General features: G+C 68.2%; 54 protein-coding genes and 1 tRNA gene (2 of these 55 cut by a window edge). 24 read left to right on the forward strand and 31 right to left on the reverse strand.

The features are described 5' to 3' along the window. Nucleotides 1–1,087: the 3' portion of a ComEC/Rec2 family competence protein gene (locus tag F9288_RS14535; protein ID WP_254620894.1), read on the forward strand. It extends 1,043 nt beyond the left edge of the window; 1,087 of the gene's 2,130 nt are visible here — the last part of the coding sequence; its start codon lies off the left edge, out of view; its stop codon occupies nt 1,085–1,087. A gap of 9 nt (nt 1,088–1,096) precedes the next feature. Here the strand turns inward: F9288_RS14535 and lexA are convergent, their stop codons facing one another. Both lexA and F9288_RS14545 read right to left on the reverse strand, forming a co-directional pair. Next, on the reverse strand, nt 1,097–1,765 hold the full coding sequence (gene lexA / locus F9288_RS14540) for a transcriptional repressor LexA (protein WP_174837445.1): 669 nt from the start codon (nt 1,763–1,765) through the stop codon (nt 1,097–1,099). A gap of 56 nt (nt 1,766–1,821) precedes the next feature. Then, nucleotides 1,822–3,006 (reverse strand): molybdopterin molybdotransferase MoeA, encoded by a 1,185-nt coding sequence (locus F9288_RS14545; RefSeq protein ID WP_174837446.1) that lies wholly within the window; start codon nt 3,004–3,006, stop codon nt 1,822–1,824. A 72-nt stretch (nt 3,007–3,078) separates the two neighbouring features. On the opposite strand from F9288_RS14545, the gene F9288_RS14550 reads away from it, so the two are divergent. Next, on the forward strand, nt 3,079–4,464 hold the full coding sequence (locus F9288_RS14550; protein ID WP_174837447.1) for an RNB domain-containing ribonuclease: 1,386 nt from the start codon (nt 3,079–3,081) through the stop codon (nt 4,462–4,464). A 3-nt stretch (nt 4,465–4,467) separates the two neighbouring features. Here F9288_RS14550 and thpR read toward each other — a convergent pair whose 3' ends face one another. Continuing rightward, nucleotides 4,468–5,013, reverse strand: coding sequence for an RNA 2',3'-cyclic phosphodiesterase (gene thpR / locus F9288_RS14555; RefSeq protein ID WP_174837448.1), 546 nt, complete (start codon nt 5,011–5,013; stop codon nt 4,468–4,470). A gap of 122 nt (nt 5,014–5,135) precedes the next feature. Here thpR and F9288_RS14560 point away from each other — a divergent pair, with 122 nt between their 5' ends. From F9288_RS14560 to F9288_RS14580, 5 genes are all read left to right on the forward strand, one after another. Further along, a complete protein-coding gene (locus F9288_RS14560; protein ID WP_174837449.1) occupies nt 5,136–5,885 on the forward strand; it encodes a Bax inhibitor-1/YccA family protein in 750 nt (249 codons plus the stop codon). A gap of 133 nt (nt 5,886–6,018) precedes the next feature. After that, the gene (locus F9288_RS14565) at nt 6,019–6,327 is read left to right on the forward strand and encodes a PilZ domain-containing protein (protein ID WP_174837450.1); all 309 of its coding nucleotides are present in this window, start codon (nt 6,019–6,021) and stop codon (nt 6,325–6,327) included. Nucleotides 6,328–6,493: 166 nt separating this feature from the next. Further along, nucleotides 6,494–7,783, forward strand: a complete 1,290-nt coding sequence (locus F9288_RS14570; protein ID WP_174837451.1) for a thiamine pyrophosphate-dependent enzyme — start codon at nt 6,494–6,496, stop codon at nt 7,781–7,783. A 59-nt stretch (nt 7,784–7,842) separates the two neighbouring features. Continuing rightward, entirely contained in the window at nt 7,843–8,847 is a 1,005-nt protein-coding gene (locus tag F9288_RS14575; protein WP_174839106.1) for an alpha-ketoacid dehydrogenase subunit beta, read from the forward strand. Between the two features lie 5 nt (nt 8,848–8,852). Next, a complete protein-coding gene (locus F9288_RS14580; RefSeq protein WP_174837452.1) occupies nt 8,853–10,139 on the forward strand; it encodes a dihydrolipoamide acetyltransferase family protein in 1,287 nt (428 codons plus the stop codon). Nucleotides 10,140–10,185: 46 nt separating this feature from the next. Here the strand turns inward: F9288_RS14580 and F9288_RS14585 are convergent, their stop codons facing one another. From F9288_RS14585 to F9288_RS14595, 3 genes are all read right to left on the reverse strand, one after another. Then, entirely contained in the window at nt 10,186–10,329 is a 144-nt protein-coding gene (locus F9288_RS14585) for a lmo0937 family membrane protein (protein WP_174837453.1), read from the reverse strand. A gap of 142 nt (nt 10,330–10,471) precedes the next feature. Next, on the reverse strand, nt 10,472–11,167 hold the full coding sequence (locus F9288_RS14590; RefSeq protein ID WP_174837454.1) for an NTP transferase domain-containing protein: 696 nt from the start codon (nt 11,165–11,167) through the stop codon (nt 10,472–10,474). Further along, nucleotides 11,164–12,270 (reverse strand): inositol-3-phosphate synthase, encoded by a 1,107-nt coding sequence (locus F9288_RS14595; RefSeq protein ID WP_174837455.1) that lies wholly within the window; start codon nt 12,268–12,270, stop codon nt 11,164–11,166. Before F9288_RS14595 ends, F9288_RS14590 begins: the two co-directional genes overlap by 4 nt. Before the next feature lie 122 nt (nt 12,271–12,392). On the opposite strand from F9288_RS14595, the gene F9288_RS14600 reads away from it, so the two are divergent. Beyond that, nucleotides 12,393–13,271 carry a CDP-alcohol phosphatidyltransferase family protein gene (locus tag F9288_RS14600; protein ID WP_174837456.1) on the forward strand — a complete coding sequence of 293 codons (879 nt, stop codon included), beginning with the start codon at nt 12,393–12,395 and terminating at the stop codon, nt 13,269–13,271. A 65-nt stretch (nt 13,272–13,336) separates the two neighbouring features. Next, nucleotides 13,337–13,864, forward strand: a complete 528-nt coding sequence (locus F9288_RS14605) for a superoxide dismutase family protein (RefSeq protein ID WP_174839107.1) — start codon at nt 13,337–13,339, stop codon at nt 13,862–13,864. On the opposite strand, the gene F9288_RS14610 is transcribed toward F9288_RS14605, so the two are convergent. Continuing rightward, complete coding sequence (locus tag F9288_RS14610) at nt 13,852–14,373, reverse strand: GNAT family N-acetyltransferase (protein ID WP_174837457.1); 522 nt, start codon at nt 14,371–14,373, stop codon at nt 13,852–13,854. The genes F9288_RS14605 and F9288_RS14610 overlap by 13 nt on opposite strands. A 141-nt stretch (nt 14,374–14,514) precedes the next feature. On the opposite strand from F9288_RS14610, the gene F9288_RS14615 reads away from it, so the two are divergent. After that, entirely contained in the window at nt 14,515–14,988 is a 474-nt protein-coding gene (locus F9288_RS14615) for a hemerythrin domain-containing protein (RefSeq protein WP_174837458.1), read from the forward strand. Here F9288_RS14615 and F9288_RS14620 read toward each other — a convergent pair. From F9288_RS14620 to moaA, 4 genes are all read right to left on the reverse strand, one after another. Next, nucleotides 14,975–15,643, reverse strand: coding sequence for a Crp/Fnr family transcriptional regulator (locus tag F9288_RS14620; RefSeq protein ID WP_254620895.1), 669 nt, complete (start codon nt 15,641–15,643; stop codon nt 14,975–14,977). The genes F9288_RS14615 and F9288_RS14620 overlap by 14 nt on opposite strands. A gap of 119 nt (nt 15,644–15,762) precedes the next feature. After that, a tRNA-Asn gene (locus F9288_RS14625) sits at nt 15,763–15,837 on the reverse strand. 67 nt (nt 15,838–15,904) lie between these two features. Further along, entirely contained in the window at nt 15,905–16,684 is a 780-nt protein-coding gene (locus tag F9288_RS14630) for an NAD kinase (RefSeq protein WP_174837460.1), read from the reverse strand. Further along, nucleotides 16,681–17,694, reverse strand: a complete 1,014-nt coding sequence (gene moaA, locus F9288_RS14635) for a GTP 3',8-cyclase MoaA (protein ID WP_174837461.1) — start codon at nt 17,692–17,694, stop codon at nt 16,681–16,683. The genes F9288_RS14630 and moaA overlap by 4 nt, the downstream gene beginning before the upstream one ends. A gap of 112 nt (nt 17,695–17,806) precedes the next feature. Here moaA and F9288_RS14640 point away from each other — a divergent pair, with 112 nt between their 5' ends. After that, nucleotides 17,807–19,453 (forward strand): GGDEF domain-containing phosphodiesterase, encoded by a 1,647-nt coding sequence (locus F9288_RS14640; RefSeq protein WP_174837462.1) that lies wholly within the window; start codon nt 17,807–17,809, stop codon nt 19,451–19,453. Here F9288_RS14640 and mfd read toward each other — a convergent pair. Further along, nucleotides 19,404–22,859, reverse strand: coding sequence for a transcription-repair coupling factor (mfd, locus tag F9288_RS14645; protein ID WP_174837463.1), 3,456 nt, complete (start codon nt 22,857–22,859; stop codon nt 19,404–19,406). The two genes, F9288_RS14640 and mfd, sit on opposite strands and share 50 nt — an antisense overlap. Nucleotides 22,860–22,966: 107 nt before the next feature. Beyond that, complete coding sequence (locus tag F9288_RS14650; protein WP_174837464.1) at nt 22,967–23,233, reverse strand: succinate dehydrogenase assembly factor 2; 267 nt, start codon at nt 23,231–23,233, stop codon at nt 22,967–22,969. Nucleotides 23,234–23,304: 71 nt separating this feature from the next. Between F9288_RS14650 and recG the strand changes: the two genes are divergently transcribed. Continuing rightward, nucleotides 23,305–25,356, forward strand: a complete 2,052-nt coding sequence (gene recG / locus F9288_RS14655) for an ATP-dependent DNA helicase RecG (protein WP_174837465.1) — start codon at nt 23,305–23,307, stop codon at nt 25,354–25,356. A gap of 42 nt (nt 25,357–25,398) precedes the next feature. Here recG and F9288_RS14660 read toward each other — a convergent pair whose 3' ends face one another. Next, entirely contained in the window at nt 25,399–26,721 is a 1,323-nt protein-coding gene (locus tag F9288_RS14660; protein WP_174837466.1) for a dicarboxylate/amino acid:cation symporter, read from the reverse strand. Nucleotides 26,722–26,816: 95 nt separating this feature from the next. Between F9288_RS14660 and F9288_RS14665 the strand changes: the two genes are divergently transcribed. Then, on the forward strand, nt 26,817–28,064 hold the full coding sequence (locus tag F9288_RS14665) for a Xaa-Pro peptidase family protein (RefSeq protein ID WP_174837467.1): 1,248 nt from the start codon (nt 26,817–26,819) through the stop codon (nt 28,062–28,064). Nucleotides 28,065–28,097: 33 nt separating this feature from the next. After that, on the forward strand, nt 28,098–29,477 hold the full coding sequence (locus F9288_RS14670; protein ID WP_174837468.1) for a DNA recombination protein RmuC: 1,380 nt from the start codon (nt 28,098–28,100) through the stop codon (nt 29,475–29,477). Nucleotides 29,478–29,513: 36 nt separating this feature from the next. Here the strand turns inward: F9288_RS14670 and F9288_RS14675 are convergent, their stop codons facing one another. The 5 genes from F9288_RS14675 to F9288_RS14695 form a co-directional block, all read right to left on the reverse strand. Further along, a complete protein-coding gene (locus F9288_RS14675) occupies nt 29,514–30,176 on the reverse strand; it encodes a hypothetical protein (RefSeq protein ID WP_254620896.1) in 663 nt (220 codons plus the stop codon). Between the two features lie 91 nt (nt 30,177–30,267). Continuing rightward, nucleotides 30,268–31,152, reverse strand: a complete 885-nt coding sequence (locus F9288_RS14680; protein ID WP_174837469.1) for a hypothetical protein — start codon at nt 31,150–31,152, stop codon at nt 30,268–30,270. 404 nt (nt 31,153–31,556) lie between these two features. Then, entirely contained in the window at nt 31,557–33,581 is a 2,025-nt protein-coding gene (rpoD, locus tag F9288_RS14685) for an RNA polymerase sigma factor RpoD (RefSeq protein WP_174837470.1), read from the reverse strand. Nucleotides 33,582–33,583: 2 nt separating this feature from the next. Beyond that, nucleotides 33,584–35,395, reverse strand: a complete 1,812-nt coding sequence (gene dnaG, locus F9288_RS14690; RefSeq protein ID WP_174837471.1) for a DNA primase — start codon at nt 35,393–35,395, stop codon at nt 33,584–33,586. Nucleotides 35,396–35,485: 90 nt separating this feature from the next. Next, a complete protein-coding gene (locus tag F9288_RS14695; protein ID WP_174837472.1) occupies nt 35,486–35,938 on the reverse strand; it encodes a GatB/YqeY domain-containing protein in 453 nt (150 codons plus the stop codon). A gap of 106 nt (nt 35,939–36,044) precedes the next feature. Here F9288_RS14695 and carA point away from each other — a divergent pair, with 106 nt between their 5' ends. The 3 genes from carA (at nt 36,045) to greA (ending at nt 41,163) form a co-directional block, all read left to right on the forward strand. Beyond that, entirely contained in the window at nt 36,045–37,217 is a 1,173-nt protein-coding gene (gene carA / locus F9288_RS14700) for a glutamine-hydrolyzing carbamoyl-phosphate synthase small subunit (protein ID WP_174837473.1), read from the forward strand. A gap of 57 nt (nt 37,218–37,274) precedes the next feature. Then, complete coding sequence (gene carB / locus F9288_RS14705; protein ID WP_174837474.1) at nt 37,275–40,607, forward strand: carbamoyl-phosphate synthase large subunit; 3,333 nt, start codon at nt 37,275–37,277, stop codon at nt 40,605–40,607. 79 nt (nt 40,608–40,686) lie between these two features. After that, entirely contained in the window at nt 40,687–41,163 is a 477-nt protein-coding gene (greA, locus tag F9288_RS14710; RefSeq protein ID WP_174837475.1) for a transcription elongation factor GreA, read from the forward strand. A 93-nt stretch (nt 41,164–41,256) separates the two neighbouring features. Here the strand turns inward: greA and F9288_RS14715 are convergent, their stop codons facing one another. The 5 genes from F9288_RS14715 to F9288_RS14735 are packed head-to-tail and all read right to left on the reverse strand — an operon-like array spanning nt 41,257 to nt 43,199. Next, nucleotides 41,257–41,490 carry a DUF4170 domain-containing protein gene (locus F9288_RS14715; RefSeq protein WP_174837476.1) on the reverse strand — a complete coding sequence of 78 codons (234 nt, stop codon included), beginning with the start codon at nt 41,488–41,490 and terminating at the stop codon, nt 41,257–41,259. Nucleotides 41,491–41,530: 40 nt separating this feature from the next. Then, the gene (locus F9288_RS14720) at nt 41,531–42,010 is read right to left on the reverse strand and encodes a hypothetical protein (protein ID WP_174837477.1); all 480 of its coding nucleotides are present in this window, start codon (nt 42,008–42,010) and stop codon (nt 41,531–41,533) included. After that, nucleotides 42,007–42,381 (reverse strand): DUF3618 domain-containing protein, encoded by a 375-nt coding sequence (locus F9288_RS14725; protein ID WP_174837478.1) that lies wholly within the window; start codon nt 42,379–42,381, stop codon nt 42,007–42,009. The genes F9288_RS14720 and F9288_RS14725 overlap by 4 nt, the downstream gene beginning before the upstream one ends. Next, nucleotides 42,378–42,710, reverse strand: coding sequence for a phage holin family protein (locus tag F9288_RS14730; RefSeq protein ID WP_174837479.1), 333 nt, complete (start codon nt 42,708–42,710; stop codon nt 42,378–42,380). The genes F9288_RS14725 and F9288_RS14730 overlap by 4 nt, the downstream gene beginning before the upstream one ends. A gap of 3 nt (nt 42,711–42,713) precedes the next feature. Beyond that, on the reverse strand, nt 42,714–43,199 hold the full coding sequence (locus F9288_RS14735; protein ID WP_174837480.1) for a hypothetical protein: 486 nt from the start codon (nt 43,197–43,199) through the stop codon (nt 42,714–42,716). Nucleotides 43,200–43,334: 135 nt separating this feature from the next. Here F9288_RS14735 and eno point away from each other — a divergent pair, with 135 nt between their 5' ends. Continuing rightward, nucleotides 43,335–44,615 carry a phosphopyruvate hydratase gene (eno, locus tag F9288_RS14740; protein ID WP_174837481.1) on the forward strand — a complete coding sequence of 427 codons (1,281 nt, stop codon included), beginning with the start codon at nt 43,335–43,337 and terminating at the stop codon, nt 44,613–44,615. 42 nt (nt 44,616–44,657) lie between these two features. Continuing rightward, on the forward strand, nt 44,658–44,972 hold the full coding sequence (locus F9288_RS14745) for a septum formation initiator family protein (RefSeq protein WP_254620897.1): 315 nt from the start codon (nt 44,658–44,660) through the stop codon (nt 44,970–44,972). A gap of 16 nt (nt 44,973–44,988) precedes the next feature. Here the strand turns inward: F9288_RS14745 and F9288_RS14750 are convergent, their stop codons facing one another. After that, nucleotides 44,989–46,386 carry an MFS transporter gene (locus F9288_RS14750; RefSeq protein WP_174837482.1) on the reverse strand — a complete coding sequence of 466 codons (1,398 nt, stop codon included), beginning with the start codon at nt 46,384–46,386 and terminating at the stop codon, nt 44,989–44,991. Between the two features lie 76 nt (nt 46,387–46,462). Between F9288_RS14750 and F9288_RS14755 the strand changes: the two genes are divergently transcribed. Both F9288_RS14755 and F9288_RS14760 read left to right on the forward strand, forming a co-directional pair. Continuing rightward, nucleotides 46,463–48,565, forward strand: a complete 2,103-nt coding sequence (locus tag F9288_RS14755; protein ID WP_174837483.1) for a prolyl oligopeptidase family protein — start codon at nt 46,463–46,465, stop codon at nt 48,563–48,565. 50 nt (nt 48,566–48,615) lie between these two features. Next, entirely contained in the window at nt 48,616–48,960 is a 345-nt protein-coding gene (locus F9288_RS14760; RefSeq protein WP_174839110.1) for a hypothetical protein, read from the forward strand. Between the two features lie 20 nt (nt 48,961–48,980). Here the strand turns inward: F9288_RS14760 and F9288_RS14765 are convergent, their stop codons facing one another. The 3 genes from F9288_RS14765 to F9288_RS14775 form a co-directional block, all read right to left on the reverse strand. Next, a complete protein-coding gene (locus tag F9288_RS14765) occupies nt 48,981–49,520 on the reverse strand; it encodes a glycine zipper 2TM domain-containing protein (RefSeq protein ID WP_174837484.1) in 540 nt (179 codons plus the stop codon). Between the two features lie 100 nt (nt 49,521–49,620). Beyond that, the gene (locus F9288_RS14770; protein WP_174837485.1) at nt 49,621–50,574 is read right to left on the reverse strand and encodes an SDR family NAD(P)-dependent oxidoreductase; all 954 of its coding nucleotides are present in this window, start codon (nt 50,572–50,574) and stop codon (nt 49,621–49,623) included. 61 nt (nt 50,575–50,635) lie between these two features. Continuing rightward, a complete protein-coding gene (locus F9288_RS14775) occupies nt 50,636–52,948 on the reverse strand; it encodes an ATP-dependent helicase (protein ID WP_254620898.1) in 2,313 nt (770 codons plus the stop codon). 106 nt (nt 52,949–53,054) lie between these two features. Here F9288_RS14775 and F9288_RS14780 point away from each other — a divergent pair, with 106 nt between their 5' ends. From F9288_RS14780 to F9288_RS14790, 3 genes are read left to right on the forward strand one after another with little or no spacing between them, the layout of a single operon-like run. Then, on the forward strand, nt 53,055–53,456 hold the full coding sequence (locus F9288_RS14780; RefSeq protein ID WP_174837487.1) for a GFA family protein: 402 nt from the start codon (nt 53,055–53,057) through the stop codon (nt 53,454–53,456). Next, nucleotides 53,456–53,842, forward strand: coding sequence for a nuclear transport factor 2 family protein (locus tag F9288_RS14785; protein WP_174837488.1), 387 nt, complete (start codon nt 53,456–53,458; stop codon nt 53,840–53,842). The genes F9288_RS14780 and F9288_RS14785 overlap by 1 nt, the downstream gene beginning before the upstream one ends. Before the next feature lie 8 nt (nt 53,843–53,850). After that, nucleotides 53,851–54,582 (forward strand): bifunctional 2-polyprenyl-6-hydroxyphenol methylase/3-demethylubiquinol 3-O-methyltransferase UbiG, encoded by a 732-nt coding sequence (locus tag F9288_RS14790; protein ID WP_174837489.1) that lies wholly within the window; start codon nt 53,851–53,853, stop codon nt 54,580–54,582. A gap of 19 nt (nt 54,583–54,601) precedes the next feature. Here F9288_RS14790 and F9288_RS14795 read toward each other — a convergent pair whose 3' ends face one another. The 3 genes in view from F9288_RS14795 to purN are tightly spaced (each overlapping or abutting the next) and all read right to left on the reverse strand, a layout consistent with a single transcriptional unit that may run on beyond the window. Beyond that, nucleotides 54,602–55,186 carry a hypothetical protein gene (locus tag F9288_RS14795; protein ID WP_174837490.1) on the reverse strand — a complete coding sequence of 195 codons (585 nt, stop codon included), beginning with the start codon at nt 55,184–55,186 and terminating at the stop codon, nt 54,602–54,604. Next, nucleotides 55,183–55,560, reverse strand: a complete 378-nt coding sequence (locus tag F9288_RS14800; protein ID WP_174837491.1) for an MmcQ/YjbR family DNA-binding protein — start codon at nt 55,558–55,560, stop codon at nt 55,183–55,185. The genes F9288_RS14795 and F9288_RS14800 overlap by 4 nt, the downstream gene beginning before the upstream one ends. Next, nucleotides 55,557–55,822 carry the end of a phosphoribosylglycinamide formyltransferase gene (gene purN, locus F9288_RS14805; protein WP_174837492.1) on the reverse strand. The gene runs 298 nt beyond the window's last position, so 266 of the gene's 564 nt are visible here — the last part of the coding sequence; its start codon lies off the right edge, out of view; it ends in the stop codon at nt 55,557–55,559. Before purN ends, F9288_RS14800 begins: the two co-directional genes overlap by 4 nt.

Consider the following 55,822-nt stretch of genomic DNA (forward strand, 5'->3'; position numbering starts at 1 on the left):
CGCGGCGGGGGCGTTCGTGGTGGCGCTGCTGTGGCCCGAATCGCTGATCGGGCCGAGCTTCCAGCTTTCCTTCGCGGCGGTGACGACGATCGTCGCGCTCCACGAGCATCCCGCCGTCCGGCGCTGGTTCATGAAGCGCGACGAGGGCTGGGGCGCGAAGCTGCTGCGCGAGGGCGGGTCGCTGCTGCTCACCGGGCTGGTGATCGAGATCGCGCTGATGCCGATCGCGGTCTATCACTTCCATCGCGCGGGGATTTACGGGGCGGTGGCGAATATCGTCGCGATCCCGCTCACCACCTTCGTCGTGATGCCGCTGGAGGCGCTGGCGCTGCTGTTCGACGCGGCGGGGCTGGGGATGCCGTTCTGGTGGCTCGCCGGCAAGGCGCTGGCGCTGCTGCTGTGGATCGCGCGGACCACCGCCGGCGCGCCCGGTTCGGTGACGGCGCTGCCCGCGATGCCCGGCGGGGCCTATGCGCTGATGGCGGCGGGCGGGCTGTGGCTGGCGCTGTGGCGGACGCGCTGGCGGCGGCTCGGCACGGTGCCGCTCGCGATCGGCGCGAGCTGGGCGCTGGCGACGCCCGCGCCGGACCTGCTCGTCACCGGCGACGGGCGGCATGTCGCGGTCCGCACCGCGCGCGGCGACCTCGCCGTGCTGCGTGACCGCGCCGGGGATTATGTACGCGGGATGCTGGCCGAGAATGCCGGCACGGAGGACGATCCGCTGCCGCTCTCCGACCAGCCCGATGCGACATGCAGCCGCGACGCCTGCGTGATCGCGCGCGAGGCGGGCGGGCGGCGCTGGCGCATCCTCGCGACGCGTAGCGGCTACCTGCCGCCGTGGCGCGACATGGTGGAGGCGTGCCGCGCGGCGGATATCGCGATCAGCGACCGCCGCCTGCCCGCCGCCTGCGCGCCGCGCTGGCTGCGGCTAGACCGCCCGGCGCTGGCGAGAAGCGGCGGCGTGGCCTTGACCCTCGCCACCGGCAGGATCGCCACGGTGCGCTCGCAGGGGGACCGGCACCCGTGGATGGCGACGGCCGTCCCACCGACGCCGCCCCGGTTCAGGACCAGACCGGCGCGGCGGTAGATATCACGGTCAGTCGTAGCGGCGCAGCAGGCCGGCCAGCTTGCCCTGCACCCGCACCTGCGCGGGGGCGTAGCGCTGCGGGTCGTAGCTGCGGTTCGCCGGATCGAGCCGGATCATCGCGCCCTCGCGCCGGAAATATTTGAGCGTCGCCTCGCTGTCGTCGATCAGCGCGACGACGATCTCGCCGTCGCGCGCCGTTTCGGTGCGGCGGATCAGCGCATAATCGCCGTCGAGGATGCCGGCTTCGACCATCGAATCGCCCGCCACCTCCAGCGCGAAATGCTCCCCGCTGCCGAGCAACGCGGCCGGCACCGGGAGCGAGGTCGATCCCTCGAACGCCTCGATCGGCACGCCGGCGGCGATGCGGCCGTGGAGCGGGATCTCCACCACGTCGTTCGCCGGCTCCGGCACCGCGCGCCGCGGTGGCTGGGAGACGCTGGCGGGCGCGCGGCGCTGCTCGGAGCGTTCCGGCATCTTCACCACTTCCAGCGCGCGGGCTCGATTGGGCAGGCGACGCAGGAAGCCGCGTTCCTCCAGCGCGCTGATCAGGCGATGCACGCCCGATTTGGACTTCAGCTCCAGCGCGTCCTTCATCTCCTCGAACGACGGCGAGACGCCGGTTTCGGCGAGACGATCGTGAATGAAACAGATCAGCTCATGCTGTTTCTTCGTAAGCATCGCGATCCTCCGCAGGCGAACAGACGCGGAACTTTTATGGAACAATCGTGGCCGGGTCAAGCGATGACGAGGATATCCGCCGATTCGCCCGCCGCCATCGCCGGGGCATGAGGCTCACGCACGACGAGGCAGGTCGCGCGCGCCAATGTCGCGAGCATCGAGCTGTCCTGGATCGTGGCGGCAAACAGCAACCCGTCGCGCAGCTCCGCGCGGACATAATCGGTGCGCGGGCCGTTCGCGGGCAGCGGCTCGCCCAGCGTCGCGCGGGTCGGACGCGGGAAGGGATCGCGCGCGCCGGCCAGCGCGGCGACCAGCGGCCGCACGAACAGCAGGCCGGTGACGAAGGCGGACACCGGATTGCCCGGCAGCCCGACGACCACGCAGTCGCCGCGCCGCCCGGCCATCATCGGCTTGCCGGGGCGCAGCGCGATGCGCCAGAAGTCGATTGTCGCGCCGGCCGCCTCCAGCGCCGGGCGGACGAGATCATGGTCGCCGACCGACGCCCCCCCGGTGGTGACCAGCACGTCCGCCGCGACATCGGCGAAGGCGCGGGCCAGCGCGTCGAGCCGGTCGGGCAGGATGCCGAGATCGACGAACTCCACCGACAGGTCGCGGAGCATCGCGCGCAGCATCAGCCGGTTCGATTCCGGAAGGCCGGGCGCATCGCCGCCCGGCTCGACCAGCTCGTCGCCGGTCGCGGCGAGCGCCACGCGGACCGGACGGCCGACCTCCACCTCGCGCACCGCCCCGGTGGCGGCCAGCGCGAGGCGGGCGGGGGTCAGCAGATCGCCCGCCGTGCCCAGCATGTCGCCCTCGTGGAAATCCAGCCCGCGCGCGCGGACGTTGCGGGTGCGGCAGGCCGGTCCCTCGCCCGCGAGGCGCAGCATGTCGCCGTCGCGCGCCGCTTCCTCCTGCACCAGCACCGTGTCGGCGCCCGGCGGCAGCGGCGCGCCGGTGAAGATCCGCACCGCCTCGCCAGCGCCCACCACGCCGCCGAAGCCGTGGCCGGCGGCGCTCTCGCCGATCACCCGCCACGGGCCGGGCATGTCGGCGAAGCGGATCGCATAGCCGTCCATCGCCGACAGGTCGGCGGCCGGCTGGGTGCGGCGGGCGATCGCCGGCGCGCGCAGATAGCGCCCGGCGGCCTCGACCAGCGGCAGGCGTTCCGCGGCGAGCGTCGGCGCGAGCGACAGCAGCCGCGCCTGTGCCCCGGCGACGGGCAGGAGGGGAAGGTTGGCCATCCCCGCCTCATGGCACGGCCGCGCCGCCGGAGCCAATCGACAGCGCGTCGTCGCGCCGATAGCCTGTGCGCGATGAAAACCCTGCTCGACCCGGATCGCGCGCTGACCGAGGGCCTCGCCGCGATCCGCACGCAATATAATGTCCCCACCGATTTCCCGCCGCAGGTGCTGGCCGCCGCCGACGAGGCGGCGAAACGCGCGCCGACCGCGCATGTCGATCGCACCGCGATCCCGTTCGTCACGCTCGATCCGGCAAGCTCGACCGATCTCGATCAGGCCTTCGCGATCGAGCCGGCGGGGAGCGACCTGCTGCTGCGCTATGCGATCGCGGATGTCGCGTGGTTCGTGGACGAGGGCGGCGCGCTGGACGCGGAGGCGTGGAAGCGCGGCGAATCGCTCTACCTGCCGGATGGCAAGGCGCCGCTCTATCCGCCGGTGCTCGGCGAGGGCGCGGCGAGCCTGCTGCCGACCGGGGATCGCCCGGCGGTGATCTTCGCGGTGCGGGTCGCGCCGGACGGGGCGGCGCGGCTCGACGGCGTGGAACGCGCGGTGATCCGCAGCCGCGCCAAGCTCGCCTATGAGACGGTGACGCCCGCCGATCTGCCGCCGGATTTCGCCGAACTGGCCAACCGGATCGGCGCGGCGGAGGACCGGCGCGGGGCCGCGCGGGTCGATCCGCCGGAGCAGGAGCTGGCGCGCAACGGCGACGGGCGGCTTCAGCTCCGCTTCGCGCCGCGCGAGGAATCGGAGGACCAGAACGCGGCGATGTCGCTCGCGACCAATCTGGCGGTGGCTGACGCGCTCCTCGCGCATCACACCGGGCTGTTCCGCGTCATGCCGGGGCCGGACGACCGCGCCGTCGCGCGGCTGCGCAACGCGGCGCGGGCGCTGGGGATCGACTGGCCGGCGGCGATGTCACTCGCGGACTTCCAGCGCGGGCTGGACGGGCATGACGCGCGGCAGGCGGCGATGATGGTCGCGATCCGGCGCGCGGGCGAGGGGGCGAGCTATGCGCCGTACCAGCCCGACGTGGTGCCGTGGCACGCGGCGGTCGCGGCGACCTATGCCCATGCCACCGCCCCGCTGCGCCGGCTCGCGGATCGCTACGTCGTGCAGGCGGCGCTCGCGGTGGCGAACGGCTTGCCGGTGCCCGATTTCGTCTCCGCCGCGTTCGGCAGGCTCCCGCCGGTGATGGCGCATTCCGGCTCGATCGCCGGCTCGATCGACCGCGCGGTGATCGACATGGCCGAGGCGGTGATGCTCCACGGGCTGGAGGGGCAGACATTCGAGGCGGTGATCCTCGACCGCGACGAGCGCGGCGCGCGCATCCAGCTATGCGACCGGCCGGTGGTGGCGCGGGTGCAGACCGACGCGGGCGAGCCGGGCGATACGATCCCGGTGCGGCTCGACGAGGCCGATCCGGTGCGGCGCGCGCTGCGTTTCTCGCGCGCCGGCTGAGGATCACCGGCCGAGCGGATGGCGCAGCACCGGGGCATAGCTCGCCCCGTCATGCCCGAGCCGGCTTTCGTAGAGGATCAGCTCGTCCATCGCGAAGGGCGCGCTGGAGAGCGTGGCGTGATCCGCCAGCCAGCGTTCGATCATCGCGCCATGCCCCGCGCCGCGCGGCAGCCGCGCGAGCGTGATGTGCGGCAGATAGGCACGCCGCTCCGGCTCCAGTCCGAGCCGCACCAGCGCGTGATCGACCTTGCGGTGGAGCGCCGCCAGCGCCTCGTGCGGGGCGACCGCCGCCCACAGCGCATCGGTCCGCCCGCGCTTGTCGAACCGGCCGACGCCGGCGAGCGCGACCTCCGGCGCGGCCGCCGCGACGCCGGACAGCGCCAGCGCGATCTCCTCCGCCAGCGGCCGCTCGACCTCGCCGATGAAGCGCAGCGTGAGGTGGAGCTGGGCATCGTCCTGCCAGCGCGCGCCGGGCACGCCGCCCATCGCCCGCATGAGCGCGGCGCGGATCGCCTGGGGAGGGCGCAGGGCGACGAACAGGCGGTGCATCGGGCTGACCTTTTTGTAACGAAAGATTGCTCCGGGGCGGCTCGCTTGAAAAATTCGGCCGCGCAGGCAATATTTCACACATTCCGGCGCAATTCATTGCCGGACAAAGGAGCGAAGTGACAATGGCTAACTGGTCCGACCCCCGGCCGACCGCCGCCCCGTTCGGGACGAGCGCCGCCGATACGCGCGGTGCCGCGTATGACGCGGGTCTCCGGTCTTACATGCTGTCGGTCTACAATTACATGGCGTCCGGCGTGTTGCTGACCGGGATCGTGGCGCTGCTGTTCGCCAGCGGCGGGCGCGACAGCATGGCCGCGCAGGTGTTCATGGCGCCCGGCATCCTGAAATATCTCGTTATCTTCTCGCCGCTCGCCTTCATCATGGTGCTGAACTTCGGGCTGAACCGCCTGTCGACCGGCGCGGCGCAGATGATCTTCTGGGCCTTCGCCGCCGTGATGGGCGTGTCGATGTCGACGATCTTCCTCGTCTATACCGGCACCTCGATCGCCATCACCTTCTTCGCCACCGCCGTCGCCTTCCTGTCGCTCAGCCTCTACGGCTATTCGACGAAGCGCGACCTGTCGGGTTTCGGCACCTTCCTCATCATGGGCGTGGTCGGCATCATCGTCGCCTCGCTGCTCAACCTGTGGTTCAAGTCGCCCGCGATGGCGATGGTCATCAGCGCGGTCGGCGTGCTGCTGTTCGCCGGCCTCACCGCCTATGACACGCAGCGGATCAAGAGCATGTATGCCTATGTCGCCGGCACCGACATGGTCGGCAAGATGGTCATCATGGGCGCGCTGTCGCTCTACCTCGACTTCGTCAACATGTTCCAGTTCCTGCTGTCCTTCATGGGCAACAACCGCAACTGATCGCGGCGACGCGCTGAAAGCCAGGCCCGGCGGGGAGACCTGCCGGGCCTTTCTTTTGCGGCCGGCAGCCCCCCGGCTACCTATCGTTAACCATGTCGTGTCAGGGTGGCGGCTCGCAACAGGGACCGTATCGATGACCGCCCGCGCCAAGCCCAAGGATGCCCGTCGCGCCCCGCGCTCGCCAGTAGAGTGCCGCGCGACCGCGCGCGTCGCCGTCTCGGTCGAGCTGCTCGACGCATCGGTCAACGGCATCCGCGCGCGCCTGTCGATTCCGCTGCCGGTCGGCACCACGCTGAAGATGGGATTGCCGGGCGGGGTGCAGCGCCATGCGCGGATCATCTGGAGCACTGATGGCGAGATCGGCTGCGAGTTCCTCGCGCCGCTGTCGAGCGAGGAACTGGAGTCGCTGCTCGCCGCGACGCCGGACGCGCGCCCGCGCTGATCTCCACGCCGCCCGCGACCGCCGCGGGCATCATCGTCGAAGCCCCGAAAGACGTTCTGCGCTATACAAATTGCGCGGTGCCGCCAGTTTCGCCGCTTGAAATTATATTTCAATCGCGCGAAACAGGCGTGCGCGCCGGCCGACGTGGCGCGAGTCTGGAGAGAGCATGTCCGGCGATCCCGATCGCAGCAATCTGAAGCCATTGTCGCTCCACGTGCCGGAGCCGCGTTTCCGCCCCGGCGACGAGGTGGATTTCTCCGTGGTCGAGGTGCCGGCGGCCGGCTCCGCGCCGCGACCCGATACGCATGACGAGGCCGCGTCGTTCAGCGGCCTCGCTTACTCGCTGGTGCGCGTGCTGGACGATGACGGGCAGGCGGTCGGCCCGTGGAACCCGCGCCTTTCGCCCGACAGGCTGCGCCGAATGCTGCGCCACATGGCGCTGGTCCGCGCCTTCGACGAGCGCATGTTCCGCGCGCAACGGCAGGGCAAGACCAGCTTCTACATGAAATCGCTCGGCGAGGAGGCGGTGTCGGTCGCGGCGGCCCATGCGCTGCATTATGACGACATGTGCTTCCCCTCCTATCGCCAGCAGGGCTTGCTGATCGCGCGCGACTGGTCGCTGGTCGACATGATGAACCAGATCTATTCGAACCGCGCGGACCGGCTTCAGGGCAAGCAGCTGCCGATCATGTATTCGGTGCGCGAGGCGGGCTTCTTCTCGATCTCCGGCAACCTCACGACGCAATATCCGCAGGCGGTGGGCTGGGCGATGGCTTCCGCCTCCAAGGGCGACACGCGCATCGCGGCGACATGGTGCGGCGAGGGATCGACGGCGGAGGGCGATTTCCACTCCGCGCTGACCTTCGCCACCGTCTATCGCGCGCCGGTGGTCTTCAACGTGGTCAACAACCAATGGGCGATCTCCAGCTTCTCCGGCTTCGCGGGCGCGGAGGCGACTACCTTCGCGGCGCGGGCGATCGGTTACGGCATTGCCGGCCTGCGCGTCGACGGCAATGACGCGCTCGCCGTCTATGCCGCGACCGCCTGGGCCGCCGAGCGCGCGCGCACCAACGCCGGGCCGACGCTGATCGAGCATTTCACCTATCGCGCCGAGGGGCATTCCACTTCCGACGATCCCAGCGCCTATCGCTCCGCCGGCGAGCCGAACGCCTGGCCGCTGGGTGATCCGATCCGGCGGCTCAAGGACCATCTCATCGCGATCGGCGAATGGGACGAAGACCGGCAGGTGGCGATGGATCGCGAGGTCGCGGAGGAGGTGAAGGCCGCGCAGAAGGAGGCCGAGAAGAACGGCATCCTCGGCCACGGCCTGCTCCAGCCGCTCGACAGCCTGTTCGAGGGCGTGTTCGAGGAGATGCCCTGGCATCTTCGCGAGCAGCGGCAGCAGATGCTGGCCGAGGAGGAAGCCTCCGGCCGTCCGTGGGCGCGCAAGGGATGACGCGAGTGGCAGAGGTTATCGAGAGCGAAGCGGGCGCCGGGACCGGCGACATTGCCCGCATGAACATGATCCAGGCGATCAACTCCGCGCTGGACGTGATGATGGCGCGCGACGACGCGATCGTCGTGATGGGCGAGGACGTGGGCTATTTCGGCGGCGTGTTCCGCGCCACCGCCGGGCTTCAGGCCAGATACGGCAAGACCCGCGTGTTCGACACGCCGATCACCGAATGCGGGATCATCGGCGTCGCGGTGGGGATGGGGGCCTATGGCCTGCGTCCGGTGCCGGAGATTCAGTTCGCGGATTATATCTATCCCGCGCTCGACCAGCTCGTCAGCGAGGCGGCGCGGCTGCGCTACCGCTCCGATGGCGAATTCATCGCGCCGCTCACGGTGCGCTCGCCGTTCGGCGGCGGCATCTTCGGCGGGCAGACGCATTCGCAATCGCCGGAGGGCATCTTCACCCACGTTTCGGGACTCAAGACGGTGATTCCCTCGACGCCCTACGACGCCAAGGGCCTGCTGATCGCTGCGATCGAGGACAATGATCCGGTCATCTTCTTCGAGCCGAAGCGCATCTACAACGGCCCGTTCAACGGCCATTGGGACCGGCCGGCGGAGAATTGGTCGAAGCATCCGGCCGGCGAGGTGCCGACGGGCTATTACCGCATCCCGCTGGGCAAGGCGAACGTGGTGCGCGAGGGCGAGGCGGTGACGATCCTCGCTTACGGCACGATGGTCCACGTCTGCCTGAACGTGGTGGCGGAGGCGGGGGTCGATGCGGAGGTGATCGACCTGCGCACGCTCGTCCCGCTCGATATCGGGACGATCGAGGAATCGGTGCGCAAGACCGGCCGCTGCATGATCGTCCATGAGGCGACGCGCACCTCCGGCTTCGGGGCGGAACTGTCCGCGCTGGTGCAGGAACGCTGCTTCTACCATCTGGAAGCGCCGATCGAACGTGTCACCGGGTTCGACACGCCCTATCCGCACAGCCTCGAATGGGCCTATTTCCCGGGGCCGGTGCGGATCGGTCAGGCGCTCAAGAAGATTCTGAAGGATTGACGAGGATGGCGCGTTTCAACTTCCGCCTGCCCGATATCGGCGAAGGCATTTCCGAGGCCGAGATCGTCGCGTGGCACGTCAAGGTCGGCGACCGGGTCGAGGAGGACCAGCAGATCGCCGACATGATGACCGACAAGGCGACGGTCGAGATGGAAAGCCCGGTCTCGGGCACCGTCGTCGAGCTGGCCGGCGAGGTCGGCGATCAGGTGTCGATCGGTTCGACGCTGGTGGTGATCGAGATCGACGGCGAGGAGGAAGCGGCCGTCGAGATCGAGGAGGAGACGCCGGGATCGGCGGTGGCGGAGCCGGTCGCGGTGGTGGAGAGCGTCTCGCACCCGGAACTCGCCGCTCCGGCTCCCGTCGAGGCCGCTCCGGCAGCCGCCAACAACGCGGAGCGTTCTGCGCCGAAGGACGAGGCACATGCGGCTCCCCACGTCCTCGCATCGCCCGCCGTTCGCGCCCGTGCGCGTGATCTCGGCATCGACCTGGCGCAGGTGAAGCCGGCGGAGGGCGATCGCGTCCGCCACGCCGATCTCGACGCCTATCTGCGCTATGCCTCGGGACAGGGCTATCTCGCGCCGCACGCCAGCCGCGCGCGGGCTGACGAGCAGGTCAGGGTGATCGGGATGCGCCGCCGCATCGCCGAGAACATGGCCGCCGCGAAGCGCCACATCCCGCATTTCACCTATGTCGACGAGATCGACGTGACCGAGCTGGAGCGCGTCCGCGCCGATCTCAACGCGATGCGTGGTGGCCGGCCGAAGCTGACGATGCTGCCGCTGCTGATCGTCGCGATCTGCCGCAGCCTGCCGCAATTCCCGATGCTCAACGCGCGCTATGATGACGAGGCGGGCGTGGTTACGCGTTCGGGCCGTGTCCACCTCGGCATGGCGACGCAGACCGATGCGGGCCTGACCGTGCCGGTGATCCGGGACGCGCAGGACAGAAACGTCTGGCAGCTCGCGGCCGAGATTACGCGGCTGGCGGACGCCGCGCGCGCCTCCAGGCTGAAGCCGGAGGAGCTGGGCGGCGGCACGATCACCGTCACCAGCCTCGGCCCGCTCGGCGGCATCGCGACCACCCCCGTCATCAACCGGCCGGAAGTGGCGATCATCGGCCCGAACAAGATCGTCGAGCGCCCGGTGTTCCGTGGCGATGACATCGTGCGGGCGAAGCTGATGAACCTGTCGATCAGCTGCGACCATCGCGTCGTCGACGGATGGGACGCGGCCAGCTACGTCCAGGCGCTCAGGAAGCTGCTCGAAACCCCGGTGCTGCTGTTCGCCGATTGATCGCGCGAGGCGCCGGCCGCGGGCGAGCCGCCGGCGCTTTTCGATCCTATACCCGGCGGCCGGTGAAAAGCTGGACCAGCCCGACCACCAGCGCGACGATCAGCAGGATGTGGATCAGCCCGCCCGCGATATGCAGGCTGAAGCCGAGCAGCCACAGGATCAGCAGGATTACGACAATGGTCCAGAGCATCGTTCTTCCTCTCCATCTGGAATGGGACGAGAACGTGCATCCTGTCGAAACCGTTCCGAAACGCAGCAGCGCGTCCCGCGCTTCACGCTGAAGCCGAGGAGCGGGCGAAGCGCGCGGCCGGCCTCGCCCGAGCCGTCGCGGGTCAGGCGGCCAGCGCCGCCTCGGCCTGCGCGAGCGCCCTGGGGTCGTCCACGTCCAGCCACCAGGCGTCGCCGATATCGGTGACGCGCGCGCCGCCAGTCGTCGCCAGCGCCTCAACCCCGGCGGAGATCGACCCGCTGCCCCCCGCCGCGATGCTGGCGCGCAGCGCGTCGTGGAAGCGCCCGTCGACCGCGAACACGCCGCAATCGAACGCATCGTAATCGGGGAGATGCTTGCCGATCGCGACGATCCGGTCGCCGTCGGTGCGCACGCGCGTCACGTCGTCGAGATCGACCAGCGGATTGTCGAGCCGCCGGTCGATCGCCAGCGTCAGCGGCGCATTCGGGGCGGCGATGGCGCGCGCGACGATCGCCGGATCGAACAGATGGTCGGCCATCATCAGCAGATGCCGCTCCGGCCCGATCGCATCGGCGCCGGTCAGCACCGAATGGCCGTTGGCGAGCGACCAGTCCGCCGTGCGGACGCAGGCGATCGCAGGGTCGAGCGCGCGGAGAAAGCTCTCCAGCGCCTCCGCCTCATGCCCGGTGACGACGGTGAAGCCGCTCGCGCCGCCGGCCCGCGCCGCCGCGATGACGCGTGCGATCAGCGGCACGCCCGCGACGGGGGTCAGCGGCTTGGAGGGGGACACCGCGCGCAGCCGGCTACCATAGCCGGCCGCGACGATGAGCGCCTTCACTCGGCGGCGAGCCGCGCGTCGGCGTGGATGAAATCGTCGGTCATCTGCGCGGCGATATCGTCGGTATATTGCTCCGGCGGGTGCTTGCAGAAGAAGGAGGACGGGCCGGTCAGCGCGCCGGCGAGGCCGCGATCGAGCCCGAGCTTGCAGCAGCGGATCGCATCCACCACCACGGCGGCGGAATTGGGGCTGTCCTCCACCGAAAGGCGCAGTTCGAGGTTCATCGGCACGTCGCCGAACAGATTGCCCTCAAGCCGCAGGAAGCACAATTTGTTGTCATGCAGCCACGGGATGTAATCGGACGGGCCGACGTGGATATTCTCGTCCGCCAGCCGCTCCGCGAGCACGGCCTGCACGGCCTCCGTCTTCGATTCCTTCTTGCTCGACAAGCGGTTGCGATCGAGCATGTTCATGAAATCGGTGTTACCGCCGGTGTTGAGCTGATAGGTGTGATCGATCGTCACGCCGCGGCTCTTGAACAGGTTCGACAGGACGCGGTGCACGATCGTCGCGCCGACCTGCGCCTTCACGTCGTCGCCGATGATCGGCAGCCCGGCCTTGGTGAAGCGCGCTTCCCATTCCGGGTTGGACGCGATGAACACCGGCATGCAGTTCACCACCGCAAGGCCCGCCTCCAGCGCGCATTCCATGTAGAATTCGGTCGCCTGCTGGCTGCCGACCGGCAGGAAGTTGACGAGCACCTCGGCGCCGGAATCCTTCAGCGTCCTGATGATCGACGCGCGATCGGTGTCCGGCGTGCCGTCCACCTCGAAACCGCGATCGTTGGCGACGGTGAGCATATGGTCGGCCACGCCGTCCAGCTTCGCGCCCATCTGCACGACCGTGCCGGTCTTCGGCACGTCGGCGTGGAACACCTTGGTGCAGTTCGGCTTGGCGAAGATCGCCTCGCCCAGGTCCAGCCCGACCTTGCGCGAATCGACGTCGAACGCGGCGACGAACTCGATATCGCTGACCTTGTATCCACCGACATCTTCATGGATCAGCCCGTGGGCGGTGTTGCCGGCGGTGTAGTGATATTTGCCCTGCACCAGGCTGCTCGCGCAGTTGCCGACCCCGATGATGGCGACCTTGATCCTCGACATTAAACCCCCGCTTTGCCGGCTGCGGCCGGCGGATGACCGAATAGCTTCAGTGTCGTGACAGATGCGCGACGCCTGTCAAGCGATGGCGGCACCTGTTATTCGGCGGCAAAGGGGACTTCGCCTTGGAATCGAATGAATTGCCGGCGGCTGTTACGGGAAAGCCGCGTGAATTGCAGGGTTTCCTGAACCGGATCGCCTATCATCCCGCGGCGCGGCGACTCGCGATCCTGCTCGCCCGGACGCCGGCGACTCCGAACATGGTTTCGGTTTTCGGCGCGATGATGGTGTGCGCGACGGGGGTGCTTTACGCGCTGGTCGGGACGCCGGTCGCGATCGGGATCGGCTTCGCGCTGCATCTGCTGTGGCATGTCGTCGACGGCGCGGACGGCGATCTCGCGCGGATGACCGGGCGCGCCAGCCCGCGCGGCGAGGTGGTGGACGGCCTGTGCGACTATGGCGGCCATATCGTGCTCTACCTGCTGCTCGGCTACGCGCTCCAGCAGGTGTTCGGGCCGTTGATCTGGGTGGTCGTGGTGGGCGCGGGCGTATCGCGCATCGTTCAGTCGGTGTTCGCGGAAAGCTCGCGGCGGAGCTACCAATGGTGGGTCTATGGCGTGCCGTGGATCCAGAACAACCGCGCCGCCGGATCGACCGGGATGGGCGGGGCGCTGGCGCGCTTCTACCTCAAGGTCTCCCATGCCGTCACCGGGCCGACCGAGACGATCAACGCGCTGGTGGCGAGCGCCGAGCCGGACCCGGCCGAGCGACAGCGGATCGCGCGGCTGGCGAAGGAAACGGGACGCCGGACATTGCTGCTTCCCGGCTTGCTCGGCGCCAATCCGCGCACGATCCTGCTGGGCCTCAGCATGATCGCGGGATCGTCGGTGTGGTTCTTCCTGATCGAACTGACATTGCTCAACATCGTGCTGGCGGTTGCGATCGTGCAGCAACGGATCAATTGCACGCGCCTGATGGCGCTGATCGCGCGCGGAAGGGATTGACGCGCGGAACTTCGCGGCGCCGGAAACGGTTCGTTACCGGAACGGTATTCAAGGGAGACGGAATGATGCGCATGATCGTGGTGATGGCCGGGGCGCTGGCGCTTGCGGCCTGTGGCGAGGGCGGCGTGGAGACGGGTGCGCCCGTGGCGGGCGGCGCGCATGCGGTGGCGCTACTCAAGCTGGCGAACGGCGCCGACGCCGGCCGCGCGACCGCGACCGAGGTGGCCGGCGGGCTGCGCGTGACGGTCGATGCGAAGGGCCTGCCGCCCGGCACGCACGGCGCGCATGTCCACACCACCGGCCGCTGCGATGCCCCTGATTTCGCCAGCGCCGGGGGCCATTGGAACCCCACGAGCATGAAGCACGGCTCGATGAACCCGCAGGGGCCGCACGAGGGCGACCTGCCCAATCTGGTGATCGACACCGGCGGCCGCGGCACCGTCGCGGCGACCATTCCCGGTGCGACGATGGCCGGTCTGCTCGACGCCGACGGCGCCGCGCTGGTGATCCACGCCAATGCCGACGACCTGATGACCGACCCGGCAGGCAACAGCGGCGCGCGGATCGCCTGCGGGGTGTTTCAGGCCGGCTGAGAACCCAGCTTCCGGCTCACCTTCACCAGCGTCGGGTCGCCTTCCAGCGGCTCGACGCTGAGGCCCATCTCGCGCTCCAGGTTGACGGCGGCGACATTGTCGCGCGATTCGATCGCCTCGACCCATTGCGCGCCGCGCTCCCGCGCCTGATCCATCGCGAAGCGCATCAGCTCCCAGCCGATGCCGTGATCCTTGTGATCGCTGCGCACCGCGACGGCAAGTTCCGCGCGCTCGCCACTCGCATCGAAGCACAGCATCGCCAGCGCGAGCAGCGCGCCGCCATCCGCGTCGGCGGCAAGCCAGGTGGCGTCGCGGCCATCGTTGCGGGTCATCGTCTCGATCAGCGAGCGGCCGACGCGATTGGCCGTGGCGAGGAAGCGGAAGCGCCGGTCCTCGGGCGATAGCTGGTCGAAGAACTGGTCGATCGGGAATTCGTCGCCCGGCGCGGCGAGGCGGATGTCGAGCCGAACGCCCGCGCGCGTGGTGAGTCGGGTGGTTGGCGTCTGCATGTCGTGGCCTTTCGATGCCGGACCGCGTGGTTTGCCCGTTTCCCGATAGATTATGCCCGGTCGCCGGCTTTGACCATCGTCAAAGCGCGCGTGGCGCGATGCGCTAAGCATCGGTCGGACCTGCTTCTGGGATGTTTCGCGATGCTTGCCGGTCCTTCACGCCTCGATGCCGCTGAGCCGACCCTCGACACGCTCGAGGAGGATCACGCCATCCAGCGCGCGCTGTGCCGCGATATCGAGGCGCTGGCGGACGGGTTGCCGAAGCTGCCGCCGCTGCCCGAGGTGCGCCGCCTGTGCGATCGCGTGATGCGCGTGGCGGGCGCGCATCTCGTCCGCGCGGAGCTGGTGTTCGAGCGGCTGCCGGCCGGGCAAGGGCCGAGCGACGCTGAACTGGAGACGCTGCGCGAGATGCACGCGCTCGACGCGACGCATGCCGACGATCTGGTGATGGCGCTATGGGATCATGTCGGCCGCGAGCCGGAGGCGCACGTCGGCCAGCTCGCTTATATGCTGCGCTGCTTCTTCGACGGATGCCGCCGCGCGATCGCGCTCAAGGAAAGCTGGATCGCCGCCGCGCGCAGGGCAGGGGCGGAGCCGGGCGTCAGGCCGGATTGACGATCGCCTTCAGCGCGGCGCGGTCGAGGATCGTGCAGTCGCGCTCGCCCTTCGCGAAATCGACCACCCCCGCGGTCTTGAGGCGGGTGAGATGGCGGCTGACCGTCTCGATCGTCAGCCCAAGGAAGCCGGCCATCTCGCCGCGGCTGATCGGGATGAGCACCTGGATGCGTCCGGCGGCGTCGGGCATGCCGGTGCGCTCGGCCAGTTCGAGCAGGAAGCCGGCCACCCGCTCGCGCGCGTCCTTGCGCCCCAGCGAGAGCATTCGTTCGCGCGCCTCATCGAGCGAGGCCATGGTGCGTTCGAGCAGCAGCCGTTCCATGTGCGGATAGGTTTCGAGCGCGCGCTCGAAACCGGTGCGCGGGAAGGTACACAAATTGGTGTCGGTGAGCGCGGTGACGGTCAGCGACGCCTCGGCGGTGAAGAGCTGGCCGACGAAATCGCCGGGGAACAGCAATCCGACGATCTGCTCGCGCCCGTCGGCGGTCGAGGCGGAAACCTTGAGCGCGCCGGACACGACGTTGGCGCAGCTGCTATTGGGATCGCCCGCCCAGGTGACGACCTGCCCGGCCGCGACATCGCGCCGGCGCCCCAGCGAGCTGAGCGCGGCAAGCTCGCAATCGCTCATGCTGGCGCACAGCGCCTTGTCGCGCACGAGACAATCGAGACAGCGTTGTGGAACCCCGGACACGGCCGCCATTCTCGCATCAACGCGCGGCTTTGTCAGCACCGGTTTGTTACGGAGTTGCTGGCGCGGCGTCGCAATCAAAAGAGTGGCTCCCCGAGTTGGATTCGAACCAACGGCCGCTCGATTAACAGTCGAGAGCTCTACCGCTGAGCTATCGGGGAATGCCGTGCGGGAGGCGCGTCTATAGCCGCCTGATTCAGAGATGCAACCCCTGTTTCGCCACGAATTTCAGGCGATGAACTGCTCCATCGTGATGCGGTCGTCCAGCGCGTGCTCGGGGTCGAACAGCAGCGTCAGTTCGCGGGCGCGGTCCATCGCGATATCGACCTGCGCGACGTCGCGGATCTCGCGCTGGTCGGCCACCGCCGACACCGGTCGCTTGCCCGGATCGAGGATGCGCAGCGACACGCGCGCGCGATCGGGCAGGATCGCCCCACGCCAGCGTCGCGGGCGGAAGGCGCTGATCGGGGTGAGCGCGAGCAGGTTGGAGCCGAGCGGGAGGATCGGGCCATGCGCGGAGAGATTGTAAGCGGTCGAGCCGGCTGGCGTGGCGACGAGGATGCCGTCGCACGCCAGCTCCTCCAGCACGATGCGGTCGTTGACGGTCACCTCGATCTTCGCGGTCTGGCGCGTTTCGCGCAGCAGCGACACCTCGTTGATCGCGGGCAAGGTGTGGATGCGGCCGTCGATCCCCGTCGCCGTCATCATCAGCGGCGTTACCTTGAACGCGCGCGCGCGGTCCAGCCGGTCGTCCAGCCCCAGCCCGCGCCATTCGTTCATCAGGAAGCCGACCGTGCCGAGGTTCATCCCGAATACCGGGGGCGGCGGACGGCGGGCCTCCAGCATGGCGTGCAGCGTCTGGAGCAGGAAGCCGTCGCCGCCGAGCGCGATGACCAGATCGGCTTCCTCGACCGGGCACCAGTCCCAGGCGTCGAAAAGCTCGGCGCGGGCGGCCTGGGCCTGGGCGGTGGGCGAGGCGACCAGCGCCCGCCGGAGGTAGCTCGTCATCCGCCGGTCACGTTCATATGACGCGACACCGCCGGGGCGGCGCCGCGCGCGATGTGGAAATCGTGCGCGCGCGGCTTGGCGTCGATCGCGGCGTCGATCGCGGCGTCCAGCCCCGCGATCCCGCCGCCACGCAGCGCCTGTTTCAGATCGGCGTGATCGTCATGGCCGAGACAGGAATAGAGCCGCCCTTCGGTCGTCAGCCGCACGCGGTTGCAGCCCTCGCAGAAATTCCCGGTGAGCGGCGAGATCAAGCCGAGCCGCGTGTCGCTCCCCGCGACCCGCCAGTAGCGCGCCGGGCCACCGGTGCCGTGGAGATCGCGGGTCAGTGCATGGCTGGCGGAGAGCTGCTCGAACACGCGGGTGAGCGGGAGGAAGCGGTCGGTGCGGTCCTCGTCGATCGCGCCGAGCGGCATGGTCTCGATCAGCGTCAGGTCCAGCCCCTCCGCGATGCACCAGTCCAGCATCGCCGCGATCTCGTCATCGTTGAGACCCTTGAGCGCGACCATGTTGATCTTGACCCGCAAGCCCGCGCTGCGCGCCGCCGCGATCCCGCCGAGCACCTGCGCCACGTCGCCATGCCGGGTGATGAAACGGAAGCGATCCGCATCGCGGCTGTCGAGGCTGACGTTGATGCGGCGGATGCCGGCGTCGTGCAGCGCCCCGGCATGGTCGGCGAGGCGCGTGCCGTTGGTGGTCATCGTCAGCTCGTCCAGCCCGCCGCCGACATGCCGGCCGAGTCGCCGCGCCAGATCGATCACGTCGCGGCGCACCAGTGGCTCGCCACCCGACAGCCGGATCTTGCGCACGCCGCGCGCGATGAAGCGTTCCGCGATGACCGCGATCTCCTCCAGCGCGAGCAATTCGGCGCGGGGCAGGAAGGTCATCCGCTCGGCCATGCAATAGCGGCAGCGCAGGTCGCAGCGATCGGTGACCGAGACGCGCAGGTAGCGGATCGCCCGGCCGAAGCCGTCGACGAGCGCGCCGGGCGCATGCGGATCGGATATCGCCATCGCATGAGAGAGCTAGGCGTTGCAGCGGCTTGCGGCAACCCTGTGCCAATATTGACCCGTATCGGCTGGGAAACGATTGGCGAACGCGCGTCGTGTCGCTAACAAATCGTTAATGCAGGGTCAGCCGCCGTTTCCGAAGCCGACAGCCACGATCGCGATCGCGCCCGATGCCGCGCGCGGCGCGCTGGAGCCGCTGCTGGCGGGGGCCGGGTGGATCGCCGCCGATGCTGCGCCGCTGGTGCGACTGGTCGATGCGCGCGCCGGCCTGGCGACTCTCGCCGCGCTGGCGCCGGTCGCCTTCGAGGAACAGGCCGCGCTGGTCGCGATCGTCGCGACGGAGACCGCGGTGAACGCCGCTTTCGACGCCGGCGCCACCCATGCGGTGGTGGGCGACGAGCCGGCCGCTCTGCTGCGGATGCTGCGCTTTGCTGCGCGGCATGCGCGGCGCGTGCGGCGTCAGGCGTTCGCGCGGCGCGTCGATGAAGCCCCGCCCGGCGAGGTCGCGCGTTTCCTCGCGCTGCGCGAGGCGCAGGGGGACACGCTGTCGATGATCGCGATCGGCCTGACGCGCTTCGATATCGTCAATGCCGCCTTCGGCCGTTCGGTGGGAGACGCACTGCTCGCCGCCGCGTTCGCGCGGGTGGTCGATGCGCTGGTGGGGATTCCGCCCGAGGACCGGCAGGTGGTGCGCGGCGACGGCGCGGTGGTGGAGGTGGCGCTGGCGATCGACGCCGATACGCTCCGGGTGATCGTCGCGAGCGTGGAAAGCGCGCTGGCGCGGCCGTTCGATACCGGAGACGCGATGGTCAATCTCGGCGCGCGGATCGGCGTCGCGCGCGGCGGGGCCGCCGCCGACCTGCCGGCGCGGGTGCGCGAGGCGCTGGACGAGGCGCGCGGCGGCGACGGCACGAAGGTATATCAGGCGTCGCGCGTCTATGCCGCGCCGCTGGTGCGGCTTGCGGCGGACCTGCATCGCGCGATCGACCGCGACGAGATCGCGATCCTGTTCCAGCCGCAGGTGACGCTGGCCTCCGGCGCGGTCACCGGGGTGGAGGCGCTGGCGCGGTGGGACCATCCGACGCTCGGCACGCTCGGCGCGGAGACGCTGTTCGCCGCCGCCGACCGCGCCGATCTGGGCGCGGCGCTGTCGGAGCATATCCTGATCCGCTCGCTCGACGCGGTGTCGCGCTGGCCGGCGGCGCTGTCGGCGCTGCGGGTGTCGGTCAACGTCACGGCGGCGGATGTGGCGCGGCCCGATTTCGTCCGGCGCTTCGTGGAGCATGTCGCGGAGAGCGGGGTCGTGCAGCGGCGCGTTACGGCGGAAATCACCGAAACAGGCCTGATCGGAGATCTCGACGTCGCGGCGGTGGCGCTGGGCGCGCTGCGCGAGCACGGGGTGCGGGTCGCGATCGACGATTTCGGCACCGGCTATTCCAGCCTCGCCTATCTGAAGGCGCTGCCGCTCGACTACCTCAAGATCGACCGCAGCCTGACGCGCGATATCGCCGGCGCGGCGCGCGATCGGGTGATCGTGCGCGGGGTGATCGCGATGGCGCACGCGCTGGGCCTCGCGACGATCGCCGAGGGGGTGGAAACGGCGGCCGAGCGCGACCTGCTCGCCGGCGAAGGCTGCGATCTCTACCAGGGCTATCTGTGCGCCGGCCCGCTCGACAGCGAGGCGCTGGCCGCGCTGGTGGCGGGCTGGACGCTCAACCCGCGGCCTTCGCCAATCCCTTCGACAATTGCAGCGCACCGTTGAGCCGCGCATCCGCGTCCGGCCATGAGCGGGTGAGCGCGAATTTCGAATCCGGCCGGAGCTTCGCGATCGCGCCGAGCCGCTGGACATAGGCGAGCAGCCCCTCGACGTTCGGCGGATTGTCGTCGTGGAACGTCACCAACGCGCCCTTCGGCCCGATATCCATCTTCGCGACGCAGGCCTTCTTGGCGTTCATCTTGATCTCGATCACGCGGATCAGGTTCTCGGTGGCGTCGGGCAGCTTGCCGAAACGGTCGATCATCTCGGCGGCGAAGGCTTCCAGGGACTGTTTGTCGTCCAGTTCGTTGAGACGGCGATAGAGGCCCATGCGCAGGTCGAGGTCCGGCACATAATCCTCCGGGATGAGGATCGGCGCATCGACCGTGATCTGCGGCGAGAAATCGCGCGGGCGCTGCGCGAGGCCGCCGGCCTTGGCCTCGAGAATCGCCTCTTCCAGCATCGACTGATAGAGTTCGTAGCCGACTTCCTTGATATGCCCGGACTGCTCGTCGCCGAGCAGATTGCCCGCGCCGCGGATATCGAGATCGTGGCTGGCGAGCTGGAAGCCCGCGCCGAGCGAATCGAGGTCGGACAGTACCTTCAGGCGCTTCTCCGCCGCATCGGTCATCTGCCGCTCCGGCGGCGTCACCAGATAGGCGTAGGCGCGCGTCTTGGACCGCCCGACGCGGCCGCGAAGCTGGTAGAGCTGGGCAAGGCCGAAACGATCCGCGCGGTTGACGATCATCGTGTTGGCGGAGGGGATGTCGATCCCGCTCTCGATGATCGAGGTGGAGACGAGCACCTCGAACTTCCGGTCGTAGAAGGCGCTCATCCGCTCCTCCACCTCGCCCGGCGCCATCTGCCCGTGCGCGACGACATAGCGGATTTCGGGCACCTCGTTGCGGAGATACTCCTCGATATCCGGCAGGTCGGCGATGCGCGGGGTGACGAGGAAGCTCTGGCCGCCGCGATAATGTTCGCGCAGCAATGCCTCGCGCAGCACCACCGGGTCCCACGGCATCACATAGGTGCGCACCGCGAGGCGATCGACCGGCGGCGTCTGGATCACCGAAAGCTCGCGCAGGCCGGACATCGCCATCTGCAGGGTGCGCGGGATCGGCGTGGCGGTGAGGGTGAGGACATGCACGTCGCTCTTCAGCGCCTTCAGCCGCTCCTTGTGGGTGACGCCGAAGCGCTGCTCCTCATCGACGATGACGAGGCCGAGCCGCTTGAACTCCACGGCTTTCGCGAGGATCGCGTGGGTGCCGATCACGATATCGATATCGCCCGACGCCACCCGCTCGCGCGTCGCCTTCGCCTCGGTCGCGGAGACCAAGCGGGAGAGGCGGCCGATGTTGACCGGGAAGCCTTCGAACCGCGCGACGAAATTCTGGTAATGCTGGCGCGCGAGCAGGGTCGTCGGGCAGACCACCGCCACCTGCATCCCCGCCATCGCCGCGACGAAGGCCGCGCGCAGCGCCACCTCCGTCTTGCCGAAGCCGACATCGCCGACGATCAGCCGGTCCATCGGCTTGCCGGCGGATAGGTCGCCCAGCACGTCCTCGATCGCGCGATCCTGATCGTCGGTTTCCTCATAGGGGAAGCGATCGACGAAGGTGGGATAGCCGCTCGAATCCGGCTCTGCGACCTCGCCCGAGCGAAGCGCGCGTTCGGCGGCGACCGCGATCAGCTCGCCAGCGATCTCGCGGATGCGCTCCTTCATTCGCGACTTGCGCCGCTGCCACGCCTCGCCGCCGAGCCTGTCGAGCGCCGCGCCCTCCTCGCTGGAGCCGTAGCGCGAGAGGACTTCGAGATTTTCGACCGGAACGTAGAGCTTGTCGCCGCCCGCATAGGTGAGCGCGACGCAATCATGCGGCGCGTTGCCGACCGGGATCGAGGTCAGTCCCTCATAGCGCCCGATGCCGTGATCGACATGCACCACCAGATCGCCCGGCGAGAGCGTCGCCAGCTCGGCGAGGAAGGCGTCGGCGGATTTGCGGCGTTTCTGGCGGCGGACGAGCCGGTCGCCGAGCATGTCCTGCTCGGTCAGCACCGCGACGCGCGGCGCGGTGAAGCCGTGATCGAGCGGCAGGACGACCAAAGCGACCTGCGTCTCGCCGACGCCCAGCGCCTCATGCCACGTATCGACCGGCTTGGCACCGTTCAGGCCGTGGTCCTTGAGCAGGTTGCCGAGCCGGTCGCGCGCGCCGCCGGAATAGCTCGCCAGCACCGGCTTGCGGCCGTCCTTGCGCAGCTTCGCGACATGCGCGACCACCGCCTCATAGACGTTCGCGCCCGATGCGCGCTCGGGCGCGAAATCGCGCGCGCCGTCGACGCCGAAATCCACCACGCGCGCGGATTCCGGCTCGTGGAACGGCGTGGTGACGTGCGCCGTCGACGCTTCCAGCGCCGCGCGCCATTCGCCGTCGTCGAGGTAGAGCGTCTTCGCGGGCAGCGCGCGATAGCTGCCGGGCTGGGCGGCCTCGGCGCGCTTGCGGTTCTCGTAATAGTCCGCGATCGATTCGAGGCGCGACTCAGCGGCGGCGGTGACGCCATTGTCGCGCACCACCAGCGCGTCCTCGCCGATATGGTCGAAGATGGTGGCGAGCTTCTCCTCGAACAGCGGGAGCCAATGCTCCATCCCTGCCAGCCGCCGTCCGTCACTCACCGCCTGATAGAGCGGATCGCCCGTCGCGGTCGCGCCGAACGTCTCGCGATATCGGCTGCGGAAGCGCTTCACGCTGTCCTCGTCCAGCAGCGCTTCGGACGCGGGGAGCAGGGTGAAGCCGTCGATCCGCCCGGTGGTGCGCTGGTCGGCAGGGTCGAAGGTGCGGACGCTCTCGATCTCGTCGCCGAAGAAATCGAGCCGCAGCCCTTGAACCTCCCCGCTCGGGAACAGATCAACGATCCCGCCCCGGATGGCATATTCGCCCGCGTCATGCACCGTGTCGGTGCGGACGTAGCCGTTAGCCTGAAGCAGCGCGGCGAGCCGGTCGCGGCCGATCCGCTCGCCCGGCTTCAGGTTCGCGACGAGCTGGCGGATGCGGAACGGGGTGAGCGTGCGCTGCGTCGCGGCGTTGGTGGTGGTGAGGACGAGCTGCGGCCCACGCGGCTTCTGTTGCAGGCGATGGAGCGCGCCGATCCGCTCCGCCATCACGCGCAGGGTGGGGGAGGCGCGGTCGTAGGGCAGGCAGTCCCACGCCGGGAACTCGATCACTTCCAGTTCCGGCGCGAAAAAGGGCGCGGTGGCGGCGATCGCGCGCATCGCGGCCTCGTCCGGCGCGACGAACACCGCCCGGCGCGGCGCGGCGCGCGCGAGGTCCGCCAGCAGCGAGGGCAGGAAGCCCGCCGGCACGCCTGCGAGAGTCAGCACTTCGGTGGCGGAGAGGATCTGTTTGAGTTCGGGCATGATTTTCTTCATAATTCGTCACCCCGGCGGAAGCTGGGGTCGCGTGCCACAGGGGGCACGCCTGCCGCCTGAGACCCCAGCTTCCGCTGGGGTGACGGTAGCGCCTGTTACTCGGGCACCTGCACGTAGTTCAGCGCGCGCATCGCCTGCATCATCGGCCCGTCCCATTCGGGCGGGCAGGGGATGGAGCCGATCGCCCAGCCCATGATGTCCACGTCCTGCTCCTCCAGCAATGTCTCGAACCAGTCGAGCTGCTCTGCGCTCCAGTTCGCGTGGTGCGCATCGAAAAAACCGCCGATCATCAGGTCGGCTTCGCGCGTGCCACGGTGCCAGGCGCGGAAGCGCAGGCGTTTCAGGCGGATTTCGTGGTCCATCGGTCCTCAACGTCAATTGCCCGGCGGGCGCTGGCGGCGCGCGTCGGGTGCGGGTAAGGCGCTATCTAGGCATGAGACCCGATATCCTCAATCCGCTGTTCGCCGAAGTCACCGCGCTGAAGGGCGTGGGGCCGGCGCTGGCGAAGCCGCTGGAGCGGCTGGGGATCGCGCGGGTGGTGGATGTGTTGTTCCATTTGCCGACCGGCTGGATCGACCGATGGCCGCGCGACTCACTCGATGCGAGCGACGCCGGGCGGACGATCGCGATCACGCTGACCCCACGCGATATCCGCAGCACCGGCTCCGCCCGCGCGCCGACGCGGGTGAGCGCTACCGACGTTGCGGGCAATCACGTCAGCCTCGTCTATTTCGGCGGATCGTCGGGCTGGGTGAAGAAGCTCTATCCGCTGGGCGAGCCGGTGCGCGTCTCCGGCAAGCTGGAGACTTATGGGCAGGAGCTCCAGATCATCCACCCGGAGATCGAGGGCGAGGAGGGCTTCCGCGAGCGCGAGCCGATCTATCCTTTGTCCGAAGGCATCACCTCGCGCCGCATCGCCGGGATGGTGGAGCAGGCGCTGGCCCGCGCGCCGGACTTGCCCGAATGGATCGAGCCGGGGCTGAAGACGAAGCGCGGCTGGCCCGACTGGCGCGACGCACTCGCTCGCATCCATGCCGATCCCGCCGATCAGGTGGCGCGGACGCGGCTCGGCTATGACGAGGTGTTCGCCAACCAGCTCGCGCTGATGCTGGTCCGCGCGGATTCGCGGCGACGGCGCGGGCGGTCGCTGGGCGGCGACGGGCGGCTGCGCGATATGCTCCAGCTCCCCTATGCGCTGACGGGCGCGCAGGCGCGGACGGTGCGCGAGATCGAGGGCGATCTGGCGCAGGAGGCACCGATGCTCCGCCTGCTGCAAGGCGATGTGGGGTCGGGCAAGACGCTCGTGGCGGCAATGGCGCTGCTGGTCGCGGTGGAGGCGGGCGCGCAGGGGGCGATGCTCGCGCCGACCGAAATCCTCGCCCGCCAGCATTATGAGACGTTGCGCCGCACGCTCGCCGGCTTGCCGGTGGAGATCGCGGTGCTCACCGGCCGCGACAAGGGCCGCGCGCGCGAGGCGACGCTGATGGGGCTGGCGGACGGCTCGATCCATATCCTCGTCGGCACGCACGCGATCTTCCAGGAGGCGGTCGGCTATCGCGACCTCGGCCTCGTGGTGGTGGACGAGCAGCATCGCTTCGGCGTCGCGGAGCGGATGGCGCTCACCGCCAAGGGCCGCGTCACGCCGCACCTGCTGGCGATGACCGCGACGCCGATCCCGCGCACGCTCACCCTCGCGCAATATGGCGAGATGGACCAGAGCCGGCTCGACGAGATGCCGCCGGGCCGCGAGCCGGTCGAGACGCGCGTCATCAGCGAGGAGCGGCTGGACGAGGTGGTCAACGCGCTCGGCCGGCACCTGTCGGAGGGGAAGCAGGCTTATTGGGTCTGTCCCTTGGTCGAGGAGAGCGAGAAGACCGACCTCGCCGCCGCCGAGGCGCGCGCCGCAGCGCTGGCGGGCCGCTTCGGGGATCGCGTCGGATTAGTCCACGGGCGGATGAAGGGGCCGGAGAAGGATGCGGTGATGGCTGCCTTCGCCGCCGGCCGCCACGGCGTATTGGTCGCGACCACGGTGATCGAGGTGGGGGTGGACGTGCCCAACGCCACGCTCATCGTGATCGAGCATGCCGACCGCTTCGGCCTTGCCCAGCTCCACCAGTTGCGCGGGCGCGTCGGGCGTGGCGGGGGGCATTCGGTATGCCTGCTGCTGCGCGGCAATGTGCTCTCCGAAACCTCGCGCGCGCGGCTCGCGCTGATGCGCGAGACGAACGACGGCTTCCGCATCGCGGAGGAGGATTTGCGGCTGCGCGGCGCGGGCGAATTGCTCGGCACGCGGCAATCGGGGGAGGCGGCGTTCAGGCTCGCGACGCCGGAGCAACTCGGCGAGCTGCTCCAGCCGGCTACCGACGATGCGCGGCTGCTGATCGATCGCGACGGCGGCCTCTCGGGCGAGCGCGGGCAGGCCGCGCGCACCGCGCTCTATCTGTTCGAACGCGACGCGGGGGTGGCGCTGCTGCGATCGGGGTGAGCCTGTCGTCATGCCGGACTTGATCCGGCATGACGGTGAGAATCAAATATCCCGGAAGCTGTCCACGTCCCGCGCCGGGCCGTTGCCGCGCGGCGCATGGGGTGGCTCGCTGTCGACCGGCTCGGGCGGATCGAAGCCGCCCTCCCATTTCGCGACCACCGCGCTCGCCACCGCATTGCCGACCACGTTGGTCGCGCTGCGCCCCATGTCGAGGAAATGGTCCACCGCGAGGATCAGCAGCAGCCCGGCCTCGGGGATATTGAACATCGGCATGGTCGCCGCGATCACCACGAGGCTGGCGCGCGGCACGCCGGCGATGCCCTTCGAGGTCACCATTAGCACCAGCAGCATCGTGATCTGCGTCGCGATCGGCAGATGGATGCCATATGCCTGCGCCACGAACAGGCTGGCGAAGCCCATGTAGATCATCGATCCGTCGAGGTTGAACGAATAGCCCAGCGGCAGCACGAAGCTGGCCACGCGCGGCGGCACGCCGAACCGGTCCAGCGCCTCCAGCATCCGGGGATAGGCGGCCTCCGACGAGGCGGTGGAGAAGGCGACCAGCAAAGGCTCGCGCACGTAGCGCACCAGTTCCCTGATCCGCCCGCCGATGAACAGGAAGCCGATGCCGAGCAGCACCAGCCACAGGATGAACATCGAGAGGTAGAAGGTGCCCATGAAATAGGCGAGCTGCCCGATCACCTTCGGCCCGCGCTCGGTGAGCGTACCCGCCACGGCGGCGAACACCGCGAACGGGGCGAAGCGCATCACATAGTCGGTGATCTGGAGCATCACATGCACCAGCGCGTCGATCGCGCCGACCAGCGGCTTCGCCTTCTCGCCGACCGCGGTGATCGCGACGCCGACGAACAGCGAGAAGATCACGATCTGGAGGATCTCGTTCTTCGCCATCGCGTCGACCATCGAGGTCGGGAAGATATGCGAGATGAAGTCCTTGAGGTTGAAGGCCGATGTCTCCAGCCCCGTGCCAGCCGTCGTAGGCGGCAGCGGCAGGTTCACGCCCACGCCCGGCTGGAAGATGTTGACCAGCACCAGCCCCAGGGTGAGCGACAGCAGGCTGGCGCAGACGAACCAGCCGATGCTCCGCGCGCCGATCCGCCCCAGCGCCGCCGTATCCCCCATCTGCGCAATGCCGGAGACGAGCGTCGCGAAGACGAGCGGCGCGATGATCATCTTGATCAGCCGCAGGAAAACGGTGGTGACGATCGAGAAATAGCCCGCCAGCGTCTCAAGGCGTGCCTGCGAGGCGGCCCCGCCGTCGCCGATCGTGGTGTTGAGCACCAGACCGCAGACGAGGCCGAGCACCAGCGCGATCATGATATAGGTGGTGAGCCGCTTGCCCATCGATACTCCCGGAGAAAATTGGTTCGCCCGCAAAGGGGATTGCGGCCGCTCGGTCAAGCACCCTATCGTCTTCGCTTATGCTGATCGACCGCTTTATGCCGACGCGCCGGGGCCTGCTGGGCGCCGCCGCCCTGCTGCCGCTCGCCAATCTCGCGGGGGTGGTGCGCGCCGCCGAACCCGATCTTGCCGGGCTGAAGGACATCACCACCGGCGTGAAGCCGATCGACGCGGCGGAGCGCGCGGGCCGGCTGCAACGCGCGCAGGCGCTGATGCGGCGGCACGGCATCGGCGCGGTGGTGATCGAGCCGGGATCGAGCCTGATTTATTTCACCGGCGTCGCCTGGTGGCGCAGCGAGCGGCTGACGGCGGCGATCATCCCGGCGGAGGGGGAGCCGTGCATCGTCACGCCCTTCTTCGAGGAGCCGTCGATCCGCGAGACGCTCGCCGTTCCGGCCGAGGTGCGCGTGTGGCAGGAGGATCAGGACCCGCTCGCGGTGGTCGCCGGCTTCCTGCGCGATCGCAAGCTGGCCGGGCGGCCGGTGGGGATCGAGGAGACGGCGCGATTCTTCGCCTTCGACGGGCTGGCGCTGCAATTGCCCGAGGCGAAGCTGGTCTCCGCCAATCCGGTCGTGCGCGGTTGTCGTATGCTGAAGACGCCGGCGGAACTCGCGCTGATGCAGGCCGCGACCGACGTGACGATCGCCGCCTATCGCTGGATCCATCCGCGCGTCGAAAAAGGGATGACCGGGCCGGAGGTGAGCGCGCTGATGGTCGCCGCGACGCGCCGGCTCGGCGGCACGGCCGACGACGCGATGGTGCTGATCGGCGAGGCTTCGGCCTATCCGCACGGCAGCCGCGAGGTGCATCGCGTCGCGGACGGGCAGGTGGTGCTGATGGACTGCGGCTGCACTGTGCAGGGCTATCATTCCGATATCTCGCGTACCTGGGTGCATGGCAGCGCCAGCGCCGCGCAGCGCAAGGTGTGGGACCAGGTGGCCGAAGGTCAGCGCATCGCGCTGGCGGCGGCGAAGATCGGCGCGCCGGCCGGGACGGTCGATGACGCGGTGCGCGGGGCTTATGCCAAATGGGGCTATGGCCCCGGCTACAAGCTGCCCGGCTTGTCGCACCGTACCGGGCACGGCATCGGCATGGACGGGCACGAGCCGGTCAATCTCGTCCACGGCGAGGCGATGCCGCTGGCGGCGGGCATGTGCTTCTCGAACGAGCCGGGCATCTACATCCCCGGCCAGTTTGGCGTGCGGCTGGAGGATTGCTTCCACATGACGGCGGAGGGACCGCGCTGGTTCAGCACGCCGCCCGCCTCCATCGACGCGCCGGTATAGACATAGCGTCGTCGTTCCGATTATGTTCCGGCGATGATCGAGACGGCCGCCATCGCCCTTGTCGCCCTCCTCGCCGGCCTCGCGCTCGGCTGGTTCGTCGCGCGGCGCGATATGGCCGGCCTCCGCGCGGAGCGCGACCAGCGGGCGGAGGAGTTCAGGAAGGCGATCGTCGATCTCGCCGCCGCGACCGAGCGGGCAAAGGCTGCCGATCTGCTGCGCGGCGAACTGGAGGCGATCCGCGGCGAGCGCGACATGGCGCGCACCGAGCTTGCCCGGCGCGAGACGGAGGCGGCGGCGTTCGAGGCGCGGATCGCCGAGTTCAAGGCCGCGAAGGACGACATGGCGGGCCGTTTCCGCGAGGTCGCCGGCACGCTGCTGGGCGAGGCACAGAAGGCGTTCCTCGAGCGCGCCGACGAGCGTTTCCGCCAGTCCGAGGAAAGCGCGGGGCAGGGGCTTAAGGCGTTGCTCCAGCCGGTGACGGAACGGCTTCAGCGCTACGAGGAAGGCGTCGCCAAGGTCGAAGCGGAGCGGCGCGATGCGTTCGGCTCGCTCTACGGCCAGATCGAGGCGATGCGCGTCGGGCAGGAATCGGTGCGGGCGGAGGCGCAGAAGCTGGTCAACGCGCTGCGCGCCGCGCCCAAGGCGCGGGGCCGCTGGGGCGAGCAGCAGCTCCGCAACGTGCTGGAGACGTGCGGCCTCGCCGAACATGCCGATTTCGCGATGGAGGTCAGCATCACCGGCGACGACGGCGAGCGGCTGCGCCCCGACGCGGTGGTGCGCGTGCCTGGCGGCAAGTCGCTGGTGATCGACGCCAAGGTGTCGCTCAACGCCTATCAGGACGCCTTCGCGGCGGTGGACGAGAAGGAGCGGCAGATCGGCCTCACCGCCCATGCCAATGCGATGCGCGCGCACGTCAACACATTGGGCGCTAAGGCCTATTGGAGTCAGTTCCCCGATGCGCCCGATTACGTCATCATGTTCGTGCCGGGCGAGCATTTCCTCTCCGCCGCGCTGGAGCACGACCCTACCTTGTGGGACGCCGCGTTCGAGAAGCGCGTGCTGCTCGCGACGCCGACCAACCTGATCGCGATCGCGCGAACCGTTTCGGCGGTATGGCGGCAGGAGAAGCTGGCGAGCGAGGCGCGGCAGATCGGCGCGCTCGGCAAGGAGCTGTATGACCGGCTGGCCAAGGCGGTCGGTGACCTGCGCGTGGTGGGCAGCGGCCTCAATACCGCCGTCAAGAATTACAACACCTTCGTCAGCAGCTTCGAGACGCGCGCGCTGGTCAGCGCCCGCAAGCTGCGCGACCTCAATATCGAGCCGGGCGCGCGCGATATCGAGACGATCGCTCCGGTGGAACTGCTCGCCGGCCATGCCGGGGAGGATGAGCCGGACCGGCTGGCGGCCGAATAGGGCGGGCAGGCCGGGACTTCCGCTCGGGGAGTCGCCTCAATGTCCGCGTCGCGCGGAGGCGCGGGCGTCGAGCAATTGCCACAGGCCGCGATGCTGGGCGAGCAGTTGCTGCGCACCGAAAGTGACGGCGCGGCGCACCGTCACGCCACCATCCAGTCCGTCGAGCATCGCGATCGTTTCACGATCGGTCGGCAGGAGACTGCGCTCGGGAACGACGCCGACGCGCTCGCCGGCGATCGCCAGGATACGGCGGATCGCGGTCCAGTCGAGCAGGAAAGCCGCCGCCGCGCCGATCGCGCAGCCGGCGCGATGCGATTCCGCCAGCATCGTCAGCGCATGGCGCTGCGCCACGATGGTCGCCTCCGATTCGGCCTGGCCCGGCGTCGAGGGAAGTGGGCCGACGGCCGCCGTCAGCGTCGCGAGCATGGCCCGTTCGTCGTCGAAGGCGGTCGCGATATCGATCAGCCACTGCCGCGTCGCGCCGGCCGTGCCGGGCGCGGCGCTCGCCTGCTCGATCATGCTGGGCGCCATGCCATGAAGCGCGCACAGCGCATGGACCGCATCGGCGAGATCGCGCAGCGGCGTTGCCGGATAGGCGAGTGCGACCGGCCAGCTCGCATTACCCGTCCCGTCCGCGTCGACCAGCGCGGCGATGGACTCGCCCAGAAGGGCAGGGGTGGAAGTCGATACTGTCTGCACAATCGTCCCTCTTGCGGCACGTTTCGTCGCGGCATTCCCGCGATCAACGCTGAATTGGGGGCCTTCTAGCAGGATGATGTAAAGACAGGGTTTATGTCGCGTCGCGAACGATGGTAGCGGCCAGCTCCTCAATCCGCCCCGCGACCATCACCGGGGCCAGCCCGATCACCACCGGCGTCGGCGCGGCATCGCGGGCGAGGCACTCCGCCGCGATCCGGCACGAGCCGCCGCCGCTCGCCACCGCGTCCACCGCCTCGCCCGCCGCGACCCGGCTGCCGACCGTCAGCAGCGAGGTGAAGCGCGCGCTCGCCAGCGCGTCGGCGGCGATCCCGGTAAGCGCCGCCAGTTCCGGCGACGGCGCGATGACATAGCCGCGCAGGCTGAGCCTGACAGCGATCGCCCCCGCTGCGGCGCTCGCCATGCCCGTCGCGATCAGAAGCGCGCGCGCCGCCGCGAGTTCCTGTTCCGTCGTCAGGTCGATCGCGCGGAGCAGGCAGCCGTCCGGAAAGGGCGAAAGATCGCAGCGCAGCCGCCGCGTGGGGAAAGCCTCGGGGATGATCTCGATCGATTCGGCAATGCCGCTGCCGATGACGCGGCGGATCGCGTCGTCCAGCAATTCCCCGCCGGCCAGCGCCAGCCCGGCCGGCTTGCTTCCGGTGCGAACCGCCGCGCCGAACCGGGGCAGCGCCGCCCTGCTCGCCAGCGTCACGCGGCCCTCGCGGTCCAGGATCAGCGTGATCGTATCGCCGGCATCGAGCAAGGTTTCCAGCGCGCCGTCGTTTGCTCGCGCGGCGAGCGGCGTGCATAGCGCTTCCATCACCTCGACCGAGGTGAGGACGAAGCGCGGGCGGCCGCGATGCAGGATATAGACCGGGGCACGCGCCGCGCGTTCCTGCCATAACCCGAAGTGGCGGACGAGTTGCGAGGCGGTCACGCATTGCCCCTCGCTACGGCGGATCGGTTCGGCGTCGCTCATGCGGCGAATCTGACCCCGCGAGCGGCGATGCGGCAATCGGACAGGTCCGATCCGGATTTAATGATCGGCAAATTTCGCCATCAGCCGCCGGAATGGAGGCGGCTTCGGGCAATCCAGCGCGGTTTTGCGCCGCTGTGGTCGCGCGCGACCTTCGTGTTTCACGCAGCGATCATGGCAAATGCAGGAGACGATGCCGCAAGCGGTGCGCGGCTAGAAAGGTCGGGCCGGCGGCGCAACCGTCCACCTTCGCCGCCGGCCGGAAAGCGTTCGCGGCACGGTCCCTCGCCCGGCGCTTTCCGCCCGGTCGCACTCTGGTGCGTTTCTCCCGGCGGCGAACTCGTCCCTCGCCGCCGGGACCTTCCGGAGATAAGGGAAGGGCGGCTGATCGGCCGCCCTTCACATTCTCACTGATCGAGGAACGAGCGCATCTTGCGGCTGCGGCTCGGGTGCTTGAGCTTGCGCAGCGCCTTGGCCTCGATCTGCCGGATGCGTTCGCGCGTCACGCTGAACTGCTGGCCGACCTCCTCCAGCGTGTGATCGGTGTTCATGCCGATGCCGAAGCGCATGCGCAGCACGCGTTCCTCGCGCGGGGTGAGGCTGGCGAGCACGCGCGTCACCGTTTCCTTGAGGTTCGCCTGGATCGCGGCATCCACCGGAATCACCGCGTTCTTGTCCTCGATGAAGTCGCCGAGATGCGAATCCTCCTCGTCGCCGATCGGCGTTTCGAGGCTGATCGGCTCCTTGGCGATCTTCATGACCTTGCGCACCTTCTCCAGCGGCATGGAGAGGCGCTCGGCCATTTCCTCCGGCGTCGGCTCGCGGCCCTGCTCGTGGAGGAACTGGCGGCTGGTGCGGACCAGCTTGTTGATCGTCTCGATCATATGGACCGGGATGCGGATCGTGCGCGCCTGATCGGCGATCGAGCGGGTGATCGCCTGCCTGATCCACCATGTCGCATAGGTCGAGAACTTGTAGCCGCGGCGATACTCGAACTTGTCCACCGCCTTCATCAGGCCGATGTTGCCTTCCTGAATGAGATCAAGGAATTGCAGGCCACGGTTCGTATATTTTTTAGCGATCGAGATGACGAGGCGCAGGTTCGCCTCGACCATTTCCTTCTTGGCGATCCGCGCCTCGCGCTCGCCCTTCTGCACCATGTTGACGATGCGGCGGAACTCGCTGAGCGCCATGCCGGTCTGCTGCGCGATTTCCGAGATTTCGGCGCGGATGCGCTCGACCGCGGGCGCCTCGTTGGTGGCGAAGGCAGTCCATTTCTTGTCGAGGCCGTTCACGGTCTGGAGGAAGGTATCGTCCAGTTCGTGCCCCATATAGCGGTCGAGGAAATCCTTGCGGTTGACCTTGTGCCGCTCGGCGAGGCGCAGCATCTGCCCGCCAAGCGCGGTGAGGCGGCGGTTGAAGCTGTAGAGCTGGTCGACGAGATATTCGATCTTGGCGTTGTGGAACTGGACGCTCTCCACCTCGGCGGTGAGTTCCTCACGCAGCTTCTGGTACTTGCGCTCGTCCGCCGCCGACAGCTCGCCGCCGGCACCCATCGCCTCCAGCCGCTGCTGCTGCATCCTGCCGAATTTCTTGTAGATCGTCGTGATATTGGCGAACTTCTCTAGCGCCTGCGGCTTGAGCGTCTCCTCCATCTGCGCGAGCGACAGGGTATTGTCCTCGTCGTCGTCGTCGGACGGGCGGCGCGCGCGGCGCTCGGTCAGCTCGTCGTCCTCATCGGCCGGGGCTTCCTCCTCCGGTTCCTCCTCTTCCTTGAAGCTGGTGCCTGCGGTCTTCTCGCTGATCTCGCCGTTGTCGTCCTCCTCGGCGCCCTCGACCTGCTCGGCCGACGGACCCTTGGACAGCATCGCGTCGAGATCGAGGATCTCGCGAAGCTGCATCGTGCCCTCGTTGAGTGCGGTCGACCAGTCGATGATCGCGTTGAAGGTGATCGGCGATTCGCACAGGCCGAGGATCATCGTGTCGCGGCCGGCCTCGATGCGCTTGGCGATGGCGATCTCGCCCTCGCGCGAGAGAAGCTCCACCGCCCCCATCTCGCGCAGGTACATGCGGACGGGATCGTCGGTGCGATCGACCGTCTCCTTCTTCTTCTCGATGACGGGGGCGTTTTCCTGGTCGGAATCGACGGCATCGACCTCGTCGTCCGCCTCCTGCTCCTCGCCGTCCTCGCCCTGCTCCTCGTTCTCGACGATGTTGACGCCCATCTCGTTGAGCGCGGACATGATGTCCTCGAGCTGGTCGGAGGACATCTGGTCCTGCGGCAGCGCCTCGTTGAGCTGGTCATAGGTGATGTAGCCGCGCTTCTTCGCGCGGGCGATCAGCTTCTTGACGTTCGCATCGTTCAAGTCGATCAGCGGGGCATCGGCCACATCCGTCGTGTCTTCACCACCGCTACCGTTCACCTTCGCCATACTCAGTTCAATCTCCAATCGCTCTCGCCGCCGCCAAGCTCAAACCCGCGCTCATATAGCGCGGCTTTCTGCGCGTAGAGGGCCGTTCTTCGTTGGTCTAGGGCCAGATATTCGGCATTAGACATGTCCGACTTCACAATTCGCCGGACATCATCAATCTCTGCGAGCAACTCCTGTTCCTCATGGAGGAACTCAATTATTCCTCCCAAGGTCCGGATGGACGCTGCCGGATCGCCATCCCACGGAAAACGTAGGTCTGTCTGAAGGTCACGGCGGGTTTCGGGTTTCAGTTTGCTGGCTGCCAATATGGATTGCAGCGCGTCTGCATCAAGGTCCGGACGCTTAATCACCGCCTCGATCATTGTTTCCCGCCAGGGCAGCATGTGTTGCTCAGCGATCTGAAGGGCCGCGACGTGGTCAAGCGTGACGGACAATACCGCCGGATATCGAGCCAAACCATACAGCGCGGACCGTATGTATGAATTGTGGAGATTGATTTTCGATCGCATGCCAGTCGCCACAACTGCCGTTCCAATGGCTCGCCGCTCGGAGCGCTTCCATCCAAAATCTTCAAAAAAAAGGTCATTAAAGGATCGACGATATTCAGATTGGACCAAGTCGCTTTCGACTTTTTCTGCTAATTGCAGGACCGTCTGGCGTAGGCCAGCGCGCCCTTCCGGCGTTTCCGTTGCGGCAGAAGCGCGTTCGCTTTCATAGAGAACGGAAATAAGTGGGCGAGCCTCGCGCACCAGCGCCTCGAACGCGCCCGCGCCCTTTGCCTTGACCAGATCGTCCGGGTCCTGCCCGTCCGGCAGCGTCACGAAGGCGAGGCTGCGCCCCGGCGCGAGCATCGGCAGTGCGCGGTGCGCGGCGCGGATCGCGGCCTTCTGCCCGGCGCCGTCGCCGTCGAAGCAGAGCGTCGGCACGTCCACCATCCGCCACAGCCGCTCTAGCTGATGCTCGGTCAGCGCGGTGCCGAGCGGCGCGACCGCCTCCGCGATCCCCGCCTGCGCCAGCGCGATCACGTCCATATAGCCTTCGACCACGAACACGCGGTTCGCCTTGCGCGCGGCGGGCGCGGCGCGGTCGATATTGTAGAGCGTGCGCCCCTTGTCGAACAGCGGCGTGTCGGGGGAGTTTAGGTATTTCGGCTCGCCATCCCCGATCACGCGGCCGCCGAAAGCGATCACCCGCCCGCGCTGGTCGCGGATCGGGATCATCAGGCGGCCACGGAAGCGATCGTAAGGCTCCTTGCCCTCGACGCTGATGAGCAGACCGGCCTCGATCAGCGCCGGATCGCCATATTCCTTGAGCGCCGCGCGCAGCTTGCCGCGCGCATCGGGCGCGAAGCCGATGCCGAAATCGCGCACCGTCCGCGCCGAGAGGCCACGCCGCTCGGCCAGTGCGCGCGCCTCGCCGCCGGAGATGCCGGAAAGCTGCGCGACAAACCACGCCTGCGCCTCGGCCATTGCGTCATGCAGGCCCTTCTGCCGCTCCGCCTTCTGCGCGGCGCGCGGATCGGGGGCGGGCATCTCCATGCCCGCGGCGGCGGCGAGTTCCTTCACCGCGTCGATGAAGGGCAGGCCGCGCTGGTCGGTCATCCAGCGAATCGCGTCGCCGTGTGCCGAGCAGCCGAAGCAGTGATAGAAGCCCTTCTCGTCGTTGACGTAGAAGCTCGGCGTCTTTTCATTGTGGAAGGGGCAGCAACCCTTGTGCTCGCGCCCCGCCTTGGTGAGCTTCACCGTCTTGCCGACCAAGGCGGACAACGAGGTGCGGGCGCGCAGCTCGTCGAGAAAGGCGGGCGAAAGACTCACACGCGCATTATACCCTATGCGCCGGACGCGGTGTGTTTCGCAACCCCTTCCGCCCGCGACCGGGCTTTATGACGGGTGACAGGCGAGGGATCAGCCCAGCGCCGCCTTCACCAGCCCGCTCGCTTTCGACATGTCGAGCACGCTGGCATGGCGCGCCTTCAACTCGGCCATCACCCGGCCCATGTCCTTCATGCCGGACGCGCCAAGCTCCGCCTTGATCGCCTCGATCGCGGCGCGGGTCTCGTCCTCGCTCATCTGTTGCGGCAGGAAGCGCTCGATCACCGCGACTTCACGCTCCTCCGCCTGCGCCAGTTCCTCGCGGCCGCCCTTGCGGTACATCTCGATCGATTCGCGGCGCTGCTTCACCATCTTCTGCAGCACCTCCACCACCAGCGCGTCGTCGTCGGTGACGGCGGGGCCGGTGCGTGTCTCGATATCGCGATTCTTGATCGCGGCCTGGATCAGGCCGACCGCGGCGCGGGTATCCTTGTCGCCGGCTTTCATGGCGGCGATCTGGGCTTGCTTGATGTCGTCTCGAATCATGGAAGGGTGGATAGCGCCAGCAAGCGGTTGACGCGAGGGGGGCAAGGGCCTAGCGGGCGGGGCTTAGCGACATCGCGAACCCAAACCTACGGAGTGCCCGCCGATCATGGCCGACGCCAAGCCTTTTGCCGTGCCCGAAGGAGCCACCGGAGTCCTCGTCCTCGCATCCGGCGAGGTGGCGTGGGGCCGAGGCTTTGGCGCGGAGGGCGAAGTGGTGGGGGAAGTATGTTTCCACACCGCGATGACCGGCTATCAGGAGATCATGACCGACCCGAGCTTCGCCGGGCAGATCATCACCTTCACCTTCCCGCACATCGGGAACGTCGGCGCGAATCCCGACGACGTGGAGGCGGACGAGCCGCACGCGCTGGGCATGATCGTGCGCGAGGACGTAACCGCGCCCTCGAACTTCCGCAGCGTCGAGCGGCTGGATGCGTGGATGAAGCGCCACGCCCGCGTCGGTCTCGCCGGGATCGACACGCGCGCGCTCACCCGTCGCATCCGCAGCGGCGGCGCGCCGAACGGCGTGATCGCGCACTCCGCCTCGGGCAAGTTCGACATCCCGCTGCTGCTGGAGATGGCGCGCGGCTGGCCGGGGCTGGAGGGCATGGACCTCGCCATCGCCGTGACCACCGAGACGCATTACGGCTGGGGCGAGACGCGGGAGGGCGGCGTGTGGCGGCTGGGCTTCGGCTATGCCGGGATCGGCGGCGGCGCGCGGCCGCATGTCGTGGCGGTGGATTACGGCAGCAAGCACAATATCTTCCGCAACCTTGTTAAAGCGGGTGCGAAGGTTTCCGTGGTGCCCGCGACGGCGAGCTACGAGAAGATCATGGCGCTCGGCCCGGACGGCATCTTCCTGTCGAACGGCCCCGGTGATCCGGCCGCGACCGGCGAATATGCCGTGCCGGTGATCCGGAAGCTGCTCGATACGGGCAAGCCTTTGTTCGGCATCTGCCTCGGCCACCAGCTCCTCGGGATCGCGGTGGGGGCCGAGACCACCAAGATGTTCCAGGGCCATCGCGGCGCGAACCATCCGGTGAAGCGCCTCTCGGACGGCGCGGTCGAGATCACCAGCATGAACCACGGCTTCGCGGTGGACCGCGACACGCTCCCCGAGGGCGTGCGCGAGACGCATGTGTCGCTGTTCGACGGCAGCAATTGCGGCATCGAGCTGACCGACCGGCCGGCGTTCAGCGTGCAATACCACCCGGAAGCCTCGCCGGGGCCGCAGGATAGCTTCTATCTGTTCGAGCGGTTTGTGGAGATGCTGCGGTGACACGAGAAACAGCCGCCCGCCCGCAACGCCTGACCTTCCGCCGGATCGACTGACATCATGCCCAAACGCACCGACATCTCCTCCATCCTCGTCATCGGCGCGGGGCCGATCGTCATCGGTCAGGCGTGCGAGTTCGATTATTCGGGCACGCAGGCGATCAAGGCGCTGAAGGAAGAGGGCTATCGCATCGTCCTGGTCAATTCGAACCCGGCTACGATCATGACCGATCCCGAACTGGCCGACGCCACCTATGTCGAACCGATCACGCCGGAAGTGGTCGCGCGGATCATCGAGAAGGAGCGGCCCGACGCCGTGCTCCCGACGATGGGTGGGCAGACCGCGCTCAACACCGCGCTGGCGCTGTTCCGGGACGGCACGCTGGAGAAATTCGGCGTTACGATGATCGGCGCCGACGCCGAGGCGATCGACAAGGCCGAGGATCGCCTCAAGTTCCGCGACGCGATGGACAAGATCGGCCTCGAATCCGCGCGCTCGGCGATCGCGCATACCGAGGCCGAGGCGCTGGCGGGGCTGGACAAGGTCGGCCTGCCCGCGATCATCCGTCCCAGCTTCACGCTCGGCGGCACGGGCGGCGGCGTCGCCTATAACCGCGAGGAGTTCATCGAGATCGTCCGCAAGGGCCTCGACGCCTCGCCGACCACCGAGGTGCTGATCGAGGAATCGCTGCTCGGCTGGAAGGAATATGAGATGGAGGTGGTCCGCGACCGCGCGGACAATTGCATCATCATCTGCTCGATCGAGAATGTCGATCCGATGGGCGTCCATACCGGCGACTCGATCACCGTCGCGCCGGCGCTGACGCTGACGGATAAAGAATATCAGATCATGCGCAACGCGAGCATCGCGGTGCTGCGTGAAATCGGCGTGGAAACAGGCGGTTCGAACGTGCAGTTCGCGGTCAATCCGAAGGATGGCCGGCTCGTCGTGATCGAGATGAACCCGCGCGTCAGCCGCTCGTCGGCGCTGGCATCGAAGGCCACCGGCTTCCCGATCGCCAAGGTCGCGGCGAAGCTGGCGGTGGGCTATACGCTCGACGAGATCGAAAACGACATCACCGGCGCGACGCCTGCCAGCTTCGAGCCGACGATCGATTATGTCGTCACCAAGATCCCGCGCTTCGCCTTCGAGAAGTTCAAGGGCGCGGAGCCGGTGCTCTCCACCGCGATGAAGTCGGTGGGCGAGGTGATGGCGATCGGGCGCAACATCCACGAATCGATGCAGAAGGCGCTGCGCGGGCTGGAGACGGGGCTTTCCGGCTTCAACCAGGTCGATCGCCTCGTCGGCGCGCCGCGCGCGGAGATCGAGGCGGCGCTGGCGGTCGCGACGCCGGACCGGCTGCTGGTCGCGGCGCAGGCGCTACGCGAGGGCTTCACCGTGGCGGAGGTCCATGCGATCGCGAAATACGATCCGTGGTTCCTTGAGCGGATCGCGGAAATCGTCGCGGCCGAGGAGGAGGTGTGCCGGCAGGGCCTGCCGATCGACGCGGCCGGGATGCGGCGGCTGAAGGCGATGGGCTTCTCCGACAAGCGGCTCGCATGGCTGGCGCTGCAATCGGCGAACCTGCGCGGGATGGAGCGCGGCATCGCGCGCGGCTCGGGCCTCGTCCACGACGCGGTGGTGGCGATGACCGGCGGCGTCACCGAGGACGAAGTGCGCGCGCTGCGCCACCGTCTCGGCGTGCGCCCGGTGTTCAAGCGGATCGACACCTGCGCGGCGGAGTTCGACGCGCGCACGCCCTATATGTATTCCACCTACGAAGCCCCCAGCTTCGGCGAGCCGGAGAATGAAGCGCAGCCGTCCGACCGGCGCAAGATCGTCATCCTCGGCGGCGGGCCTAACCGGATCGGGCAGGGGATCGAGTTCGATTACTGCTGCTGCCACGCCTGCTTTGCCTTGGCCGACGCCGGTTTCGAGACGATCATGGTCAATTGCAACCCTGAGACGGTGAGCACCGATTACGACACCTCCGACCGCCTCTATTTCGAGCCGCTGACGGCGGAGGACGTGCTGGAGATCCTGTACGTCGAGCAGTCGAAGGGCGAACTGGTCGGCGTGATCGTGCAGTTCGGCGGGCAGACCCCGCTCAACCTCGCGCGCGCGCTGGAGAAGGCGGGCATTCCGATCCTCGGCACCTCGCCGGACGCGATCGACCTCGCCGAGGATCGCGAGCGGTTCGCGGCGCTGGTCGGCCGGCTCAACCTGCTCCAGCCCGCCAATGGCATCGCGCGCAGCCGCGAGGAGGCGTTGATCGTTGCCGAGCGGGTTGGCTATCCGGTGCTGATGCGGCCCAGCTATGTGCTCGGCGGTCGCGCGATGGAGATCGTCGACGGGCCGGCACAGCTTGAGGATTATATCCAGACTGCCGTGCAAGTGTCTGGCGACGCGCCGGTTTTGATCGACCAGTATCTCCGCGACGCGATCGAGGTAGACGTGGACGCGATCTGCGACGGCGACGACGTGGTGGTCGCCGGCGTGCTCCAGCATATCGAGGAAGCCGGGGTCCATTCGGGCGACAGCGCCTGCTCGATCCCGCCGTATTCGCTGCCGCCGGAAGTGATCGCCGAGATCGAGCGGCAGACCGAGGCGCTCGCGCGGGGGCCGGAGGTGCGCGGGCTGATGAACATCCAGTTCGCGGTGAAGGACGGCAAGGTCTATCTGATCGAGGTGAACCCGCGCGCGTCGCGCACCGTGCCGTTCGTCGCCAAGGCGATCGGTGCGCCCATCGCCAAGATCGCCAGCCGCGTGATGGCGGGCGAGAAGCTCCGCGACCTGCCGAAGATCGACCGTGCGATCGACTATTTCGCGGTGAAGGAGGCGGTGTTCCCGTTCAACCGCTTCCCCGGCATCGATCCGGTGCTGTCGCCGGAAATGAAGTCAACCGGGGAAGTGATGGGGATCGCTAAGGATTTCACCACCGCCTTCGCCAAGTCGCAGCTTGGCTCGGGCACCATCCTGCCTTCGACGGGGGCGGCGTTCGTCAGCGTCAAGGACGGCGACAAGGCGCATATCGTGCCGGCGGTGCGCGATCTGGTCGCGGCGGGCTTCACCATCGTCGCGACTGGGGGGACGGCCGATCACCTTGCCGCCGCCGGGCTGCCAGTGGAGCGGGTGAACAAGGTGGCGCAGGGGCGGCCGCATATCGTCGACCGGATCAAGGACGGCGGGATCGACCTGATCTTCAACACCACCGAAGGCTGGCAGAGCCTGAAGGATTCGCAGCCGATCCGCGCCGCGGCGCTGGGGCAGAAGATCCCGTACTTCACCACTGCACCGGCTTCGGTGGAGGCCGCCCGGGCAATCGCGCGTTCCGCCTTGCGTGATCTTGAAGTCAGGCCGTTGCAGTCTTATTATTCGCAGTCGCACAATTGATCCCACACATTGCAGGACGGTGCGAGGCGGTTGGCAAGAAAGCCGCCGGCGAAGGGGTTTTGACGGAAGGGATTGCGTGATGGCGACGGTCGAAAAGATGCCGATGCTCCAGGAAGGCTATGAGAAGCTGACGGCTGATCTCAAGCGCCTGAAGGCGGAGCGTCCGTTGATCGTCGACGCGATCGAGGAGGCGCGCGCGCACGGCGACCTTTCCGAGAACGCCGAATATCACGCGGCGAAGGAGCGGCAGGGCCAGATCGAGGCGTCGATCGCCGATATCGAGGACAAGCTGAGCCGCGCGCAGATTATCGACCCGAAGGACCTGTCCGGCGACAAGGTGGTGTTCGGCGCCACCGTCACGCTGCTCGACGAGGACGAGAAGCCGATCCGCTACCAGATCGTCGGCCAGACCGAGGCGGACGCCAAGACCGGGCGGATCAGCTACAACTCGCCGCTCGGGCGCGCGCTGATCGGGCGCAGCGTGGATGACGAGGTGGAGGTTTCGGTGCCGGCGGGTGACCGTTACTATGTCGTCTCGAAGATCGAGTTCATCTGAAGGCCGAGCCGTTCTCCCGTGATGGCGGGAGTTCGGCGGCGCGCACCGTCATCTGTCTGCGCTGCGTCCGCCCCGCTTTCGCGGGGGAACGGCTCAGTCCTTCGCGCCGGGCTTGAGCAAATCCGGCTCCAGCAGGCGGTGGAGGTGGACCACCACATATTTCATCTCGGCGTCGTCCACCGTGCGCTGCGCGGCGGCGCGCCACGCCTTTTCCGCGCTGGCATAATCGGGAAAGACGCCGACGATCTCGATCGACGACAGGTCTTCGAAGTCAAGGGTGCGCGGATCGCTGACGCGACCGCCGAAAACGAGATGCAGCTTGCTCATGCGCGCGCCCTAGCGCCGGTGGGCGGGGCAAGGGAAGGGGTCAATTCGACCCCGAACCCTCTTTGCCCGCCTTGGCCGCGGCATTGCCGGCGGAGGTCACGGCCTTGACCAGCCCGTCGAGCAGCGACTTCGCCTGATCGCGCGCGGCGTCGCGATTGATGCCGAGCGAATCCAGTTCCGACTTGCCCGCGCTCTTGGCGGCGGCGAGCGCGGCGGCGGCGGTGCTGCCGACGCGCTTGCCGACCGGCGCGAGCAGTTTCTTCTCGCGCTGGCTGCGCGGCAGGACGGCGGCGGCGAGCGCGCCCAGCGCCAGCCCGCCGACGATCACGCCGAGCGGATTCGTCTCGATCGTCTCGGCGGTGCGCTGCGCGGCGCTACGCACGCGCTCGCGCGAGGTCTCCACGGCCTCGCCGGCGCGGGTGCGGGCATCGTCGAGCGCGGAGGATGCTTTCTCGCGGGCGTTGTCGATCCCGTCGCGCAGCTTGCCGTGGGAGGTTTCGGTGGAAACGTCGTCGGTCATTTCTCTTTCCTTTCCGCGCGCGGCGGGGTTCTGCCCGATGGAACGCGGACGGCGCGCGCTGGTTTCCTGCGGCCCGCGCGCGCCGTCCGCCTTTTCTCGCCAAGGCTGCCTAGCAATTTGCCGATGTGGCGACGTCCGAGGAAGGCGGCAAGGAGCGCCACCCCGCCGGCGATCTTCCCCGGATGGCGCTTCGCCGCGTTCACGCCCGCGTCGAGCGCGCGCGCGCTGGTGTCGCTGATCCGCTCCATCGCCTCGTGCGCGACATTGTGCGGGGCGAGCCGCGTCTGGAGCGCGCCGAGCGTCGTGGTCATCCGCTCGCGGGCGGCGGCGGCGCGCGCCTCGGCGCGGGCAAGCTCGTCCGGCTCGGTCATCGCCGTTCCAGCCTGTTCTTGCCGAAAAGGGCGAGGATCGCCGCGATCAGCAGCACCACGCCGCAGACGATCGCGGTGGCGACGCCCGGCCCGGTATGCGGCGCAAGCGCCTCGATCAGCCCGACGAGCAACGCGACCAGCGCGGCGAGTGCCAGCACGATCGCCGCCGCGAACAGGATCGCGGCGTCGCGGAAGCGCGTGATGCTGGTGGTGACGCGCGCCTTGACCAGCCCGATCTCGGCGCTTGCCACCTCGCGCGCGTCGTCGGCAAGCTGCCCTACGAGCGCGGCGATACCTTCATCGACTGTCGGGCGATCCCCCTCCGCCACGCCTCAGGTCCGGTCGCGCTGGTCCAGCCCGGCGGTGAGCAGGCGGGCGACGACGAAGCCGACCGCCGCCGCCGCGCCGATCGCGACGCCGGGGCTCTTGCGCACCAGATCGCGCGCGCTGTCGATCAGATCGTCGACGCTTTTTTCGTCGAGCTGCGAGGAGAAGCCCTGCACCTTCTCGGCGGCGTTGCGGGCATATTGGCCGTATTGCTCGCCGAGCTTCTCGTCGACCTGCCCGGCGGCGTCGCTGAGAAGCTGCGAAAGCTGGCCGAGCGCGCTGGAGGCGCGGGCCTTGCCGTCCTCGGCCAGCCCGCGCGCCTTGTCGCCGGCCTGCTCGCGCAGCTTGACGGTGTTGTCCGTCAACGCCTGCTTCGCTTCCGAGAAGCGAGTGCCTTCGCCGTTCTTCAACGGATCGGCCACCTGCGCCGCATCGCCGGCCGTGGGCGCCGCGTCCTGATCGGTCATGGGCTGGAGCGGGGTGTCGGACATGGTTCGAAATCCTTCCTTGGTCGCGATGAAAACCCCGCCCGGCACAGGGAGGTTCCATCGCGAATTGCAGCCTTGCGACCACATGGGTACAGGCAGCGCGAACTGCCACCCTCCCCATCGTAGAAGGATCGTTTCGTGACAGCAATCATCGACGTCCATGGCCGCCAGATCCTCGACAGCCGAGGCAACCCCACCGTCGAGGTGGACGTGTTGCTGGAGGATGGCAGCTTCGGTCGCGCGGCGGTGCCCTCCGGCGCCTCGACCGGCGCGCATGAGGCGGTGGAGAAGCGCGATGGCGACATGTCGCGCTGGCTCGGCAAAGGCGTCGATCAGGCGGTCGAGAACGTCAACGGCGAGATCGCCGAGGTGATCGTCGGCCTTGATGCCGAGGACCAGATGGAGCTGGACCAGGCGCTGATCGAGCTGGACGGCAGCGAGAACAAGGGCCGGCTCGGCGCGAACGCGATCCTCGGCGTCAGCCTCGCGGCGGCAAAGGCGGCGGCGGATGCGCGCGGGCTGCCGCTCTATCGCTATGTCGGCGGCGCGGACGCGCATATCCTGCCGGTGCCGATGATGAACATCATCAACGGCGGCGAACATGCCGACAATCCGATCGATTTCCAGGAATTCATGATCATGCCGGTCGGCGCGGAGAGCATCGCGGAGGCGGTGCGCTGCGGCTCCGAAATCTTCCATACGCTGAAGAAGGGCCTGCACGAGAAAGGCCTCGCGACCGCCGTGGGCGATGAGGGCGGCTTCGCCCCGAACCTCGCCAGCACCACCGACGCGCTGGACTTTATCATGACCTCGATCGAACGCGCCGGCTACAAGCCGGGCGAAGACGTGATGCTGGCGCTGGATTGCGCCGCAACCGAGTTCTTCAAGGACGGCAAGTACGTCATCGCCGGTGAGGGCAAGACGCTGGAGCCGGGCGCGATGGCCGATTATCTCGCCGATCTCGTCGCGCGCTATCCGATCGTGTCGATCGAGGACGGCATGGCGGAGGACGATTTCGAGGGCTGGAAGGCGCTGACCGACCTGCTGCGCGATAAGGTCCAGCTCGTCGGCGACGATCTGTTCGTGACCAACCCGAAGCGGCTGAGGGACGGTATCGCGCGCGGCCTCGCCAACTCGCTGCTGGTGAAGGTCAACCAGATCGGCACGCTGACCGAGACGCTGGAGGCGATCCGCGTCGCCGAGCGCGCCGGCTACACCGCCGTGATGAGCCACCGTTCGGGCGAGACGGAGGACGCGACGATCGCCGATCTCGCGGTCGCCACCAATTGCGGGCAGATCAAGACGGGCAGCCTCGCGCGGTCCGACCGGCTGGCGAAATACAACCAACTGATTCGGATCGAGGAAGAACTTGGCTCGGTGGCGCGTTACGCGGGCCGCGATGTGCTGCGGAACGGCTGAAATCGCTTGATAAGCGGCCGGCTTCGCGCGAGATAGTTCGTGATGCGTCGCCGGCCGTCCACCTTTCTCGTCACGCTGAAGCGCGCGGCCCTGCCGGCCGCCGCGCTGACGGTGATGGCGTTCTTCGGCATCTATGCCGTGGCGGGGCCGAACGGCGTGCTCGCGCTGGGCGATTACAAGCGCCAATTGGTGAAGCGCGAGCGCGACTATGCCCTGCTCGATCAGCGGCGCACGATGCTGCGCAATCGCGTCGCATTGCTCGATCCGCGCCACGCCAACCCCGATATGGTCGATGAACTGGTGCGCAAGGAACTCAACGTCGCGCATCCCGACGAAGTGATCGTCCCGCTGCGCTGAGCCTTCAATTGATCCTTCAATAGCGTGTCTGGCGCAGCGTCGGGATTTCGGCGCGGGTTTCTGTCAGCGAAGGGTTGCGGATCGACGGCCGCAGCCGCGCGACGCTGCACAATCCGGCGATCAGCGCGAGGGTGGCGGAGATCAGCGGCGGCACGCGCCCGGCGCCGATCTCCATCGCCAGCAGCGCCGCCACCAGCGTCGCGCCGGTGGTCTGCCCGCTGAGGCGCACCGTCGAGACGAGGCTGCCCGCCGCCGCCGACCGCTCGCGCGGGGCCGAGCCGATGATGAGGCGCGCGTTGGGCGGGAGATATAGCCCGAAGCCCGATCCGCACAGCGCCATGCGCCATGCGATGTCGAAATAGGTGGGATGCGCCGGCATGAAGGCGATCAGCGTCAGCGCGACGATCGAAACCGCCATGCCGATCCCGCCGAGGATGCCCGCCGGGACGCGATCGGAGAGATAGCCCGCGAGCGGCGCGACGATCATGTTGGTCATCGGCCATGGCGCGATCGCCGCGCCGATCGTCGCGGCGGAGAAGCCCAGCGCCTGCAAGCGGAACGGCGTGGAGATCAGCAACGCCATCGACGCGGTGAAGGCGACGAACCCGCCGATCGCGCTCAGCCCGATCACCGGACGCGCGAGCAGGTCGATCGGCAGGATCGGGTGGCTTTCATGCTGCTCGCGCCGGATGAAATAATAGCCCACGACCAGCCCGGCGAGCGTGATCGCGGCGGAGACGACCGGGCTGTCGCCGTGGACGCCGCTCTCCAGCCCGCCGATGACGAGGCCGAACATCGCCGCGCACATCATCGCGCCCGCCACGTCGAACGTGGTGTGGCGCGGCTTCGGGTCGGGGATCGAGCGGCCCAGCGCCAGGCTGACGATCGCGAAGGGGATGGCGCTGGCGAACACCCACGGCCAGGGCGCGACCGCCAGCACCAGCCCGCCGATGGTCGGTGCGGCGGCGGCTGAACTGGTCACCACCACTGAATTGATCGCCAGTCCGCGCCCGAGATGGCTCGACGGATAGATCTGCCGGATCAGCGCCGAGGCGACGCTCAGCACCGCCGCCGCGCCCATCGCCTGCACCGCGCGTACGATCAGCAGGAAAGGCAGGCTTTTCGCGAAAAAGCACAATAACGTGGCGATGGTGAAGATAAGCTGCCCGCCCTGATAAGTGCGCTTCAGCCCGATCCGCTCGCCCAGCCCGGCGATCGGCAGCATCAGCATCACCAGCGTCACCTGATAGATGGTGACGATCGACACGACCGAGCTTTGCTCGACGTTCAGATCGTGGGCGATCGTCGGCAGCGCGACATTGGCGACGCCGCCGTCGATGACGACAAGCGCAGATCCGAAGGACATCGCGGCGATTGCGGCGTAACGCCGGGGAAGGGGAAGGCCGTCACTCATCGCGATCCTCGATAGCGCCGATTGCGGTCATCGCAATCGCTTGGCATGACGCTTTTTTTGAGAGGATCGTTCCGGGATGCTTCGTCCAGCGACAGCTTTCTGCCTTGCCGCTCTTGCCGCGGGGCCGGCGCTCGCCCAGACGACGGCGATGACCGACAATGATCCGTATATCTGGCTGGAAGACAAGGACGGCGCGAAGCCGCTGGCGTGGGTGGAGCGGGAAAATGCCCGCACGCTCGACCGGCTGGAGCGCGATCCGCGCTACCGGACCTATTATGACGAGGCGTTCGCCATCGCCTCGGCCAAGGACCGCATCCCGATGCCGGAGCAGGTCGATGACCGCACCCTGAACTTCTGGCGCGACGCCGATCATCCGCTGGGCATCTGGCGCTGGACGAGCGAGGCCGATTACGCCGTCGCCGCGCCGCGCTGGACCACCTTGCTCGACCTCGACGCCTTGTCGAAGGCGGAGGGGAAGAAATGGGTGTGGAAGGGCGCGACCTGCCTCCAGCCGGAGGAGCGGCTGTGCCTCGTCCAGCTCTCCGAGGGCGGGGAGGATGCGGTCGAGCTGCGCGAGTTCGATCTTTCCACCGGGCGTTTCGTAGAGGGCGGCTTCCGCCTGCCCACGTCGAAACAGGGCGCGACCTGGGTGGACAAGGACACCTTGCTCGTCTCGCGCGACTGGGGGCAGGGGACGATGACCGCCTCCAGCTATCCCTTCGTGGTGAAGCTGGTGAAGCGCGGCGAGCCGCTCGACCGGGCGACCGAGGTGTTCCGCGGCGAGCCGGGCGACCAGCTCGGCACCTATGCCGGCACGATGACCGATGCCGCCGGCAACCGCGTCGTCGTGATCGAGCGGCGCGACACCTTCTTCGGCGGCGAGAAATATGTCTGGACGCCGGCGGGGACGCGCAAGCTCGACGTGCCGGCGCGGACCTTCCCGAGCGGGATGGTCGATGGTCGCGTGATCTTCGAGACGAGCGACCCGTGGGGCGACGTGCCGGCGGGCGCGATCGCCTGGGTGCCGCTGGCCGAGCTGGAGACGGGCAAGCTCACGCCGCGCGTGCTGTTCGCGCCGGACGCGCGGCAATCGGTGCAGGGCGTGGCGACGACGAAGGATCGCGTGCTCGTCACCTATATCGACAACGTGCGCGGCCGGCTGGCGAGCTTCGCCGCCGATGGCGACGGGTGGAGGCGGACCGCGCTGCCGGTGCCGGAGAATATGAGCGTCGGCATCGTCAGCACGACCGAGCGGAGCGACAACGCCTTCATCGCGATCAATGGCTTCGCGACGCCGACCATGCTCGCCACGGTGGACGCGGCCTCGCCGGCGGCGCCGGTGACGGTGCGGACGCTGCCCGCGCGGTTCGACGCGACCGGCGTGAAGGTCGAGCAGTTCGAGGCGGTATCGAGCGACGGGACGAAAGTGCCCTATTTCGTCGTGCTGCCGAAGGGCGCGCGGCTAGACGGGACGATGCCGACGCTGATGACCGCTTATGGCGGGTTCGAGCTGGCGCGGCTGCCGACCTATCTCGGCGCGACCGGCAAGATCTGGACGGAGCGGGGCGGAGCCTATGTCCTCGCCAATATTCGCGGCGGCGGCGAGTTCGGGCCGAAATGGCACGACGCCGGGCGCAAGACGAAACGGCAGGTGATCTACGACGATTTCGCGGCGGTGGCGCGCGACCTGTTCGCGCGCAGGATCACCAGCGCGAAGAAGCTCGGCATCTATGGCGGGTCGAACGGCGGGCTGCTGATGGGGGTGGAACTCACCCAGCATCCCGAATTGTGGCAGGCGGTGACGATCCAGGTGCCGCTGCTAGACATGATGCGGTACGAGAAGATCGCGGCGGGCGCGTCTTGGGTCGACGAATATGGCTCGGTCAGCGTGCCGGAGGAGCGGGCGTTCCTCGCCAAGATATCACCCTATCGCAACCTGAAGCGCGGCGTCGCTTATCCCGAGCCGTATATCTGGACGACGACCAAGGACGATCGCGTCGGGCCGCAGCACGCACGCAAGTTCGCCGCGCGGATGAAGGAATATGGGCTGCCTTATCTGTTCTACGAGGACACCGCCGGCGGCCATTCGGGTGACGCGGATATCGCGCAAGGGGCGCGGCTCCAGGCGTTGCAGATGGTCTATTTCGCCCAGCGGCTGATCGGACCGGCGACAAAATAACGTCACAAAGGTTATTGCTGCATTGCAGCAGAGCAATTATCATGAGCGACATGAAGCTGAATAGCGAGGAGGATCGCGTGGCCTCCGTTCCCCCGGCGGGTATGCCGATCGTGTTCGAGGCGATCGTCAAGCGGCAGGCGCTTGCCGCCACCTATAATCGCGGCTCGGTCACCCTCGCGCCGCACATCGTCTATACCAAGCATGGCGAGCTTTACCTCGACGCCGTCACGCTCGATCGCGACGGCAAGCCGCCGCGCGAGGAAAAGGTCGGCGCGTTCAAGATCGCGGGGCTGGGCGGCCTCAGGATAACGCCGCGCCGCTTCGATGCGTCGGAACTGTTCGATCCGTCCGAAGCGCGCTACGCTGGCGTGACATTGCTCTCGATCGAACGCTGAGGTTCCGGCTACCGCTGCCCTTACTGGCAGCGCAGCGAGGAATTCTTCTGGTCGATCGACTTGCCGGCCAGCGCGCCCGCCGCGCCGCCGAGCAGCGTGCCGACGATCCGGCTGCGTCCGCCGTCGATGACGTTGCCGAGGATGCCGCCGACCGCGCCGCCGACCACCAGCCCGGTCGTGCCGTCGCTCCGCTTGCAATAATAGCGGCCGTCGTTGCCGGCATAGACGCGCTCGTCCGCGCTCATCGCGCGCTCGCGATACTGGTTTCCGCTGCGATAGTCGCGCGCGGGGTCATAGCCATGCTCATCGCGCCAGCCGTCATTGGCGGTATAGCCGTTGTCATAACCGCGCGCGGGCGGCGGGGGCGGATAGCCACCCGGATTGCGGCGCGAGACCTGCATGTAGCGGTCATATTCCTGCCGGAACACGTCCAGCTCCCGACTGAACCGATCCTGCGCCGCGCGGAAGCGCGCCTCGTCGGCGGAAGTCTGCGCGAGCGCGGGCATCGCGCCGGCCATGCTCGCGGCGACAAAGGTGACGGCGAGAATGCGATTGAACATTCGATAGACCTCTCTGCCGCGCGCGGCGCGGGCGTGAACACCTCGCGACTCTATCGCGGCGCGATGATGAGCGACAGATGAAAACGGTCGCGCCGAAGGGTCAGAACCGCTCGCCGACCATCTCCTCGCTCTTTGCCCAGAGCGCCTTCGCGCGCGCGGGATCGAGCGCATAGCTGCGCACGCCGTGCCGGGTGCTGGCGTCGTCGTTCACCGACGCGACATGGCAATCCTCGCAATAGCGCCCGCCGATCTCGTCGCCGCCCGCGACCGCCGCCGCCCACACGCTGGTCGCCGCCCCTTGCGGGATCGACTTGTAAGTGATCGCGCGCCCGGTGGCGGCGCGGAACCTTTGTTGCAGCGCTTCCATCACCTCGGGCGTCATGTGGCGGCCAAGCTCGGTCTGGATCACGCCGGGCATCAGCGCGCAGGCGCGCACCCCGCGATCGCGGTGACGGCGATCGAATTCCACCGCGAACAGCACGTTGGCGGTCTTGGAACGGCCATAGGCGATCCACGGATCATATGCCGTCCGCTCGAAGCCCGGATCGTCGAGATCGACATCGGACAGGCGATGGCCGGAGGAGGAGAGGTTCACCAGCCGCCCGCCGTCGCGGATCAGCCCGGCGATGCGGTTGACGAACAGGAAATGGCCGAGATGGTTGGTGCCGAGCTGCGTCTCGAAGCCGTCCGCCGTATGGCCCAGCGGCGTCGCCATCACGCCGGCATTGGCGATCACGACATCGAACGGCCGTCCATCCGCCACCAGCCGGTCCGCCGCCGCCCGCACGCTGGCGAGCGAGGCGAGGTCCAGCTCCATCAGCGCGAAGCTGCCGCCGCTCTCCTTCGCCGCCGCGCGGACGCTTTCGGTTGCGCGCTCGGCCTTGGCGAGATCGCGCGCCGCGCCGACCACATCGGCGCCCCGCGCCACCAGCGACCGCGCCGTCTCCACGCCAAGCCCGGCCGACACACCGGTGACGAGGATGCGCCTGCCGTGCAGGTCCATGCCCGCCAGCACGTCGTCCGTGGTCGATTCGGCGCCGAATTGCGTTGCCATCATGCTCTCCTGCCCTGCGTTCATGCGAATATGGCGCGCCCACGGCGTTTCACCAGCCGCTTTACGCCTCCAGCGAGACGAAGCTGTCCATCACCCGCTTCAGGCCGGCGTGATCGAAGTCGATCTCCAGCTTGTTGCCCTCGATCCCGACGATATCGCCGTGGCCGAACTTCTGGTGGAACACGCGCATCCCCACCTTGAGGTCGCCGCGCCCCTTGTTGCCGAGGCTGACCGAGGGGCTGCGGCTCTCCACCACGCGGGTCGGTTCGCGGGTAAAGGTGCGGCTGGTCCATTCGCCGCCGGGCTTGGCGCCGAGCGCGCCTGCCGCGCGCTGCCAGCCGGGGCCGCGCCCCGTGCCGCGCCCGACATCGGCGAAGGGATCGGCGCGCTCGGACCAATTGGCCCGCCACAGGCTCGCGCCGCCGGACATGGTGGTCTCCGCCTCGACATGATCCGCCGGCAGCTCGCCGACGAAGCGCGAGGGGATGGATGAGGTCCATTGCCCGTAGATGCGGCGGTTGGCGGCATGGAGGATCACCGCCCGCCGCCGCGCCCGCGTGATCGCGACATAGGCGAGGCGGCGCTCCTCCTCCAGGCTGCGCGCGCCGCCCTCGTCCAGCGCGCGCTGCGAGGGGAAGATGCCTTCCTCCCAACCGGCGAGGAACACGGTGCCGAACTCCAGCCCCTTCGCCGCATGGATCGTCATGATCGTGACCTTGGCGTCCTCGCGCGCGCCCTCATTGTCCATGACGAGGCTGACATGCTCGAGGAACGCGCCGAGGCTCTCATATTCCTCCATCGCCCGGACGAGTTCGCCCAGGTTCTCCAACCGCCCCGCCGCTTCGGCGGACTTCTCCGCCTGCCACATCGCGGTGTAGCCGCTCTCGTCGAGGATCTGCCGCGCGAGATCGGGATGGGACAGGTCGCGCGCCATATCCCGCCAGCGCGCGATGTCGCCGACGAAATTGCCGAGCGCGCGCCGCGCCTGCGGCGTCAGCTCGTCGGTATCGAGGATGCGCGCGGCGGCGACGCTCAGCGGCAAACCCTCCGCGCGCGCGAGCTGGTGCAGTCGCGCCACCGCCTTGTCGCCCAGCCCGCGCTTGGGCACGTTGACGATCCGCTCGAAGGCGAGATCATCCGCCGGCTGGTTGACGATGCGCAAATAGGCGAGCGCGTCGCGGATTTCCGCCCGCTCGTAGAAGCGGAAGCCGCCGACGATGCGATAGGGCAGGCCGATCGCGATGAAACGATCCTCGAACTCGCGCGTCTGGTGCTGCGCGCGGACGAGGATGGCGATGTCGTCTAGGCTCGCGCCGTCGCGCTGCGCCGCCTCGATCTCCTCGCCGATGCGCCGCGCTTCCTCCGGCCCATCCCACACGCCGATCACGCGGACCTTCTCGCCGGCGTCGATCTCGGTCCACAGCGTCTTGCCGAGCCGCCCGCTGTTGTTGGCGATCACGCCCCCCGCCGCGCCGAGGATATGCGGGGTGGAGCGGTAGTTCTGCTCCAGCCGGATCACCTTGGCGCCGGGGAAGTCGCGCTCGAAGCGCAGGATATTCTCCACCTGCGCGCCGCGCCACGAGTAGATCGACTGGTCGTCGTCGCCGACGCAGCAAATGTTCCGCCGCTCCTGCGCGAGCAGTCGCAGCCAGAGATACTGGACGCTGTTGGTGTCCTGATACTCATCGACCATGATGTAGCGGAAGCGCTGCTGGTAATGCGCCAGCACGTCGCGGTTGGTCTTGAGAATCGTCAGAACGTGGAGCAGCAGATCGCCGAAGTCGCAGGCGTTCACCGCCTTCAGCCGCTCCTGATATTGCTGGTAAAGCTCGCCGCCGCGCCCGTTGCCGTAGCGTTCGCTTTCGCCCGCGTCGATATCGCCGGGGGTGAGGCCCTTGTTCTTCCACTCGTCGATCAGCCCGGCGAGGCTGCGCGCGGGAAAGCGCTTCTCGTCGATGTTCGCGGCGACGATCAACTGCTTGAGCAACCGGAGTTGATCGTCGGTGTCGAGGATCGTGAAGTTCGATTGCAGCCCGACCAGTTCGGCATGGCGGCGCAGCATCTTCGCGCCGATCGCGTGGAAGGTGCCGAGCCACGGCATCCCCTCCACCGCATCGCCGACCAGCCTGCCCACGCGCTCCTTCATCTCGCGCGCGGCCTTGTTGGTGAAGGTGACGGCGAGAATCTCGGAAGGGTAAGCGCGGCGCGTCCATAGCAGATGCGCGAGTCGCGCGGTGAGTGCGGCGGTCTTGCCCGTGCCCGCGCCGGCGAGGACGAGCACCGGCCCGTCGATGGTCAGCACCGCTTCGCGCTGCGGCGCGTTGAGGCCGGCGAGATAGGGTGGATCGTCGGGAGAAGGCACGGGAACGCTCACCGCCGAACAGGTAGGGAACAAGCGCGGCCGGGGCAAGGCTCGGAAAATATCTTGCGTGTCCGGTCGCTTCATGAGAACAAATTGGAAACATTAGTGGAGAGAGTCGATGACGACGAGCGGACGATGCCATTGCGGCGCGGTGACATGGCGCGCGACGGGCGAGCCGAAGCATCATGCGATATGTCATTGCGATGATTGCCGGCGCTGGTCCGGTGCGCCGCTGGTCGGCTGGATCGCCTTTGACGAGGGCGAGGTGGAGATCGCGGGCGAGACGCGCGCCTATCATTCCTCCGAAGCCGCGACGCGGGAGTTTTGCGCGGCCTGCGGCACCGGGCTGTTCTATCGCAATCCCAGCGCGTTGCCGGGGATCGTCGATATCCAGTCCGGCACGATGGATGATCCGGAGGCCGTTCCGCCCGGCGCGCATATCATGACGAAGCACCGGCTTGGCTGGACGCGGGAGATGGATAAGCTGCCCGAGTTCGAAAGCTATCCGGGGATGGGTTGATGACGTCTGGAGATCCGGTCGCGCGCTGGCACGATTACATGCACGCGCCGACCCCCGAGCGGCTGGCCGCGCTGCTGCACGACGATTGCGTGTTCCAAAGCCCGGCGGTCCACACGCCGCAGAAGGGCAAGGCGCTGACGATGAAATACCTCCTCGCGGCAGCGCAGGTGCTGGGCGGGGAGAGTTTTCGCTACACCGGCGAATGGCGCGCGGAGCGGTCGGCGGTGCTGGAGTTCGAGTGCGAGGTGGATGGGAAATACGTCAACGGCGTCGATATCATCTCCTGGGACGGAGACGGGTTGATTATCGGCTTCAAGGTGATGATCCGGCCGATCAAGGCGTTCGACGCGGTGGTGCCGAAGATGGCGGCGGCGTTGATGGGGTGAGGCGGGGCGTGGCCCAGAATATCTACGACGATCCGGATTTCTTCGCGGGCTACAGCCGGTTGCCACGGCAGATGCGTGGACTGGACGGCGCGCCCGAATGGCCGGCGATCCGGAATATGCTGCCCGATGTGACGGGCAGGCGGGTGGCTGATCTCGGCTGCGGCTTCGGCTGGGCTTCGCGCTGGTTGCGGGAACAGGGGGCTGCCTCGGTCCTCGGCGTCGATCTGTCGCAAAACATGATCGACCGTGCGCGCGCGAGTACGAACGATCGGGGAATCGACTATCGTATCGCCGATCTTGAAGGCCTGACGTTGCCCGAAGCTGCGTTCGAGTTGATCTACAGCGCCCTTGCCTTCCATTATGTGCGGAATTTCGCGCGGTTGATCCGGATGATCCACGCAGCGCTGACGCCGGGAAGCGACCTTGTGTTCACCATCGAGCATCCGATCTACATGGCGGCGGCTGATCCGCATTGGATGCGGGACGCGGACGGTCGCAAGACCTGGCCGGTCAACGGCTATGCGATGGAAGGGGAACGGCGGACGAACTGGTTCGTCAAAGACGTGCTGAAATATCACCGCACATTGGCTACCACACTCAATACGCTGATCGATGCCGGGTTTGCGTTGCGCCGGATCGAAGAATTTGCGCCGACAGCCGGGCAGATCGCGCAAACGCCTGGGCTGGCCGAGGAGATGGAGCGGCCGATGTTGTTGCTGATCTCCGCCCATCGGGCATGATCTCATTGCGGGAACGGCGTTATTTCTTCCCCTGCCGCCCCCAGGCCGTCTCCAGCGCCGCCGGCGAACCATTGCGCGAAGCCAGCGTCAGCCCCGTCAGCACCATCTTCTTCCCGCGCAGGAAGCGCGATTCCGTGCGCCACAAGACATCGTAGCGCGCGGTTTCGCTGTGGCTCTTGTCGCCGTCCCACCAGCTTGTCGCGATCAGCACGGGAAGGCGGCCGTGGCGGGCGTCGCCGTCGCCGTTCGCCTTGAGCAACGCATCGGCGAACCAGTCGGCGGCAATGCGCGGGCCGGGCAGGGCGTCCTGCGGCGAGACGCCCAAAGCCTTGGGGAAAGTGACGGTCGCGGCGCTGAAATTGCGATCGCCATCGCTAAGCGCGATCGTATTGCCGCCATCCACCACCTTGCCGACCAGCGTGACCACGCCGCGCGCATGTTCCGCGCTGGCCGCTTGAGATGCGCGCGCCGCCTCGTCCGCGCGACGGCCGGACCAGTTGAGGTAGAGCGACGCGGCCGCGATCAGCATCCCCACCACCGCGACCAGCTCGGCGAGCGTGATCCAGCGGCGGCGCGTCGCGGCCTGATCGGCGGTTTCGCTCATCGGCCGCCCATCTCCAGCAGGCGGCGCGGGGCGACCAGTTCCCAGCTCCGCGCGATACGGTCCGCCACCCGGTCCCAGTCGGTGTCTTCGCGATCCAGCCGCATCGCCACCCAGCCATAGGGGCCGAGATAGGCGGGGCGGAAATAGAAATCCGGGTCCATCTCGATCAGCGTCGCCTGCTCCTCGCCGTCGTCGGTCTTGACGATCGCCACCGTCTCTCCGTCGCCGTGATGATTGTGCCAGAAATAGGCGAAGAACTTGCCCTTTTCGATATGGAATCCGGGCGCGCCGTGGCTCAGCCGCTCGGCGGCGGCGGGCAGCGCCAGCGCGATCTCGCGCACGCGGGCGAGCGCAATATCCGAATCTGGACTCACCGCGTCAGCCATTCCGCAAGGACGCGCGGATAGAGGCGATGTTCCTCCGCCAGCACGCGCGCCGCCAGCGTTTCCGCGTCGTCGCCCGGCAGGATCGGCACGCGCGCCTGCCCGAGCACCTCGCCGCCGTCCAGTTCCTCGGTGACGAGGTGGATCGAGCAGCCGGCCTCCGCATCGCCGGCCTCGATCGCGCGGGCGTGGGTGTCGAGGCCCTTGTATTTCGGCAGCAGCGAGGGATGGATGTTGACGATCCGCCCGCGCC

This window comes from Sphingomonas sp. CL5.1, assembly GCF_013344685.1.
In the GTDB taxonomy this organism is placed as follows: Bacteria; Pseudomonadota; Alphaproteobacteria; order Sphingomonadales; family Sphingomonadaceae; genus Sphingomonas.

Bases quoted from the DNA above. Each gene is read 5' to 3' on its own strand.
- lexA (WP_174837445.1), bottom strand. From the start codon at position 1,765: ATGCTTACGAAGAAACAGCATGAGCTGATCTGTTTCATTCACGATCGT.
- F9288_RS14545 (WP_174837446.1), bottom strand. From the start codon at position 3,006: ATGGCCAACCTTCCCCTCCTGCCCGTCGCCGGGGCACAGGCGCGGCTG.
- F9288_RS14550 (WP_174837447.1), top strand. From the start codon at position 3,079: ATGAAAACCCTGCTCGACCCGGATCGCGCGCTGACCGAGGGCCTCGCC.
- thpR (WP_174837448.1), bottom strand. From the start codon at position 5,013: ATGCACCGCCTGTTCGTCGCCCTGCGCCCTCCCCAGGCGATCCGCGCC.
- F9288_RS14560 (WP_174837449.1), top strand. From the start codon at position 5,136: ATGGCTAACTGGTCCGACCCCCGGCCGACCGCCGCCCCGTTCGGGACG.
- F9288_RS14565 (WP_174837450.1), top strand. From the start codon at position 6,019: ATGACCGCCCGCGCCAAGCCCAAGGATGCCCGTCGCGCCCCGCGCTCG.
- F9288_RS14570 (WP_174837451.1), top strand. From the start codon at position 6,494: ATGTCCGGCGATCCCGATCGCAGCAATCTGAAGCCATTGTCGCTCCAC.
- F9288_RS14575 (WP_174839106.1), top strand. From the start codon at position 7,843: ATGAACATGATCCAGGCGATCAACTCCGCGCTGGACGTGATGATGGCG.
- F9288_RS14580 (WP_174837452.1), top strand. From the start codon at position 8,853: ATGGCGCGTTTCAACTTCCGCCTGCCCGATATCGGCGAAGGCATTTCC.
- F9288_RS14585 (WP_174837453.1), bottom strand. From the start codon at position 10,329: ATGCTCTGGACCATTGTCGTAATCCTGCTGATCCTGTGGCTGCTCGGC.
- F9288_RS14595 (WP_174837455.1), bottom strand. From the start codon at position 12,270: ATGTCGAGGATCAAGGTCGCCATCATCGGGGTCGGCAACTGCGCGAGC.
- F9288_RS14605 (WP_174839107.1), top strand. From the start codon at position 13,337: ATGCGCATGATCGTGGTGATGGCCGGGGCGCTGGCGCTTGCGGCCTGT.
- F9288_RS14610 (WP_174837457.1), bottom strand. From the start codon at position 14,373: ATGCAGACGCCAACCACCCGACTCACCACGCGCGCGGGCGTTCGGCTC.
- F9288_RS14615 (WP_174837458.1), top strand. From the start codon at position 14,515: ATGCTTGCCGGTCCTTCACGCCTCGATGCCGCTGAGCCGACCCTCGAC.
- F9288_RS14630 (WP_174837460.1), bottom strand. From the start codon at position 16,684: ATGACGAGCTACCTCCGGCGGGCGCTGGTCGCCTCGCCCACCGCCCAG.
- moaA (WP_174837461.1), bottom strand. From the start codon at position 17,694: ATGGCGATATCCGATCCGCATGCGCCCGGCGCGCTCGTCGACGGCTTC.
- F9288_RS14640 (WP_174837462.1), top strand. From the start codon at position 17,807: ATGCAGGGTCAGCCGCCGTTTCCGAAGCCGACAGCCACGATCGCGATC.
- mfd (WP_174837463.1), bottom strand. From the start codon at position 22,859: ATGCCCGAACTCAAACAGATCCTCTCCGCCACCGAAGTGCTGACTCTC.
- F9288_RS14650 (WP_174837464.1), bottom strand. From the start codon at position 23,233: ATGGACCACGAAATCCGCCTGAAACGCCTGCGCTTCCGCGCCTGGCAC.
- recG (WP_174837465.1), top strand. From the start codon at position 23,305: ATGAGACCCGATATCCTCAATCCGCTGTTCGCCGAAGTCACCGCGCTG.
- F9288_RS14660 (WP_174837466.1), bottom strand. From the start codon at position 26,721: ATGGGCAAGCGGCTCACCACCTATATCATGATCGCGCTGGTGCTCGGC.
- F9288_RS14665 (WP_174837467.1), top strand. From the start codon at position 26,817: ATGCCGACGCGCCGGGGCCTGCTGGGCGCCGCCGCCCTGCTGCCGCTC.
- F9288_RS14670 (WP_174837468.1), top strand. From the start codon at position 28,098: ATGATCGAGACGGCCGCCATCGCCCTTGTCGCCCTCCTCGCCGGCCTC.
- F9288_RS14680 (WP_174837469.1), bottom strand. From the start codon at position 31,152: ATGAGCGACGCCGAACCGATCCGCCGTAGCGAGGGGCAATGCGTGACC.
- rpoD (WP_174837470.1), bottom strand. From the start codon at position 33,581: ATGGCGAAGGTGAACGGTAGCGGTGGTGAAGACACGACGGATGTGGCC.
- F9288_RS14695 (WP_174837472.1), bottom strand. From the start codon at position 35,938: ATGATTCGAGACGACATCAAGCAAGCCCAGATCGCCGCCATGAAAGCC.
- carA (WP_174837473.1), top strand. From the start codon at position 36,045: ATGGCCGACGCCAAGCCTTTTGCCGTGCCCGAAGGAGCCACCGGAGTC.
- carB (WP_174837474.1), top strand. From the start codon at position 37,275: ATGCCCAAACGCACCGACATCTCCTCCATCCTCGTCATCGGCGCGGGG.
- greA (WP_174837475.1), top strand. From the start codon at position 40,687: ATGGCGACGGTCGAAAAGATGCCGATGCTCCAGGAAGGCTATGAGAAG.
- F9288_RS14715 (WP_174837476.1), bottom strand. From the start codon at position 41,490: ATGAGCAAGCTGCATCTCGTTTTCGGCGGTCGCGTCAGCGATCCGCGC.
- F9288_RS14720 (WP_174837477.1), bottom strand. From the start codon at position 42,010: ATGACCGACGACGTTTCCACCGAAACCTCCCACGGCAAGCTGCGCGAC.
- F9288_RS14725 (WP_174837478.1), bottom strand. From the start codon at position 42,381: ATGACCGAGCCGGACGAGCTTGCCCGCGCCGAGGCGCGCGCCGCCGCC.
- F9288_RS14735 (WP_174837480.1), bottom strand. From the start codon at position 43,199: ATGTCCGACACCCCGCTCCAGCCCATGACCGATCAGGACGCGGCGCCC.
- F9288_RS14745 (WP_254620897.1), top strand. From the start codon at position 44,658: ATGCGTCGCCGGCCGTCCACCTTTCTCGTCACGCTGAAGCGCGCGGCC.
- F9288_RS14750 (WP_174837482.1), bottom strand. From the start codon at position 46,386: ATGAGTGACGGCCTTCCCCTTCCCCGGCGTTACGCCGCAATCGCCGCG.
- F9288_RS14755 (WP_174837483.1), top strand. From the start codon at position 46,463: ATGCTTCGTCCAGCGACAGCTTTCTGCCTTGCCGCTCTTGCCGCGGGG.
- F9288_RS14760 (WP_174839110.1), top strand. From the start codon at position 48,616: ATGAAGCTGAATAGCGAGGAGGATCGCGTGGCCTCCGTTCCCCCGGCG.
- F9288_RS14765 (WP_174837484.1), bottom strand. From the start codon at position 49,520: ATGTTCAATCGCATTCTCGCCGTCACCTTTGTCGCCGCGAGCATGGCC.
- F9288_RS14770 (WP_174837485.1), bottom strand. From the start codon at position 50,574: ATGGCAACGCAATTCGGCGCCGAATCGACCACGGACGACGTGCTGGCG.
- F9288_RS14780 (WP_174837487.1), top strand. From the start codon at position 53,055: ATGACGACGAGCGGACGATGCCATTGCGGCGCGGTGACATGGCGCGCG.
- F9288_RS14785 (WP_174837488.1), top strand. From the start codon at position 53,456: ATGACGTCTGGAGATCCGGTCGCGCGCTGGCACGATTACATGCACGCG.
- F9288_RS14795 (WP_174837490.1), bottom strand. From the start codon at position 55,186: ATGAGCGAAACCGCCGATCAGGCCGCGACGCGCCGCCGCTGGATCACG.